This window comes from Streptomyces sp. NPDC048479 (genome assembly GCF_040651435.1).
Lineage (GTDB): Bacteria > Actinomycetota > Actinomycetes > Streptomycetales > Streptomycetaceae > Streptomyces.
In genome coordinates this window covers 450,648-507,042 of record NZ_JBEZKA010000001.1, presented here as the reverse complement: position 1 = coordinate 507,042, position 56,395 = coordinate 450,648, and the positions used below count along the sequence as shown (strand labels likewise).

The 56,395-nt window shown below is 69.9% G+C and carries 53 protein-coding genes and 1 tRNA gene (2 of these 54 only partly in view); 25 read left to right on the top strand and 29 right to left on the bottom strand.

What is annotated here, in order from left to right; genetic code table 11:
- Positions 1-924, bottom strand: the beginning of a protein-coding gene (gene aceE, locus AB0D12_RS02290) for a pyruvate dehydrogenase (acetyl-transferring), homodimeric type (protein ID WP_362676172.1). The gene continues 1,809 nt to the left of window position 1, outside the view; only the first 924 of its 2,733 coding nucleotides appear in the window; its start codon is at positions 922-924; its stop codon lies off the left edge, out of view.
- Between the two features lie 457 nt (positions 925-1,381).
- Between aceE and AB0D12_RS02285 the strand changes: the two genes are divergently transcribed.
- From AB0D12_RS02285 to AB0D12_RS02260, 6 genes are all read left to right on the top strand, one after another.
- Positions 1,382-1,810: a DUF3052 domain-containing protein gene (locus AB0D12_RS02285; protein WP_326649708.1), complete on the top strand. Its 429-nt coding sequence runs from the start codon at positions 1,382-1,384 to the stop codon at positions 1,808-1,810.
- A 112-nt stretch (positions 1,811-1,922) separates the two neighbouring features.
- Entirely contained in the window at positions 1,923-2,381 is a 459-nt protein-coding gene (locus AB0D12_RS02280; protein WP_362676170.1) for a peroxiredoxin, read from the top strand.
- A gap of 123 nt (positions 2,382-2,504) precedes the next feature.
- Positions 2,505-3,080: a TerD family protein gene (locus AB0D12_RS02275; RefSeq protein WP_362676168.1), complete on the top strand. Its 576-nt coding sequence runs from the start codon at positions 2,505-2,507 to the stop codon at positions 3,078-3,080.
- A 124-nt stretch (positions 3,081-3,204) separates the two neighbouring features.
- Positions 3,205-3,780, top strand: a complete 576-nt coding sequence (locus tag AB0D12_RS02270; protein WP_327323352.1) for a TerD family protein — start codon at positions 3,205-3,207, stop codon at positions 3,778-3,780.
- Positions 3,781-3,849: 69 nt separating this feature from the next.
- Entirely contained in the window at positions 3,850-4,977 is a 1,128-nt protein-coding gene (locus tag AB0D12_RS02265; protein WP_362676166.1) for a DUF475 domain-containing protein, read from the top strand.
- 97 nt (positions 4,978-5,074) lie between these two features.
- Complete coding sequence (locus AB0D12_RS02260; protein ID WP_362676164.1) at positions 5,075-5,812, top strand: Tellurium resistance; 738 nt, start codon at positions 5,075-5,077, stop codon at positions 5,810-5,812.
- A gap of 16 nt (positions 5,813-5,828) precedes the next feature.
- Here AB0D12_RS02260 and AB0D12_RS02255 read toward each other — a convergent pair whose 3' ends face one another.
- Positions 5,829-6,638 carry a TerD family protein gene (locus tag AB0D12_RS02255; RefSeq protein ID WP_362676162.1) on the bottom strand — a complete coding sequence of 270 codons (810 nt, stop codon included), beginning with the start codon at positions 6,636-6,638 and terminating at the stop codon, positions 5,829-5,831.
- Positions 6,639-6,815: 177 nt separating this feature from the next.
- Here AB0D12_RS02255 and AB0D12_RS02250 point away from each other — a divergent pair, with 177 nt between their 5' ends.
- The 3 genes from AB0D12_RS02250 to AB0D12_RS02240 are packed head-to-tail and all read left to right on the top strand — an operon-like array spanning position 6,816 to position 11,867.
- On the top strand, positions 6,816-7,979 hold the full coding sequence (locus AB0D12_RS02250; RefSeq protein WP_362676160.1) for an HpcH/HpaI aldolase/citrate lyase family protein: 1,164 nt from the start codon (positions 6,816-6,818) through the stop codon (positions 7,977-7,979).
- Positions 7,980-8,004: 25 nt separating this feature from the next.
- Positions 8,005-11,043 (top strand): phosphoribosyltransferase, encoded by a 3,039-nt coding sequence (locus AB0D12_RS02245; protein ID WP_362676158.1) that lies wholly within the window; start codon positions 8,005-8,007, stop codon positions 11,041-11,043.
- On the top strand, positions 11,040-11,867 hold the full coding sequence (locus AB0D12_RS02240) for an HAD family hydrolase (RefSeq protein WP_362676156.1): 828 nt from the start codon (positions 11,040-11,042) through the stop codon (positions 11,865-11,867). The genes AB0D12_RS02245 and AB0D12_RS02240 overlap by 4 nt, the downstream gene beginning before the upstream one ends.
- A gap of 115 nt (positions 11,868-11,982) precedes the next feature.
- Here the strand turns inward: AB0D12_RS02240 and AB0D12_RS02235 are convergent, their stop codons facing one another.
- The 5 genes from AB0D12_RS02235 to AB0D12_RS02215 all read right to left on the bottom strand — a co-directional run bounded on the left by AB0D12_RS02235 (position 11,983) and on the right by AB0D12_RS02215 (position 15,968).
- The gene (locus AB0D12_RS02235; protein ID WP_362676154.1) at positions 11,983-12,204 is read right to left on the bottom strand and encodes a zinc ribbon domain-containing protein; all 222 of its coding nucleotides are present in this window, start codon (positions 12,202-12,204) and stop codon (positions 11,983-11,985) included.
- 47 nt (positions 12,205-12,251) lie between these two features.
- The gene (locus AB0D12_RS02230) at positions 12,252-12,950 is read right to left on the bottom strand and encodes an FCD domain-containing protein (RefSeq protein ID WP_362676152.1); all 699 of its coding nucleotides are present in this window, start codon (positions 12,948-12,950) and stop codon (positions 12,252-12,254) included.
- Positions 12,947-13,528, bottom strand: coding sequence for a DUF4383 domain-containing protein (locus AB0D12_RS02225; protein ID WP_362676150.1), 582 nt, complete (start codon positions 13,526-13,528; stop codon positions 12,947-12,949). Before AB0D12_RS02225 ends, AB0D12_RS02230 begins: the two co-directional genes overlap by 4 nt.
- A gap of 215 nt (positions 13,529-13,743) precedes the next feature.
- Positions 13,744-15,117, bottom strand: a complete 1,374-nt coding sequence (locus tag AB0D12_RS02220; RefSeq protein WP_362676148.1) for a hypothetical protein — start codon at positions 15,115-15,117, stop codon at positions 13,744-13,746.
- A 71-nt stretch (positions 15,118-15,188) separates the two neighbouring features.
- Positions 15,189-15,968 (bottom strand): DUF4097 family beta strand repeat-containing protein, encoded by a 780-nt coding sequence (locus tag AB0D12_RS02215; protein ID WP_362676146.1) that lies wholly within the window; start codon positions 15,966-15,968, stop codon positions 15,189-15,191.
- Positions 15,969-16,156: 188 nt separating this feature from the next.
- On the opposite strand from AB0D12_RS02215, the gene AB0D12_RS02210 reads away from it, so the two are divergent.
- Positions 16,157-16,231, top strand: a tRNA-Val gene (locus AB0D12_RS02210).
- 504 nt (positions 16,232-16,735) lie between these two features.
- On the opposite strand, the gene AB0D12_RS02205 is transcribed toward AB0D12_RS02210, so the two are convergent.
- From AB0D12_RS02205 to AB0D12_RS02195, 3 genes are all read right to left on the bottom strand, one after another.
- Positions 16,736-17,698: an alpha/beta hydrolase gene (locus AB0D12_RS02205; RefSeq protein ID WP_362676144.1), complete on the bottom strand. Its 963-nt coding sequence runs from the start codon at positions 17,696-17,698 to the stop codon at positions 16,736-16,738.
- A 556-nt stretch (positions 17,699-18,254) separates the two neighbouring features.
- A complete protein-coding gene (locus tag AB0D12_RS02200) occupies positions 18,255-18,428 on the bottom strand; it encodes a hypothetical protein (protein WP_362676142.1) in 174 nt (57 codons plus the stop codon).
- Between the two features lie 609 nt (positions 18,429-19,037).
- Positions 19,038-19,463, bottom strand: a complete 426-nt coding sequence (locus AB0D12_RS02195; protein WP_362676140.1) for an OsmC family peroxiredoxin — start codon at positions 19,461-19,463, stop codon at positions 19,038-19,040.
- A gap of 366 nt (positions 19,464-19,829) precedes the next feature.
- Between AB0D12_RS02195 and AB0D12_RS02190 the strand changes: the two genes are divergently transcribed.
- Positions 19,830-20,315 (top strand): SseB family protein, encoded by a 486-nt coding sequence (locus AB0D12_RS02190; protein ID WP_362676139.1) that lies wholly within the window; start codon positions 19,830-19,832, stop codon positions 20,313-20,315.
- 81 nt (positions 20,316-20,396) lie between these two features.
- Entirely contained in the window at positions 20,397-20,786 is a 390-nt protein-coding gene (locus AB0D12_RS02185) for a TraR/DksA C4-type zinc finger protein (protein ID WP_362676137.1), read from the top strand.
- Between the two features lie 136 nt (positions 20,787-20,922).
- Here AB0D12_RS02185 and AB0D12_RS02180 read toward each other — a convergent pair whose 3' ends face one another.
- The gene (locus tag AB0D12_RS02180; protein WP_362676135.1) at positions 20,923-22,506 is read right to left on the bottom strand and encodes an oxidoreductase; all 1,584 of its coding nucleotides are present in this window, start codon (positions 22,504-22,506) and stop codon (positions 20,923-20,925) included.
- 153 nt (positions 22,507-22,659) lie between these two features.
- On the opposite strand from AB0D12_RS02180, the gene AB0D12_RS02175 reads away from it, so the two are divergent.
- The gene (locus tag AB0D12_RS02175) at positions 22,660-23,826 is read left to right on the top strand and encodes a serine hydrolase domain-containing protein (protein ID WP_362676133.1); all 1,167 of its coding nucleotides are present in this window, start codon (positions 22,660-22,662) and stop codon (positions 23,824-23,826) included.
- Between the two features lie 197 nt (positions 23,827-24,023).
- On the top strand, positions 24,024-24,290 hold the full coding sequence (locus AB0D12_RS02170; protein WP_362676131.1) for a DUF2277 domain-containing protein: 267 nt from the start codon (positions 24,024-24,026) through the stop codon (positions 24,288-24,290).
- Here AB0D12_RS02170 and AB0D12_RS02165 read toward each other — a convergent pair.
- The 5 genes from AB0D12_RS02165 to AB0D12_RS02145 form a co-directional block, all read right to left on the bottom strand.
- Entirely contained in the window at positions 24,244-24,906 is a 663-nt protein-coding gene (locus AB0D12_RS02165) for a VTT domain-containing protein (RefSeq protein WP_362676129.1), read from the bottom strand. The genes AB0D12_RS02170 and AB0D12_RS02165 overlap by 47 nt on opposite strands.
- 284 nt (positions 24,907-25,190) lie before the next feature.
- Positions 25,191-25,664, bottom strand: a complete 474-nt coding sequence (locus tag AB0D12_RS02160; protein ID WP_362676127.1) for a DoxX family protein — start codon at positions 25,662-25,664, stop codon at positions 25,191-25,193.
- Positions 25,665-25,724: 60 nt separating this feature from the next.
- Complete coding sequence (locus AB0D12_RS02155; protein WP_362676125.1) at positions 25,725-27,719, bottom strand: FAD/NAD(P)-binding protein; 1,995 nt, start codon at positions 27,717-27,719, stop codon at positions 25,725-25,727.
- Between the two features lie 136 nt (positions 27,720-27,855).
- Entirely contained in the window at positions 27,856-29,532 is a 1,677-nt protein-coding gene (locus tag AB0D12_RS02150; protein WP_362676123.1) for an alkaline phosphatase D family protein, read from the bottom strand.
- Between the two features lie 106 nt (positions 29,533-29,638).
- Positions 29,639-30,292 carry an HNH endonuclease family protein gene (locus tag AB0D12_RS02145; protein ID WP_362676121.1) on the bottom strand — a complete coding sequence of 218 codons (654 nt, stop codon included), beginning with the start codon at positions 30,290-30,292 and terminating at the stop codon, positions 29,639-29,641.
- A 166-nt stretch (positions 30,293-30,458) separates the two neighbouring features.
- On the opposite strand from AB0D12_RS02145, the gene AB0D12_RS02140 reads away from it, so the two are divergent.
- Positions 30,459-31,199 carry an ABC transporter permease gene (locus AB0D12_RS02140; protein WP_362676119.1) on the top strand — a complete coding sequence of 247 codons (741 nt, stop codon included), beginning with the start codon at positions 30,459-30,461 and terminating at the stop codon, positions 31,197-31,199.
- Positions 31,200-31,438: 239 nt separating this feature from the next.
- On the top strand, positions 31,439-32,023 hold the full coding sequence (locus AB0D12_RS02135; RefSeq protein ID WP_362676117.1) for a TMEM165/GDT1 family protein: 585 nt from the start codon (positions 31,439-31,441) through the stop codon (positions 32,021-32,023).
- 141 nt (positions 32,024-32,164) lie between these two features.
- Here AB0D12_RS02135 and AB0D12_RS02130 read toward each other — a convergent pair whose 3' ends face one another.
- Complete coding sequence (locus AB0D12_RS02130; RefSeq protein ID WP_362676115.1) at positions 32,165-32,842, bottom strand: HAD-IA family hydrolase; 678 nt, start codon at positions 32,840-32,842, stop codon at positions 32,165-32,167.
- Positions 32,843-33,035: 193 nt separating this feature from the next.
- Entirely contained in the window at positions 33,036-33,977 is a 942-nt protein-coding gene (locus AB0D12_RS02125) for a peptidoglycan-binding protein (RefSeq protein WP_362676113.1), read from the bottom strand.
- A gap of 177 nt (positions 33,978-34,154) precedes the next feature.
- On the opposite strand from AB0D12_RS02125, the gene AB0D12_RS02120 reads away from it, so the two are divergent.
- The gene (locus tag AB0D12_RS02120) at positions 34,155-36,203 is read left to right on the top strand and encodes an MFS transporter (protein WP_362676111.1); all 2,049 of its coding nucleotides are present in this window, start codon (positions 34,155-34,157) and stop codon (positions 36,201-36,203) included.
- Between the two features lie 55 nt (positions 36,204-36,258).
- Here the strand turns inward: AB0D12_RS02120 and AB0D12_RS02115 are convergent, their stop codons facing one another.
- On the bottom strand, positions 36,259-36,738 hold the full coding sequence (locus tag AB0D12_RS02115) for a GNAT family N-acetyltransferase (protein WP_362676109.1): 480 nt from the start codon (positions 36,736-36,738) through the stop codon (positions 36,259-36,261).
- 137 nt (positions 36,739-36,875) lie between these two features.
- On the opposite strand from AB0D12_RS02115, the gene AB0D12_RS02110 reads away from it, so the two are divergent.
- Positions 36,876-37,493: a hypothetical protein gene (locus AB0D12_RS02110; RefSeq protein ID WP_362676107.1), complete on the top strand. Its 618-nt coding sequence runs from the start codon at positions 36,876-36,878 to the stop codon at positions 37,491-37,493.
- A complete protein-coding gene (locus AB0D12_RS02105; protein WP_362676105.1) occupies positions 37,493-37,939 on the top strand; it encodes a hypothetical protein in 447 nt (148 codons plus the stop codon). Before AB0D12_RS02110 ends, AB0D12_RS02105 begins: the two co-directional genes overlap by 1 nt.
- Before the next feature lie 61 nt (positions 37,940-38,000).
- Here the strand turns inward: AB0D12_RS02105 and AB0D12_RS02100 are convergent, their stop codons facing one another.
- The 3 genes from AB0D12_RS02100 to AB0D12_RS02090 all read right to left on the bottom strand — a co-directional run bounded on the left by AB0D12_RS02100 (position 38,001) and on the right by AB0D12_RS02090 (position 40,273).
- A complete protein-coding gene (locus AB0D12_RS02100) occupies positions 38,001-38,342 on the bottom strand; it encodes an antibiotic biosynthesis monooxygenase (protein ID WP_362676103.1) in 342 nt (113 codons plus the stop codon).
- An 86-nt stretch (positions 38,343-38,428) separates the two neighbouring features.
- Positions 38,429-39,109 carry an O-methyltransferase gene (locus tag AB0D12_RS02095; protein WP_362676101.1) on the bottom strand — a complete coding sequence of 227 codons (681 nt, stop codon included), beginning with the start codon at positions 39,107-39,109 and terminating at the stop codon, positions 38,429-38,431.
- Between the two features lie 15 nt (positions 39,110-39,124).
- Positions 39,125-40,273, bottom strand: coding sequence for a DUF2330 domain-containing protein (locus tag AB0D12_RS02090; protein WP_362676099.1), 1,149 nt, complete (start codon positions 40,271-40,273; stop codon positions 39,125-39,127).
- Positions 40,274-40,551: 278 nt separating this feature from the next.
- On the opposite strand from AB0D12_RS02090, the gene AB0D12_RS02085 reads away from it, so the two are divergent.
- From AB0D12_RS02085 to AB0D12_RS02070, 4 genes are all read left to right on the top strand, one after another.
- Positions 40,552-42,522, top strand: coding sequence for a bifunctional glycosyltransferase 87/phosphatase PAP2 family protein (locus AB0D12_RS02085; protein ID WP_362676097.1), 1,971 nt, complete (start codon positions 40,552-40,554; stop codon positions 42,520-42,522).
- Positions 42,523-42,734: 212 nt separating this feature from the next.
- Positions 42,735-43,568: a helix-turn-helix transcriptional regulator gene (locus AB0D12_RS02080; RefSeq protein ID WP_362676095.1), complete on the top strand. Its 834-nt coding sequence runs from the start codon at positions 42,735-42,737 to the stop codon at positions 43,566-43,568.
- Complete coding sequence (locus AB0D12_RS02075) at positions 43,543-43,803, top strand: DUF397 domain-containing protein (protein ID WP_362676094.1); 261 nt, start codon at positions 43,543-43,545, stop codon at positions 43,801-43,803. The genes AB0D12_RS02080 and AB0D12_RS02075 overlap by 26 nt, the downstream gene beginning before the upstream one ends.
- Before the next feature lie 36 nt (positions 43,804-43,839).
- On the top strand, positions 43,840-46,689 hold the full coding sequence (locus tag AB0D12_RS02070; protein WP_362676092.1) for a hypothetical protein: 2,850 nt from the start codon (positions 43,840-43,842) through the stop codon (positions 46,687-46,689).
- 88 nt (positions 46,690-46,777) lie between these two features.
- Here the strand turns inward: AB0D12_RS02070 and AB0D12_RS02065 are convergent, their stop codons facing one another.
- Positions 46,778-48,034 (bottom strand): cytochrome P450, encoded by a 1,257-nt coding sequence (locus AB0D12_RS02065; protein ID WP_362676090.1) that lies wholly within the window; start codon positions 48,032-48,034, stop codon positions 46,778-46,780.
- Positions 48,035-48,329: 295 nt separating this feature from the next.
- Between AB0D12_RS02065 and AB0D12_RS02060 the strand changes: the two genes are divergently transcribed.
- Both AB0D12_RS02060 and AB0D12_RS02055 read left to right on the top strand, forming a co-directional pair.
- A complete protein-coding gene (locus AB0D12_RS02060; RefSeq protein WP_327323298.1) occupies positions 48,330-49,499 on the top strand; it encodes a steroid 3-ketoacyl-CoA thiolase in 1,170 nt (389 codons plus the stop codon).
- Positions 49,500-49,574: 75 nt separating this feature from the next.
- A complete protein-coding gene (locus AB0D12_RS02055; protein ID WP_362676087.1) occupies positions 49,575-50,276 on the top strand; it encodes an alpha/beta hydrolase in 702 nt (233 codons plus the stop codon).
- A 146-nt stretch (positions 50,277-50,422) separates the two neighbouring features.
- Here the strand turns inward: AB0D12_RS02055 and AB0D12_RS02050 are convergent, their stop codons facing one another.
- The 6 genes from AB0D12_RS02050 to AB0D12_RS02025 all read right to left on the bottom strand — a co-directional run.
- Positions 50,423-50,848, bottom strand: a complete 426-nt coding sequence (locus tag AB0D12_RS02050; protein ID WP_362676085.1) for a transglycosylase SLT domain-containing protein — start codon at positions 50,846-50,848, stop codon at positions 50,423-50,425.
- A gap of 315 nt (positions 50,849-51,163) precedes the next feature.
- Positions 51,164-51,997, bottom strand: a complete 834-nt coding sequence (locus AB0D12_RS02045) for an ECF transporter S component (RefSeq protein ID WP_362676083.1) — start codon at positions 51,995-51,997, stop codon at positions 51,164-51,166.
- Positions 51,994-53,751, bottom strand: coding sequence for an ATP-binding cassette domain-containing protein (locus tag AB0D12_RS02040; protein WP_362676081.1), 1,758 nt, complete (start codon positions 53,749-53,751; stop codon positions 51,994-51,996). Before AB0D12_RS02040 ends, AB0D12_RS02045 begins: the two co-directional genes overlap by 4 nt.
- Positions 53,748-54,809, bottom strand: a complete 1,062-nt coding sequence (locus AB0D12_RS02035) for an energy-coupling factor transporter transmembrane protein EcfT (protein ID WP_362676377.1) — start codon at positions 54,807-54,809, stop codon at positions 53,748-53,750. The genes AB0D12_RS02040 and AB0D12_RS02035 overlap by 4 nt, the downstream gene beginning before the upstream one ends.
- 266 nt (positions 54,810-55,075) lie before the next feature.
- The gene (locus AB0D12_RS02030; protein WP_362676375.1) at positions 55,076-55,735 is read right to left on the bottom strand and encodes an SCO2322 family protein; all 660 of its coding nucleotides are present in this window, start codon (positions 55,733-55,735) and stop codon (positions 55,076-55,078) included.
- On the bottom strand, positions 55,735-56,395 hold the 3' portion of the coding sequence (locus tag AB0D12_RS02025; protein WP_362676079.1) for a prenyltransferase/squalene oxidase repeat-containing protein. 581 nt of this gene lie beyond the right edge of the window; 661 of the gene's 1,242 nt are visible here — the last part of the coding sequence; its start codon lies beyond the right edge, outside the window; the stop codon is at positions 55,735-55,737. The genes AB0D12_RS02030 and AB0D12_RS02025 overlap by 1 nt, the downstream gene beginning before the upstream one ends.

The window sequence follows — 56,395 nt, the reverse complement described above, 5'->3', positions numbered from 1 at the left end:
GACCAGCTTGATGACGTTCCAGCCGGCGCCGCGGAACTGGGACTCCAGCTCCTGGATGATCTTGCCGTTGCCACGTACCGGGCCGTCGAGGCGCTGCAGGTTGCAGTTGACGACGAAGGTCAGGTTGTCCAGGCCCTCACGGGCCGCGATGGAGAGCTGGCCGAGCGACTCGGGCTCGTCCATCTCGCCGTCGCCGAGGAACGCCCACACGTGTGACTTGGAGGTGTCCGCGATACCGCGCGCCTCCATGTAGCGGTTCATCCGCGCCTGGTAGATCGCGCCGAGCGGGCCGAGGCCCATCGAGACGGTCGGGAACTCCCAGAAGCCCGGCATCAGCCGCGGGTGCGGGTAGCTGGACAGGCCGTTCGGGAACTTGGACTTCTCCTGGCGGAAGGCGTCGAGCTGGGTCTCGTTGAGCCGGTCCAGCAGAAACGCGCGGGCGTAGATGCCGGGCGACGCGTGGCCCTGGAAGAAGATCTGGTCGCCGCCGTCGCCCTCGTCCTTGCCGCGGAAGAAGTGGTTGAAGCCGACGTCGTAGAGGGACGCGGAGGAGGCGAATGTGGCGATGTGCCCGCCGACGCCGATGCCCGGGCGCTGCGCGCGGGAGACCATCACCGCGGCGTTCCAGCGGGTCGCGTTGAGGATCTTGCGCTCGATCTCCTCGTTGCCGGGGAAGAACGGCTCGTCCTTGGTGGCGATGGTGTTGACGTAGTCCGTGCTGCGCATCTCGGGCACGGCCACGCGCCTCTCGCGGGCACGCTCGATCAGGCGGAGCATCAGGTAGCGGGCGCGCTCCCGGCCCCGCTCGTCGACGGCGGCGTCGAGGGAGTCCAGCCACTCCTGGGTCTCTTCAGGATCGAAGTCCGGGACCTGACTGGGAAGGCCGCCAATGATGATCGGATTGCGATCGGATCCGGAAGCCACGCTATTCCTTCGCTGTTCGGGGGGCACTGCCTCTACGGGACGTACGGGATGTCTGCGCGTTGTCGCACCGCTCCATCGTGTACCGCGGCGGGGCAAACGTCATCTCTACCGAGGGGTAACCCGTGTTCTCGGAGACATCCGGCCCGAACCGCGGTTCCGGGTTCGGGCAAATCGCAACCTTACGCCCAAGCCGTCAGTGCGTTTGGTTCGGCTGTTCGGCTCCGTTGGACGCACCGAAGCGAGGAAAAGCCGTAAAGATGGTCGAATGGTGGGGCAAGCACAATGAGAGGGGCCCGAGCGTGCCTGGAGTTGCGTCGAGACGGCCCCAAACGTCACCGTTTCGGCGGTCTGGACGGCCGGGTACTTGCGCGATCGGTCCCGCCCGTGTGGACTACGGCCAACGCCACGCGCACGCGCGGGGCTGCAGCATTTTCCAAACATGATCAGGAGGCAAGCCGTGAGCGCGACCGCGGACCACGCGGAGGAGCGGACCAACCCGGCCGTCAGGCTGGGGTTCGAGCCCGGACAGGTGGTCCAGGAGATCGGCTACGACGATGACGTCGAGCAGGAACTCCGTGAGGGCATCGAGGCTGTAATCGGCCAGGAACTCGTCGATGAGGACTACGAGGACGTCGCAGACGTCGTCGTGCTCTGGTTCCGTGACGACGACGGCGACCTTACGGACGCGCTGGTGGACGCCATCGGCCTGCTCGACGAGGGCGGCGACATCTGGTTGCTTACGCCGAAGACCGGCAGGGACGGTTACATCGAGCCGAGCGACATCAACGAAGCCGCGCAGACCTCCGGTCTCTCCCAGACCAAGAGCATCAACGCGGGCAAGGACTGGTCGGGCACCCGGCTGAGCGCACCCAAGTCCAAGCGCTGAGCGCCCAACGCCCGAAGGCCCCCGTCGACACCTGTCGGCGGGGGCCTCTGCGTAGGGTGGACACCACCCGAACGGACCACCCCGGCTCGGCCCAGCGAAGGGAAGCACCGTCATGGCGATCGAGGTCGGCACCAAGGCCCCGGATTTCGAGCTGAAGGACAACCACGGCCGGACCGTGCGGCTCGCCGACTTCCGCGGCGAGAAGAGCGTGGTGCTCCTCTTCTATCCCTTCGCATTCACCGGCGTGTGCACGGGCGAGCTCTGCGCGCTCCGTGACGAACTGCCCTCGTTCGTCAACGACGACACCCAGCTGCTCGCGGTCTCCAATGACTCGATCCACACGCTGCGCGTCTTCGCCGAGCAGGAGGGCCTCGAGTACCCGCTGCTCTCGGACTTCTGGCCGCACGGCGACACCTCGCGTGCGTACGGCGTCTTCGACGAGGACAAGGGGTGCTCCGTGCGCGGAACCTTCATCATCGACAAGGAGGGCGTGGTCCGCTGGACCGTCGTGAACGGCCTGCCGGACGCCCGCGATCCGAACGAGTACATCAAGGCGCTGGACACCCTCTGATTCATCGGGCGACCTCCCGCGCCAAAGGGTGTTTTGCGCGGGAACCGGTCACTAGGATCCATTCGTTGATCCGATACCAACGCACTACGGGGGCGCTGCCCCTGAAAACAAATGGAGGGACTCGTGGGAGTCAGCCTCAGCAAGGGCGGCAACGTCTCGCTGACCAAGGCCGCGCCCAACCTGACCGCGGTCACCGTGGGCCTGGGCTGGGACGCACGCAGCACCACCGGCACCGACTTCGACCTCGACGCCAGCGCCCTGCTGACCAACGCCGAGGGCAAGGTCGCCAACGACGGCAACTTCGTCTTCTTCAACAACCTCAAGAGCCCCGAAGGCTCTGTCGAGCACACCGGTGACAACCTCACGGGTGAGGGCGAGGGAGACGACGAGCAGATCAAGGTCAATCTCGCCTCGGTGCCCGCCGACGTCGACAAGATCGTGTTCCCGGTCTCGATCTACGAGGCCGAGAGCCGCCAGCAGTCCTTCGGCCAGGTGCGCAACGCGTTCATCCGCGTCGTCAACCAGGCCGACAACAACGAACTGGCCCGCTACGACCTGAGCGAGGACGCCTCGACCGAGACCGCGATGGTCTTCGGCGAGCTCTACCGCAACGGCGCGGAGTGGAAGTTCCGTGCCATCGGCCAGGGGTACGCCTCCGGCCTGCGCGGTATCGCGCAGGACTTCGGTGTGAACGTCTGAGCCAGCAGCATCTCCGCTTCCGGCGCCGCACATCTCCGTGCGGCGCCGGACGTGCCTGAACACCCGCAGAACCTCGATACCCGCAGAACCTCGCAACACGTCATCCAGGGGAGGACCCACGATCATGGGCGTCACGCTCGCCAAGGGAGGCAATGTCTCCCTCTCCAAGGCCGCACCGAACCTCACGCAGGTGCTGGTAGGGCTCGGCTGGGACGCGCGCTCCACCACCGGAGCGCCCTTCGACCTCGATGCCAGCGCACTGCTCTGCCAGTCCGGCCGGGTACTCGGCGACGAGTGGTTTGTCTTCTACAACAACCTCAAGAGCCCCGACGGCTCCGTCGAGCACACCGGCGACAACCTCACGGGCGAGGGCGAAGGTGACGACGAGTCGCTGCTGGTGGACCTCTCCAAGGTGCCGGACCATGTCGACAAGATCGTCTTCCCGGTCTCCATCCATGAGGCCGACAACCGCGGCCAGACGTTCGGGCAGGTCAGCAACGCCTTCATCCGGGTGGCCAATCAGGCGGACGGCCAGGAGCTCGCCCGCTACGACCTGAGCGAGGACGCCTCGACCGAGACCGCGATGATCTTCGGCGAGCTCTACCGCTACGGCGGCGAGTGGAAGTTCCGTGCAGTGGGGCAGGGGTACGCGTCGGGGCTCCGAGGCATCGCTCTAGACTTCGGGGTCAACGTTTCGTAAAGCCGCGCACTGGAATGGGGAAACCCGGACTTGGTGCGGGGGCGACCCGTACTACACGATTGGGTACCAGTGGTTCTGAAAACCTTCGGCTGGTCGTTCGCGGTCACCGCGCTCGGCCTGGTCGCAGCGGTGCTCTACGGCGGGTGGACCGCGTTCGGGGTCGTCCTGATCCTGTCCATCCTCGAGATCTCGCTGTCCTTCGACAATGCGGTGGTCAACGCCGGAATCCTGAAGAAGATGAGTGCCTTCTGGCAGAAGATCTTCCTCACGGTCGGCGTGCTCATCGCCGTGTTCGGTATGCGACTGGTCTTCCCTGTCGTCATCGTTGCCCTCAGCGCCAAGCTGGGCCCGGTAGAGGCCGTGGACCTGGCGTTCAACCAGCCTGAACGCTATGAGCAGTTGGTTACCGACGCGCACCCGTCGATCGCGGCCTTCGGCGGTATGTTCCTGCTGATGATCTTCCTCGACTTCATCTTCGAGGATCGTGACATCAAGTGGCTGGCCTGGCTGGAGCGGCCGCTGGCCAAGCTCGGCAAGGTCGACATGCTGTCGGTCTGCATCGCCCTGATCGTGCTGCTGATCAGCTCGATGACCTTCGCGGTCAACGCCCACCAGCACGCCGGGCACGCGGACAAGGCCCAGACGGTGCTGGTCTCCGGTATCGCCGGTCTGATCACGTATCTGGTCGTCGGCGGGCTCTCCGGCTTCTTCGAGAACAGGCTCGAGGAGGAAGAAGAGCGCGAGCACGAGGCCGAGGAAGAGGCCAAGAAGGCCGGCAAGCCGGTCTCGGCCGTCGTGATGGCGGGCAAGGCCGCGTTCTTCATGTTCCTCTACCTCGAGGTCCTGGACGCGTCCTTCTCGTTCGACGGTGTCATCGGCGCCTTCGCCATCACCAACGACATCGTGCTGATGGCGCTCGGCCTCGGTATCGGCGCCATGTACGTCCGTTCGCTCACGGTCTACCTGGTCCGCCAGGGAACCCTCGACGACTACGTCTACCTGGAGCACGGCGCGCACTACGCGATCGGCGCGCTCGCCGTGATTCTGCTCGTCACCATCCAGTACCAGATCAACGAGATCATCACCGGTCTGGTCGGCGTCGTACTGATCGCCTGGTCGTTCTGGTCCTCGGTGCGCCGCAACAGGGCGCTCGCCGCGCAGGGAATCGAACCACAGGACGCTCCTGCCGGGGTGTGACCCGGCAAGGATTGAGGAACGCTCTGAGCGGGGCGGCTCCGAGGCACCGGCCTCGGCGCCGCCCCGCGGGGTTCATCGATGCGTGTGGGGGTGGGGTATGGCCTTTTGGGACAGCCTGTGGCGGGGGCGGTCACCGCAGTTCGACTCGGGCAGTGCCGCGACGAATTCCATCGAGCTGACCAAACGGCACCCGACGGTCTCGCTCACCAAGCAGGGCGCGGCCACCGGCAATCTGCGCGTCAACCTCTCCTGGCGGATGCGCACATCCGATATCGAGGGCAGGTCCAAGCAGAGCGGCAGACTGCTGCGCCACCCTTTCAAGCTCTTCCAGCCCGATGTGGTCCAGGCGCACACCCAGGGCGTGGTCAACGTGGACCTCGACCTCGGCTGTCTGTACGAACTGACGGACGGCAGCAAGGGCGTGGTGCAGCCGCTGGGCAGCTTCTTCGGCAGCATCAACGAGCCGCCCTATGTGAAGCTCAGCGGCGACGACCGGTTCGGCTCTCCCTCGGGTGAGACGCTCTACGTCAATCTCGACCACCGCGAGTCGATCAAGCGGCTGCTGTTCTTCGCCTACATCTACGACCAGACGCCGGCCTTCGACCGTACGCACGCGCATGTGACGCTCTACCCGAGCAACGGCCCGCGGGTCGAGATAGAACTCGACGAGCGCGCGCCAGAGGCCCGTTCCTGTGCGGTGTTCTCCATGGAGAACGTCAAGGGCGAGCTGATCGTGCGCCGTGAGGTGAAGTTCGTGTACGGATTCCAGGCGGAGCTCGACCGGCTGTACGGGTGGGGCCTGCAGTGGGGCCGTGGTTACAAGAACCGGGTCTGAGGCGGCTGCCCGCGGCTCAGGAGCGGATGAACTGCGGGCCCATCGGCGGCAGCCGGAAGTTCGGGTCAGGAGCGTGCGCGGCCGCGGCGGCGGGCTGTGGGTAGCCGTAAGCAGGCTGGGTCGTGGCGGGCTGTGGGTAGCCGTACGCGGGCTGGGTCGTGGCGGGCTGCGGGTAGCCGTACGCGGGCTGGGCCGGGGGCGTGGACGCCGGCTGTACGGATGGCTGGGCCGGCGGCTGCGGCTCGGGCTGCGCGGACGGCTCGGCCGCCGCCTCCGCCTCGTCCACCGAGATGCCGAACGCCGTGGCCAGGCCGACCAGCCCGGTCGGATAGCCCTGCGCGACCGCGCGGAACTTCCAGCCGTCCCCGCGCCGGTAGAGCTCACCGCAGATGATCGCGGTCTCCTCGCCGGTCTCCGGCTTCACATCGAAGACGGCCAGCGGGTCGCTGTCGGCCAGGGCGGCGTCGTAGAGCAGTATTCGCAGATCCCGTACATGCTGGAAGGTGTCGCCGTCCGAGGAGGCGGCGAGCACCACCTGGTCGACCGACGGGTCGAGGGCCGCGAGATCCGCCTCGACGGTGTCGGTCAGCCACTCGGCGATGCGCTTCTTGGGCAGCCGCCGCACCAGGCCCGAAGGATGGCGCGGCTGGTTGTAGAAGACGAAGTCCTCGTCGGAGCGCACACGGCCGTCCTGGCCGAGCAACAGGGCCGAGGCGTCCACATCGGGGACCCCGGCGCCCGGGGTCCATCGCAGCACGGCCCGTACGGCCATGGCATCGAGAGGGACGTTCGAACCCTTCAGCATCGCGTGCGTCATAGCCGTCATCCTGCCTTCCCGGTGGCCGTGCGGACAACGCGGGGCCCCTTGTTCTCCGGCCAGGACATGGGCATGGTGCAAGCGGGTTACCTGGAATTCATGGACTTGGGGAACTCTTGACACACAGTCGTACGTACTATTACCGGCCACGTCAGTTGGGCCGCCAAGGCAGTACGGGGGAAACAAATGCGTCACTTCGGGCATCTTTCGCCTGCTGTCAGGGACAGTCTCTTCCATCAGGAGCCGTGTGAATTCACGGCAGCCTCACCCGCCCGCTTGCTCGCCACCGCGCTCGGCGCCACGCTCTACAGTCCCGCCACCCGTCCGAAGCTCGCCGACGACGTGCTCAAGCAGATCGGCCGCGGAGTCGTCTCCATGGTCCTCTGCCTGGAGGATTCCATCGACGACGCGGAAGTCGCGGAGGCCGAGGAGAACCTCGTCCGGCAGTTCGCCGACCTCGACGCGCGTGACGTGGAGCTGCCGTTGCTCTTCATTCGGGTCCGCGAACCCGGCCAGATTCCGGATCTGGTGCACCGGCTCGGCCCCTCGGTCCGGAGACTGACCGGATTTGTACTACCGAAGTTCACGGAAGAGCGGGGCGTTCCGTTCCTGGAGGCGCTCGCTTCTGCGGAATCAGCGAGCGGACAGCGGCTCTTTGCCATGCCCGTACTGGAATCTCCCAGCCTGCTCCACCTCGAAACCCGCACCGAGACACTCGCCGGGATCGCCCGCACCGTGGACAAGTACCGCGAGCGGGTCCTGGCGCTGCGACTCGGCGTCACGGACTTCTGCTCGGCCTACGGGCTGCGCCGGTCGCCCGATATGACCGCGTACGACGTCCAGATCGTCGCCGCGGTCATCGCCGACGTCGTGAACGTCCTGGGACGGGCGGACGGCACCGGCTTCACGGTGACCGGGCCGGTGTGGGAGTACTTCCGGCTCCAGGAGCGCATGTTCAAGCCTCAGTTGCGCCGAAGCCCCTTCATGGAGGGACGGGCGGAGGAACTGCGCGCCACGCTCATCGAGCACGACCTGGACGGCCTGCTCCGTGAGATCGAGCTGGACCGGGCCAACGGCCTGCAGGGCAAGACCTGCATCCACCCCTCGCATGTGCTGCCCGTGCACGCACTGTCCGTGGTCAGTCACGAGGAGTTCAGCGACGCGCAGGACATCGTGCAGCCGGAGCGGGACGGCGGAGGCGTGATGCGTTCCGCGTACACGAACAAGATGAACGAAGTGAAGCCCCACCGGGCCTGGGCCGAGCGCACGCTGCTGCGTGCCGAGGTCTTCGGCGTGGCCAAGGAAGAGGTCGGCTTCGTGGAGCTGCTCACGGCCGGGCTCTCCGGCTGACATGACGAGGGAAGAGACTGTAAGCGTGGTGTGGTCGGGAACGTGGGTCGCTGAGCGGCTGGGCGTCGGTCTCGTGGGAGACGAGACGCTGAGCGGCCTGTTGGGACTGGCCCTGCGCCGCAATCCCAAGCGGGCGCATCTGCTGGTGTCGAACGTGCTGGGCAAGCATGTGCCGCAGTCGCCGGCGGTGGTGTACGGCGCGGGACACGGGCTCGGGCGTCGGGTGCGCGATCTGCTCGGCGACACCGAGGCGGCCCGCGCGGTGGTCCTGGGCTACGCGGAGACGGCGACGGGCCTGGGCCACTCGGTGGCGGACGGCCTGGGCCTGGCACCGTATCTGCACTCCACGCGCCGCCCGGTCGAGGGCGTGCCGAGGGCGGGCGGCTTCGAGGAGTCCCACTCCCACGCGACCTCCCACCTCCTGCTGCCGGAGAACCCACGGCTGCTGGCGGGTGAGGGCCCGCTGGTCCTGGTGGACGACGAGTTCTCGACGGGCAACACCGTGCTGAACACGATCCGCGACCTGCACGAGCGGTATCCGCGGGACCGGTATGTGATCGTGGCGCTGGTCGACATGCGTTCGGAGCGGGACCGGAGTCGTTTGACGGATTTCGCGGAGGAGATCGGCGCGCGGGTCGATCTGGTGGCACTGGCTTCGGGGACGGTGAAGCTGCCGGAGGGCGTCCTGGAGAAGGGACGGGCCCTGGTGGCGGAGTACGAGACGGGTGGCGACTCCGTGGCGGGCCGCGTGGTCCGGGGCGTCTCGGAGGTGGCTGGGACGAGCCTCCCCGAGGTGCGCGACGACGTGCCGCCGCGCGGCACGGAGGCGGGTGCGGGTTCGCGCCCCGACGTGATGGTGTCCTGCGCGGAGAGTGGTCAGCGTGTGCCTGACGGTGACGGTCTCGGCGCGGGCGCGCCGGAAGCGGCCGGGCAGTCGGCGGCGCACGCCGCGGTGCGCGTGGAGCTGGACTGGCCGGCGGGCGTGCCCGACGGCGGGCGGCACGGCTTCACGCCGGACCACCGCGAGCGACTGGAGGCCGCCCTGCCGGGCATGGCCGCGCGCCTGGCCGAGGCGCTCGGTGTCCGGGCCGCCCGACAGGGCGCGGCTCCGAGCCGCCCCGCCGGCGGCGCGACAGCGGACGCGGCGGACGCGACCGGCGGTCACGCCGTGGCCACGGCGGACGCGGCGGGGGCGGCGGGCGGCGAGAGTCTTGTCGCGGACGCTGCCGGAGCGGCAAACGGCGCGAGCCCTGCCGCGGACGCGGTACGCGCGGCCGATCAGGCTCGCCCCGCGGGCGGCGCGAGCCACTCGGGCGACGCGGCTCGCGCGGACGGGCGCCCGGTCGCCTCCGGCACGCCCGCAAACGGCGCGCGCCTTGCCGCGGACGCGTCCCACCCTGCAAACGGCGCCCGCCTGGCTGCGGACGCGTCCCACCCTGCAAACGGCGCGCGCCCGGCCGCAGAGTCGGACGACGTCGCTGAGGCCCGGCCACGCGTACTCGTCCTCGGGTTCGAGGAGTTGATGTACGCGCCCCTCCGGCTCGGCACCGCCCTTGAGCAGGTGCTCGACGCCGACGTTCGGTACTCCACCACCACCCGCTCGCCCGTCCTCGCCGTCGACGATCCCGGCTATGCCATACGCAGCCGCCTTGTCTTTCCCGCCCACGACGACCCCGCCGACGGCCCCGGCGAGCGGTACGCCTACAACGTCGCAGGCGCCGGCTTCGACGCTGTTGTCGCAGTCGTCGACTCGGCCGCCGACACGCCCCAACTGCACGCCCCCGACGGCCTGTTGGCCCGGCTCGCCGAGCATGCTCCGCACGTCGTGCTGGCCGTCGTCCCCTCGTACGTCCCCTATGTGTCCGACGTACCTGACGTACCCGACGTACCCGAAAGGGCCTTCATGCTGCCCGAGCCCCTCCGCGGCCCCGCCTTCTCCTCGTACGCCCCCGAAGACGTCGGCTGGCTTCTCCAGGACCTCTCGGACGCCGAGCTGGAGGCCCCGACGGAGGAGCGCGAGGAGGCGATACAGAGCGGCGGCGCGCACTACGCCGAGTCGCTGCCCGTCGAGTACCAGCCCAGCGCCCAGTACCAGGAGCTCTTCAAGGCCGCGCTGGAGACCTCCGCGGCCCGTATCGCCCGCGCCGTCGGCACTGTCACCGAGACCGTCCTCGCCGAGCGCTCACCGCGCCCTGTGCTCGTCTCGCTGGCCCGCGCCGGCACCCCCGTAGGCGTACTGATGCGCCGCTGGGCCCAGCGGCGGCACGGCCTGGACCTCCCGCACTACGCCGTCTCCATCGTGCGTGGCCGCGGTATCGACACCAACGCCCTGCGCTGGCTCAAGGAGCACCACGACCCGGCCGACGTCGTCTTCGTCGACGGCTGGACCGGCAAGGGTGCGATCACCCGCGAACTGGCCGATGCCCTCAAGGCCGACAAGGAGATTCAGGGGGGCGAGGGCTTCAATCCGGAGATCGCGGTCCTCGCCGACCCCGGCGGCTGCGTCCGCACCTACGGCACCCGCGAGGACTTCCTCATTCCCTCCGCCTGCCTCAACTCCACCGTCTCCGGCCTGATATCGCGTACGGTCCTGCGCGCCGACCTCGTCGGCCCGCACGACTTCCACGGCGCGAAGTTCTACCGGGAGCTCGCCGACGGCGATGTCTCGGAACACTTCCTGGACACCGTCGCCGCCCGCTTCGATGAGGTCGTGGACGCCGTCGACGCCGAGGTCAAGGAGCTGCTGTCGGCCGACCGCGCGCCCACCTGGGAGGGCTGGGCCGCCGTCGAACGGATCAGTGAGGAGTACGGCATCCACGATGTGAACCTGGTCAAGCCGGGTGTCGGCGAGACGACCCGCGTCCTGCTGCGCCGCGTCCCCTGGAAGATCCTCGCCAAGCGCGGCGCGGGCGCCGACCTCCTCCATGTGCGGCTGCTCGCCGAGCAGCGCGGCGTACCGGTCGAGGAGGTGGACGAACTCCCGTACACATGTGTGGGGTTGATCCACCCGCAGTACACCCGCGGAGCGACCGGCGCGGACGGCAAGGCGGTGTCGGCCCTGTGAGCACCCCGGAGACCACCGCAGCGAGCACCCTCGTCGCGAGCGATCTCGACCGCACCCTGATCTACTCCGCCGCCGCCCTCCAGCTCCCCATGCCGGACGCGGACGCACCCCGACTCCTCTGCGTCGAGGTGTACGAGAGCAAGCCGCTGTCGTATCTCACCGAGACCGCCGCCGGTCTGTTGACCCAGCTCGCCGCCGACAGCGTCTTCGTACCGACCACCACCCGCACCCGCGAGCAGTACCACCGCATCCATCTCCCCGGGCCCGCACCGGAGTTCGCGATCTGCGCCAACGGCGGGCACCTCCTCGTCGACGGCGTCTCCGACCGGGACTGGCAGCGGCAGGTGGCGGCCACGCTCGCCGACGAGTGCGCCTCGCTCGCCGAGGTCCGCGCCCATCTCATCGCCGCCGCCGACCCTGCCTGGCTGCTCAAGGAGCGGATCGCCGAGGACCTCTTCGCCTATCTCGTCGTCGAGCGCACGCTGCTGCCCGAGGGCTGGGTGAAGGAGCTTGCCGAGTGGGCCGAGGGTCGCGGCTGGACCGTCTCGCTCCAGGGCCGCAAGATCTACGCCGTGCCGCAGCCGCTCACCAAGAGCGCGGCGGTGCGCGAAGTGGCGCGCCGCACCGGGTCGGAGCGGATCCTCGCGGCCGGCGACTCCCTCCTCGACGCCGATCTGCTCCTCGCCGCGGACCACGCCTGGCGGCCCGGCCACGGCGAGCTGGCCGACAGCGGCTGGACCGCCCCGAACACCGACGTACTCGCGGAGAAGGGCGTGGCGGCGGGTGAGGAGATCCTGCGCCGCTTCCTGCGGAGGCTCGGCTAGCGGGCGATGCGGCGGGCCGAGCCGGGCGGTCCGAGCTGCGCGGTCCGAGCCTGGTGGGCCGTGTCAGGCGCTCCGAGCCGGGCGGTCCGAGTTCGGGGGCCGAGCCCGGTGAGGGTCAGCCGCAGCAGCCGCCTCCGCAGCAACCCCCGCCGCCACCCCCGCCGTTGGACGCGGCCGCCGGCGCGGACTTCGTACCGCCCACGGCGACCGCCGAGAGCAGCTTGACCGTGTCCTCATGACCGTCCGGGCAGCTCGCCGGATCGGAGGACTGGGCCATCGGGCGGTTGACTTCAAAGGTGTCGCCGCAGGTCCGGCAGCGGTATTCGTAACGAGGCATTGCCCCAGGCTAGCGGCAGCCGGGCGGGTTCCTCCTTGCCGGGACGGCTACGGATGCTGGCGCATGGCCATGTCGAGCAGCTCCAGCGTGGCCATGTAGGCGCCGTCGACGTCCCCGTTCCGTATGTGATCGACGACCGCGGCGTGCACGGCGACCGGATCCTCGGCCGTCCCGGCCAGCTGTACCCGCCGGTCGCGCTCGATCAGCACCGGGATGATCACCCGGCGCAGCTGCGCGAAGAACCGATTGTGCGAGGCGGCCAGCAGGGCCGTGTGGAAGGAGGCGTCGGCCCGCACGGCGAGGACCGCATCCTCCCAGCCCGCTTTCATCGCGGCCAGGGCGGCGTCGAGCGCCGCGAGGTCCTCGTCGGTCCGGTGCACGGCGGCGAGCGAGGCCGCCGCCGGTTCGATGGAGCGGCGCAGCTCCAGCAGGTCGGCGAAGAAGTCGCTGGGCACGTCGGCGGCGAGCTTCCAGCGCAGTACGTCGGTGTCGAGGAGGTTCCAGTCGTCCGGGGGGCGTACGCGCGTGTCGCGCTTCTGCCGGACGTCGAGCAGCCCCTTGCCGGTCAGCACCTCGATCGCCTCACGGAGCACGGTCTGGCTGACGTGCAGCTCGGCCATCAGCGCGGACTGATCGAGGGTGTCGCCCTCGGCGTAGGCCCCGCCGACGACCCGGCGGGCGAGCCCCTCCACCGCGGCCTTCTGCACCCCAGGCCCTGCGCGGGCGACGTCGACTTTGCGGCTCATCCGCTTTCGTGCTGCTTGGCCTGGTCAAGTGCCGGATCCCGGGTGGCGGCCCGCTGGAGGCTGCGCTGTTCCTGCGCGGCCTGCTCGGGATGGCGGGTCCTCCAGTACGGGTTGTCGTGCGGAAGGGTCGCGCTGACCCGCCCGTACATCCCGAAGAACATCAGCATCACGCCCACCACAAAGCTGAACAGCACGTTCTGGATGTGGAAATTGAGGGGGTTGAAGCTCGAGTCGAGCAGGGCGAGGTTCGCGAAGCCGCTGAGGATGAAGGCGATACCGAGGACCATGTTCAGGGTCGAGGCGAAGTTGCCGCCGATGATCATCCCGACGAAGAGCAGCAGTCCGACACAGATGGACAGCACGCTCAGTGCTCCGTTGGTGTTCAGGCCCGCGACCGTGTTCCCACCGGTGTCGAAGAAGCCGATCTTGTCGATCAGCCCGAGGATCCCGAAGGCGAGCAGAAACAGTCCCATCAGACCGGCACCTACACGGTAGAACTGGCTGAGCCGGTGGTCGACGGGCAGATGCTCGTCCAGCCTGGTGCGGCGGGTTTTGTGATGCAGTACGTGTGTGGCCATGTCCGGGCCTCCTTTGGAGGTACGCGTACACACCCCAGGATCCGCCCGCGCACGGGCCCGTACAAGCCAGGCGCAAGGGGATCCGGCTGGGGTGGGCCTGAGGTGGGCGTGACCGGGGCCTCAGACTTTCGGGGCCCACGGGGGTCACGGACCACGGACCACGGACCACGCCTCGATCCTCGGGCCACGCGCCGTCAGACCGTGGCCCCGGGCCCTCAGGTCCCGCCCGCGCCCCGGTCCTCGCGGATCTGCTCGACCACGCGGGCGACCGTGCGCCGTACCGCCTCGGTCTCCGTCAGAAAGTGCCAGTAGTCGGGGTGGCGTCCCTCGAGCCCGGTGACGGCCCGCTCCAGCCGCCCCACCGAGTCGTCCAGCGGCTGTGCGTGACGGGGGTCCGGGATGCTCCGCCCGGCCATGGCGAGGCGCTGCGCGTCCCGGATCGCGAACCGCGTGCGCTCGATCTCCTGCTGCGGGTCCTTCGCCACTGCGTTGAGCCGCTGCAGCCGGTCACCTGCCGCCGACACGGCCTCATCGGTGGCGTTCAGCAGCGCACGCACCGTGCTGAGCAGGGCCGTCGCATCCGCCCACCGCTGCTCGTCGCGTGCCTTGCCCGCTTCCTTGAGCTTCTCCTCGGCCTGACGGACGCTGATCGCCGCCTGCTCGGGGACGGGCTGCAGATCCTGCCAGCAGGCGGCGGAGAAGCGGCGCCGCAGCTCACTCAGGACCGGCTCGACGGATCCGGCGCGGTTGCTGAGAGCCTGCGCGCGGGTACGGAGCGACACCAGGCGCTTGTCGGTCTCGGCGGCACGCTCGGGCAGCCGGTCCGCCTCGGCCCGTACGGCTTCGGCGTCACGCAGCACCCGGTCGGCGCGCTGCAGGGTCTCGGCCACGCCGTGCCGGCCTGCGCCCTGGTTGAGCATGGTCAGCTCGGGGCCGAGTGCGGCGAGCCGGGCGGCGAGATCATCCGCTCGCAGACCGGAGCTCCGCGCCGAATCGAGAGCATTGCTCGCGGAAAGGAGCGCCTGTCGCGCCCGCTCCACGGCGGGCGCCAGCCGGGCGAGCTGTGTCTCGGCCTTGTCGAGCAGCGGCCCGAGCCCCTGCGCGAACCGGTCGAGCTCGCCCTTGACCCGTACGAGATCGTCCTTGGCCCGGTTCAGCTCACCGCGCGCCTGTGAAGCCACCGAGGCTTCCAGATCGTCACGGTCGAGATCATGGGCGTCGACGGCGGTGATGTACGCAAGGCTCACCTCGTCGATCCGCTGCCCGAGCGCGGCGAAGTCGTCCACGGCCCGGCGGGCGCCCGGCGAACTGTCCACCGCCGTGATTGTCTCTATCGAGATACGGAGATCGCGCTGAGCGGTGTCCAGTTCGACGAAGGCAGCGGCGGCGGCGTCCTTCGCGGCCTGTGCGTCGGCCCGCTGGCTCTCGCCGCGCCCGCCGAACCAGCGCCGCGTACCCCCGCCGGCGAACGCACCCGGCAGCGCCGCAACGACCAACGGCAACGGCAGCAGCATCAGCGCAAGGACGTCGCGGACGGCTCTCGCACTCGCTTTCGCTCTTGCGTGCGGCTGTGCGTGTGTCGCCGTCACATCCCTCTCCCGTGCCGAATCGCCCTGCCCGGTTCATTCTCCCACCAGGTAAGGACGAACACACGGGTTGGTTAGTTCGCGCTTCGCACAGTGACTTCACCGTTGTCGCTGCGTGCCTCGACCGCATGCGCGCTGCCGCTGGCGGTCGGCACGTCGACGTTCACATCGCCGTTGGCGCTCGTGGCGGTGACGGCGTACGGGGCTCCGGCGCGCGGCAGCTCGATGACGACCTCGCCGTTGTCGCTGACGCTCTCGATCCGGTCCGGCACGGCGGTGAGCCCGAGCTGAATGGACCCGTTGTCCGACCGGGCGGTCACGGTCTTGGCGGTGACGGTTTCGGTGACGATCTCGCCGTTGTCGCTGTTCAGCTCGAGGGGCCCGCTGGAGTCCCGTACGGTCACCTTGCCATTGCCGGAGCGGAGCTTCAGCGCGGTGTGGAATCCGTCGGCGGTCACGCTGCCGTTGTCGTCCTCGACGGTGACGGCGACGCTGCGCGGGACCTTCACGGTGTGCCGCGACTCGCAGTTGCTGGAGACCGCATCGCACTTGACGCGGAGGGTCAGCGTCCCGTCCTTCATCTCCCAGGAGGCCTCGGGCCCGTCCCCCAGGAACACCCACCCGTCGACCTGCCGGGTCACCTGCACGTCTTTCACATCGGCCGGCACCAGCTTGATCTCGGAGTTGTCGGAGTCGATGGTCAGCGTCTTCCCGGTGAGGGGGAAGGAACGGCTCTCGACGGGCGCTGCTCCGGCATCGACGCTCCCGCACCCGCTGAGAGCGACCGCGGCGACGACGGCGCCGCAGGCGGCGAGGAGTGTGCGGGCGTGGGTGTGGGTGCGCAGTGCGGCCACGGTGATCGTTCCCCCAGGTAGTTCTGCCGATGTGCCCCCAAACTATGCCCCCGCAAACGGCGGAACGATCCGGGCGACCACCGTCTCGGGGTGGGGGTAGCCCCCGTACTTGGCGGCGGTCGGGCGCCGTGGCGGGAACGGGTTTGCAGGGCGCCCCCGTCTGCCATGTACGCTGTTCCTTCATCCACGGGTGCGTAGCTCAGGGGTAGAGCGCTGCTCTTACAAAGCAGATGTCGGCGGTTCGAACCCGTCCGCGCCCACCAGCTGGAAGCGCGACAAAGGCCCAGGTCACCGGTATCGAACCGGAAGCCTGGGCCTTGTTCGTTCCCGACACCTTCTCGGCGGGGGAGGGGCGTCGTGCCACTTACGTGCCAGATGGAGTCCGCATCAAGTGCTCGCTGCGCTCGCTGCCCGACCCGGGCTCCGTCAGCGAACGAGGATCATTGCCGGCCCAGCCGCCACCCGCCGCCCAGCCGCATGGGAACGGCCCTATCCCATGCCTGCCAGGCACCCGAGTGGCCCCCAGAAGACGGCAAAGGCACCAGAAGCACCAGGAGCTCTCCAGTAGGCCATGGCCTCCGCGCCGAAGCCGGCCACTGCGAACAGGATCCCCAGCCAAAAGAGCGACGTGTTCCGCCTCTCCACGCCACCAAGCAGCACAACCAGACCGAGGGAGGGAAGAAAGAACGCGCCAGCCGTCCACCACTGGCCTTACGAGCTTTGCCAATCGCGGAGGCCGATGCGAGCACGAAGAGCAGCGACAGCCCTTAGGCGGCTCCGAGGGCGTCGCGCATGAGCGAGACGGCCTGGTCGACGGCTGCTCGGGTGGCCTTGGACTGGCTGAGCGAGTTGAGCATCATGAAGTCGTGCACCGTGCCGTCGTAGCGCACCGTGGTGACCGGAACGCCGGCGCCGCGCATCTTGGCGGCATACGCCTCGCCCTCGTCGCGCAGCACGTCGGCCTCGTCGACGATCAGCAGGGCGGGCGGCAGGCCGGTGAGCTGCTCGGTGGTGGCCCGGTTGGGAGAGGCGGTGATCTCCGCGCGCTGCTTCGGATCGGTGGTGTAGGCGTCCCAGAACCACTCCATCAGCTTGCGGCTGAGGTAGTAGCCATTGGCGAAGTCGTCGTAGGAGGCAGTGTCCATGGCCGAGTCCGTGACCGGGTAGTACATCGACTGCTGCACGAAGGTGACGTCACCACGCTCCTTGGCCATGAGGGCGAGCGCAGCGGTCATGTTGCCGCCGACCGACTCGCCGGCCACCGCCATGCGCCGCGCGTCCAGTCCCTTCGACGCCCCCTCGCGCGTGATCCACTGCGCGGTGGCGTAGCCCTGCTCAATGGCCACGGGGTAGTGGGCCTCCGGTGACGGTGTGTACTCCACGAAGGCCACCGCCGCGCGGGCCCCGACCGCCAGCTCCCGCACCAGGCGGTCGTGGGTGTCGGCGTTGCCCAGCACCCAGCCGCCGCCGTGCATGTACAGCACGACGGGCAGCGTTCCGGTGGCGCCCTTCGGCTTGACGATGCGCACCCGCACGTCGCCCACGGAGGCCGGTACGGTGATCCACTCCTCGTCGACCGGCAGCTTGTCGACCGGTGCGGCCTGCAGGTCGTCGAGGACCTTGCGCGCTTCGGTCGGCTTCAGCTCGTAAAGGAACGGGGGGTTCGAAGTCGCGTCGGCCAGCTCCTGCGCCGGCCGCTCCAGGACGATCGAGGCGGATTGAGCAGTCATGACGATGCTCCCTGTCACTACTGAGAAGCCCATGGTGAAGAGAGGTGGGCGCGTGATGCCCGTCCTGGGGGCCTCGGCGCCGCAGCACGCCTGAACTCTGGCCGAGCCCCTGGTCAAGCCCTCGATGGGGCGACACACCCATCGTAGTCGCGACCCTTGCGACCCTCGACTTCGAACGCCGGTCGACGAGGTTCGGAATACCAACCGGCGATGCCGCCATGATGTGGGCAGCCGATCAATAACAAGCACTGGTCAGCCCAGGGCGCCGTGGTGGCGTCCACGCTGTTTCCATTGGGCGGGGTGACAGGGGCCGCTGTTCGGGCTTGTGGCAGCATCACCGGGTCCGGGCCCCGTAGACCGGTCCGGATGTTTCCGTGGTCGGATGACACGTCTCGGCCAGGAGTTCACCTCGTGACGAAGACGCCAGACTCACCGACGCCTTGGTCCCTGCCGGGACGCCATCCCGAGCCCGGCGAGAGTCTCGATGACGCCATCGACCGCGACCACCACCAGGCCCGGTGCCACACGACCACGTTGCGCCAGTGTCATGACCTCGTCAGCTCTTCAAGGAACGCTTGGTCTGTTCTTTCGCGCCCCGCATCTTGCCCCGTGCTTCGAGAGCGGCGCCTTTTGCTGCGAGGGTTTCTTTGTGCACCGCGTGGGCCGCCGTCCGCACGGTCTTTCCGACGACCTGTTCGGCCTTTGCCTTGGCTCTTTCTCCGGCACTCATCTCGGTACCTCCGCGGAGTCTCACTGGTCGTGTGCCCTTGAGGCAGGGGGCAAAACCACAACCGCCGCAGGGACCAGCGAGTCGCCCCAGCAGCATCCACCAACCGAGAACCGGGAGACTTCACTCGCTAAGCCGCAGGTCAGAGAGATTCCTTGTTGGGCTTGGCGGCTTCTCCCGACCTATGTACGGGGCCGTATCGATTGATCGTCGTGCCACTGCCGTGCCAGAACAACCGGGCAGCCTCGGTCAATCAGGGGCTGACGCAGCGCCAACGCACGCGCCGGGGTGAAGGGCCTCCGCAGGAGGGATGAGCTGGGCGTACGCCTCAGAGATCATCGCCAGGCTTACAAAGCGGATGTCGGCGGTTCGAAACCGTCCGCGCCCACAGTGCACAGGCCCCGACCGATCATGGTCGGGGCCTTGTGGTGCCCTGTTGATGCCACATGGCATCCAGGGCGCCGGGGAACTCGACCCCGAGGTCCGAGACATGGGCGAGCTGATGGAGCGGATTCGGCAGGACATCCTCGCAGCGGCCGCCGACGCCTGAGCCGCATACGAATGCCCCCTCAGGCCGGAGCGGAGAGGGGGCGTGGTGTCGCGTTCGCGGTGTCAGGACAGGGCGGAGGTGAGCGTGATCGTCGTGCCCGTGAGGGCCTGGCTCACCGGGCAGTTGACCTTCGCGTCCTCGGCCGCCGTCTTGAAGGCGGCCTCGTCGATACCCGGCACCTGGCCCTGCACCGTGAGGTGGATTCCGGTGATGCCGGTGCCCGGCTCGAAGGTGACCGCGGCCTTCGTCGTGAGCAGCGTCGGTGGAGTTCCGGCCTTGGTGAGAGTGTTCGCCAGAGCCATCGAGAAGCAGCTGGAGTGGGCGGCGGCGATCAGCTCTTCGGGGCTGGTCTTCCCATGAGGCTCCTCCGCGCGAGAAGCCCAGGTCACGGGGAAGTGGCCGACTCCCGAGGAGTCGAGCGTAATTTCCCCGAAGCCCTTGAGTAGTTCGCCTTCCCACTCGGTGTGAGCGTTGCGCGTGGTGGCCACGATGAATCCCTCCTGTGTACGGATGACGTCTCCCAGATCGTCCGCCCTGCGACGGCCGCACGGGCTTCAGGCGCGCCGGTCCGTCTGTCCGCGGTCCGTCCGTCCGCGGTCCGTCCGTACGAGAGGCGTCGCCGGACCGGGGCGATCCATTCGCGATCGTGGTCCCGGGACGGAGGATCAGCCGCGATCACCACCGTTCCGCGATTGAGAACGTCGCACAGAACGTCGGGCGGCAATACCGTGGTGGTATTGCCACGCTTGCCCCGGCCCCGTGCCGCTGGGCGGCATCCGGCGGCGACTGCGGCAACCCGTGCCCACCCGTGTCGAGCGGGTGGCCGGTGAGCGACGCCGACGAGAGGACAGGACATGAGCGCCTCGACACCCGACGAACACGGGCCCCCCACCGATGGGCCTTCCCCCGAGGGAACCCAGTCCGCGGCGGACACCCAGGCCACCCTGATCGGTCTTGCGAACAGCGTGGCCCTGCTGCCGCAGGCGCCGCCGGTGGAGGGCGAGGAGGAGCGTCCCGAGGGCGCTATCGCCCTGCCGGTGATCGAACAGGACGGCACTCGATACATCCCCGTCTTCACGACCGAGGACGCGCTGGTGGCGGCCGGGGGAGACCCCGGGACCGCGCTCCGCATCCCCATCGTCGAGCTGGCCGCGAATTGGCCGGCGGACGACCTGTGGCTGGCGGTCAACCCGTCCACTGACCAGGGCCTCGCCCTTCCCCCCGACCTGGTGCGGGCGCTGCCCGGCGTCAGCCGGCGCAACGGTCAGGTCGGCCGGCCGGACCAGACCGGTGCGGAGGGGGATGGCGCCGGAGAGCCCGGCCGGACCCCGCCCGAGTGACAGGGTTTTCGGCCCCCGTCCGGCGTGCACGCGGCGCGGGGTGTGCGGAATGCGAACCCGAGTGCTGATGCAGTCGCAGTGGTGAGCGATTCGTCCCCTGACGCCGTTTTCCCCCCGACCGGGCGTGAGCGCGTCCGCGAGCGCCTGGCGGCCGAACGTACCGGTACGAGCGCCCAGATCGCCGCGTTGAGCCGTGACTTCGACGGGATCGTCGAGGCGAATGCCCTGGTGGCGATCGACGACGAGCACGACCCGGAGGGGTCGAGCACCGCCTTCGAGCGGGCCCATATCGCCGCGCTGCCGGCACAGGGGCGCGCCCACCTGGCCGATCTGGATCGGGCGCTGGAACGGCTGGAGCGAGGCGACTACGGCCGGTGCGAGGGTTGCGGCGAGCCGATCCCGGTGGAACGTCTGGAGGTGCGCCCCGCGGCGAGCACCTGCGTGCGCTGTGCCGCGGCCCGCCCCCGCTGACCGGGGCGGGCTCAGGACACACCGCCCCTGCGGCAGGGACCCCCGCGTCACCCCGCCGTGATCAGCTCCCGCGCGCACCCCCGCAGCCACGCGTGGTGCGTGGGCGCAACCTCGGTATGTTCCGACAGCTGGACGGCTATTGGCGGCTGAGCGCCCGCGAGATTCCGGCAGTCACCGCCGTGGCCAGGATCCATCCGGCAGCGATCAGGCCGTAGGCGAGCCACTGCTCGGTTCCCTCTGGCGCGAAAGCGCCCTCCTGTCCGAAGGTGATGACCGGCAACAGCAGATCCAGCGTGTAGAAGACCGCGTTGAACGCGGGTGCCTTTCCGGCCTCGAGCGGTCCTGGCGGATGCAGGCCGAAGACGACCGCGCCGATGGAGAGCAGCGCCACGAGCCAGAGGCCTGCGCGTAGCGGGCGGTAGCCGTAGCCGACGGCGGCGTCCTGGATGTAGCCCCAGAGACGGGTGTGCCGGGGGAGCGTGGTGCGTCGGTGGCGCTGTTTGGCGAGCAGGACCGTACGCGCCTCGTCCTCGTGTCCCAGCCGGCGGTACGTCCCGGCGAGCTGCTCATACGGTTGGGGGAGGTAGTCGTCCGTGTCGCGTCGGAGCCAGTCGAGCCGTTCGGCCGCTGCCAGGGGCGAGGTGAGGACGTCGTACGTCGCCTCGGCCAACCGCAGGCCGGCGGGCCAGCTTTCAGGTGCGTCGTGCAGGTGCCCGATGCGGGCGCCGCGCAGGTCGACCAGGCCCTCGGGTGGAGCTGCCGTGCGCATGTCGGCCTCCTGGGCCTGGACCCGGTTGAGGGAGAGGACGGTGCCGCCGGGGTTGGCGAGCCGGGCGTGGCGAAAGCTGAGAACCGTACCGGTCCGGCTGCCGTCGAGCCGTATGCCTCCGTCGACTGTGAGGCCCTCGCCGAGATCGAAGTTGCGGTTGACGTTGACGTCGACCGCTTCCAGGGCCACGTCGCCCGGGTTGCTCAGCCGGGCGCCGCAGAAGCCGATCGCTGCCGCGACTGTGGCGCCCGACAGGATGATCCGGCCCTCGGCACGGAAACCGGGATGGAGAGTGAAGTCTTCGGTTATCTGTACGTGGTAGGCGTCCAGGGCGTGGCCGCCGGGATTCCTCAACGAGGCGCGCTCCAGATCGAACTCTCCCGCTATGGACGCGCCGGACAGACGGAAGCGTCCTTCGGTGGCCAGGCTCGTGCACAGCCAATCACCGTCCACGCGGGCACCGGCGGCGGTTATGGCATCCCCGCCAGGCACCTTGATCACGGCTTCGCGCAGGTCCACGTCTCCGTGAACCTGTGCCCGGGTGAGTACGAGGGACCCGGCAAGGCGGCAGCCGGACAGGATCAGTGGTCCGTCGATCTGCGCCGAGTGAGCGTCCAGCCCCGGCAGTTCGCAGCCGGTGAGGGTGAGTTCGCGCGTCTGGGCACCTCGCAGGAGTGGCGCCTCGTCGAACCGGCAGTCGGTGAGCACGACCGGGTAGGGGACCGATGCGAACCGCAGGTCGAGCACGCCCGTGATACGCGCGCCGGTCAGGCGGAGCGCCGGGCGGTCGCCGTGCGCGACATCCGCGGCACCCAGCAGCAGCGCGGCGGCGACCTCGGCCCGGACGACGCCCTCCGCAGACGGCGAGCCGTCACGGACATCGACGGCGGCGCCCTGGGGGAAGGCACTCCACAATTGGCTCTCGCAGGCGGTCAGTTCATCGAGGGGCACAATTGATCATCATTCCCGTGCGGCTGCGCCCGGGACAAGCCGCCAGCCCGCCCGGGCCGCCCGTGCCGGACGGAGCGGCTGCGGGACCGGGAATATCGGTGCGGTGCCCCGTGGTTGGCGTGCGGTGACTGTTGATGATCATTGGGGAGGTCAATGTCCGAGGTCGGGGTGCAGGGGACTGTCGCGGAGGGCTTCGAAGGCGTACGGGAGGAGTTCGCCGCTGTACTCGCGGAAGGGATCACCGAGTCCGGTGCCCAGCTCGCGGCGTACGTGAACGGGCAGCAGGTCGTCGACCTGTGGACCGGAGGCGGGATGGCGGGCGACTCGCTGACCGGCGTCTACTCCGTCACCAAGGGCGCGGCGCATCTGGTCGTCGCACTGCTCGTGCAGGACGGTGTACTCGAGCTCGACCGTGAAGTCGCCCACTACTGGCCGGAGTTCGCGGCCGAGGGCAAGGACCGGCTCACCCTGCGGGAGCTGATCGGGCACCGCGCCGGGGTGATCGGCGTCGACGGCGGGTTCACCATCGAGGAGCTCGCCGACGACCGGGTGCTTGCCGCCCGCCTCGCGGGGCAGCGGCCGTACTGGGAGCCGGGGACGGCGTACGGGTACCACGCCCTCGTCATCGGCGCTCTCACCGGCGAAGTGGTACGCCGCGTCACCGGGCAGTCGATCCAGGAGCTGTACGAGGAGCGGGTGCGGGCTCCGTACGGGCTCGACTTCCATCTCGGGCTGCCCGAGGCGCTGGAAGCGCGCTATGCGGACGTACTGCCGATGCAGCCCACGCCGGAGCAGCTCGCCGAGCTCCAGGCCGGTGCCCCGGATCCGGAGGGCCTGACGGGGATCGCCTTCGGCCTCAACGCCACCCCGCCCACCGACCTGGTGGAGCTGGCCAACACCCGTGCCGTGCGGGCACTCGGCCAGGCTTCGGCGGGCGGGGTGGGGAACGCGCGCGGAGTCGCGGGGCTGTTTGCCGCCGCCATCAGCGAGTTGGACGGCAGGGTGGCCCTGCTGAAGTCGGACACGGTCGCGGAGTTTGCCCGGCTCTACGCGGTGGGCACCGATCTGGTCACCGGCGACCAGGACACTTTCGGCCTGGGTTTCCAGGCGTTGGGGCAGCGCTACTCGTTCTTGGGTGCGGACGCCTTCGGCCACAGCGGGGCGGCCGGAGCGCTGGGGTTCGCCGACCCGGGCAGCGGGATCGCATACGGCTATGTCCGGCGCCGGTACGCCTTCCCGGGCGGAGCCGCCGCAGAGAACGACCGGCTGGCCGCGGCGGTCGTGAGGGCCGCCACCGCCCAGGGCGTGCTTGAGAAGTAGCGCCGTCCGCCCGCAGGGCGGGCGCGGGACTTCCGCAACCCGCCCAAGCCGTGGAGATGCACGTCAGAGGCCCCTTCGCCGGCAGACGGAGGGGCCTGCGGCATGGGCAGTGGCGATTTCCTCGGGCCGGTGGCAGGTCAGGCAGCCGGACTCCGACGGCCTCGCCCCGAGGCCGTGGCACGGGGCACACTGAACGCATGTGCCGCAGCATCAAGACTCTCCGCCCGCCCGTCCTCCCCGAAGAGGCCACCGAGGAGGACATCCGGGCCGCCGCCCTGCAGTTCGTGCGCAAGGTGTCCGGATTCCGTGCCCCCGCCGCGCACAACCGTGAGGTCTTCGAGCAGGCCGTCGACGATATCGCCGAGGCGACCCGCCAGCTGCTCGAAGGGCTCGAGGTGCGCGGTTCCGGCGGGGCCGCTAAGCGGCCGGTTCAGGAGCCGGTGCCGGAGTCGGACGCCGCATGACGTACGCGGCCAGCGCGCCCGCCGCGAACAGCGCGAGCACCGAGACCGCCGCGCCGACCCAGCTCGCGCCGAGCCACTGGCCGCCGAAGTAGCCGAGCCCCACGCTGTAACCCGCCCACGCCACGCCTGCCAGAGCCGACCAGGGCAGGAACTCCTTCACCTTGCGGTGCGCCGCGCCCGCGCCCAGTGAGACGACCGAGCGGCCGGCCGGGGCGAAGCGGGCGATCACGACGAGGGCGCCGCCGCCGCGGCTGAGGGCCGCGCCAAGACGTTCCTGCGCGGTGGTCAGCCGGCGCGAGCGGGCGATTGCCCGGTCCAGCCGGTCGCCGCCGCGCCAGGCCAGCCGGTAGGCGACGAGGTCGCCGAGTACGGACGCGGTGGCCGCGCAAAGAATCAGGACGAGCAGCGAGGGCACCTCGTGCGGGACCTGTCCGGCCGCGGTCTGGACGGACCCGTTGGCCGTGGCGGTGGTCGAGCCCGCAGCGGCGGCGGTCGCCGCCGTGATCACCAGGACTCCGCTGGGCAGCACGGGCAGGAAGACGTCGAGAAGTACGGAAAGCGCCACGACGGCATAGATCCATGGGCTGCCGGTCAGCGACCCCACACTCTCAAGCACCCGAACTCCCCCCGGTTTCGGAAAAAACGCCGCGACGTCGCAGGGGAGCGGCAGGGGCGGCCGTACAGCTGTACAGCGTACGCCTGGGGTTTACCTCGAGATCGTCCGGGGGCGCTGATGTTGTGATCCTCACGTCTGTTCAGCCTCACGTCCGCTGAGCCCCAGGTCTGCTGACCTTCACGTCTGCTGATCCTCACGGCGCCGGGCGTGTGGAGCACGCGAAGCGCCCGGTCCCTCGTCGTACGGGGCCGGGCGCTTCCTCTGCTTCGGATGCGGCGGGTGGGTCAGGCCGTGACGGCCGTGGCCTCCTCCTGGCGCTCCTCCTGCGCCGACCGGCTCGCGCCGCGCGGCGCGAACAGCTGGTCCAGCGCCAGTGCGCCCGGTCCGGTGAAGACCAGCAGCAGGAAGGCCCAGCAGTACAGCGCGGACCCCTCGCCACTGTTCTGCAGCGGGAAGAGGCCCTCCGGCTGGTGGACGGTGAAGTATGCGTACGCCATCGAGCCGGAGGCCACGAAGGCGGCACTGCGGGTGCCGAGGCCGAGCAGCACCAGTACGCCGGCGACCAGCTCGATCACCGCCGCGTACCAGCCGGGCCAGGTGCCGGCCGGGATGGTGCCGCCGCCGGCCGCGCCGCCGAGGACGCCGAAGAGCGAGGCGGCGCCGTGGCAGGTGAAGAGCAGGCCGACGACGATGCGGAACAGGCCGAGCGCATAGGGCTGGGCCTTGTTCAGCCGGGTGGACAGCGAGGGATTTGCCATGGGGGGCTCCTTCGGTCTGGGGACGTGAAACCGACGAGGGAAGCCCTAGGTTAGGCAGACCTAATCAATACTTGCAAGTTCAACATTTGGTGAGCGGCCGATTTTCGCCCTGGATTCCGTTTCCGTACCCCGCTGCCATTCCCGCGGCGTTTCGAGCGTGCGCAGGGCGGCGCGCGCCACCGCGTCCGCGTCCGACAGCGTCACCGAGTCGACGCCCGGCCTGGCCCCGGCCGCGGTCACCCAGTGCACGCCCTCGGTGGGCACGCCGATGGCGAAGCGCCGAGGGTGCGGACGGCCTTGACGGTTGATCAGACGGTACGGGCGCTGTGTCACGTCCAGCCCTCCGGTTTCGTAGCCGTCGATGGAATGCGGGCGGCACTGGCCGGTCTTCAGCAGCCGCTCCAGCAGATCGTCACAGGTCCGCCGGAGGTCCGGCTCCGGCAGTCGCGCCTCGATGAGCGTCGTCGCCGTCACGAAAGAGCCGGGAACGTCAGGTGATTCGGCGGTGAATGCCCCGTCCAGGGCCTCGTCCGACAGTGCGTCCGCCGTCCCGATGGTGGTGCGCGGACCGACGACCTCCAGGACGCCCGCCTCGATCAGCGCCGTCATCTCCTCGATCCGGCGGCGCGGCGGCCCGATGGAGAGAAAGGCGTTCAACGGGGTGTACCAGCGGTCGAGATGGTCGCGCCGGGAGGTGCCGGAGAGGCCTGCGTGGTCCACGATCAGACGCAGCTCGTTGCGCAGATCGCGCAGTACGTCGAGGGCGGCCTTCAGCGGGCCCGCGACATTGCCGAGCGCGGCCTGCGCGGCGTCCTGCCGCAGATGGCCGAGGAGCCAGGCGCGGTGCTCGGCGGGCGAGGCCAAGCGCTGACCGGCGTACGGGCGCGAAATCCGGTCCCAGGACCAGTGATCCGCCTCCGCGACCCCGAACGCGTCCAGTACGGCGGCCTCTTGGGCGCTGCCATGGGGAGTGTCGAGGAAGCGGTCCCTGAAGCCGTGAGGAGCGGAGCCTCGCGGACCGGCGAGCAGTGCCTCGTAGTGGACCGTCTCCACCTCCTTGGCCACCAGCGGCCATATCTCGGTCAGGAAGTCCGGCGGATCGCCCTCGTCCGCCCTCTTGCGGAAGACCGCGATCACATCCGGGGTCAGGACGAGCGGTTCGTGCCGGCCGGAGGGGCCCTTGGCGTTGTCTCCGCGCGCCTGGTAGGGAACGCCGCGCCGCGATCCCGCGTACAGCCGCGGCTCGCGGCCCGAGGGCCGGTAGGCGAGCTCGCCGCCGTCGCCGCGTACGAAGGTGCCGCCGCGGCCCGTCGTCAACAGGGCCATATGGTCGAAGAAGTTGAGCCCGAGGCCGCGCAGCAGAACTGATTCCCCAGGGGCCACGGCGGAGAGGTCGAGGTCGGCGGGGTTGGCCGGCTCGTAGTAGCGCAGGCGGGGGTGGCGGGCGGCGTACTCGGCGAGATGCGCCGTGGTCTGCCGGCAGACCACGGGCAGATGGCCCTGGGCGAGGATCACCGCGCACAGGCCGGTGAGCGTGGTGCCGTCGTCGAGGGTGAGGCTCTGCGTCGGGGCGGCGGGCCCCTCGCGGCGGTGGGCGTCCCGGTCGTCGTCGAGCCGTGTCGCCCGCGCCCGGTGGACCCGCACCGTCACCGTGTCCGGTGCGCCGCCCACCGCCCGCAGGAACGCCCACTCCAGATAGCGGCCGTAGCAGGCCCGCGTCGGGTAGTCGTCGGGGCCGAGCCGCTCGTCGGTGTGCGCCGCCGCCCACTCGTACAGGCTCGGACCCGGACGTATCGGACCCTCGCAGGCAACGCTGTCATCCGTGAACAGAGTGACCTGCGAGGCCACCGTGTTCATCAGCAGTTCGGCGGGCTGGTCCGTACGCCAGACGCGGCCCGGTCCCGGCGGTGACGGGTCGACGATGTGGACCATGAGCGGCGTCCCACGGGTGAGCTCGGCCACCGACGCGCAGAGTCTCTCGAGAACGGAGGTGCCGCGAGGGCCCGCGCCGACGACCGCGATGGCGCGGGTGTGGGCGACTGCTGCTGATCGCACATCGCGTACGTCGGACAAAACAGGAACTCCCGGGGCATGTGGGGTGCTTGGAAGCGGAGCGTCCGGCTCATCATGCCGGGGGAGGGCCCTGAGTCGAACCCCTGGGGCGGAAGATCACGCTCCGCTGCGGGAAGGATCACGCTCCGCTGTGGGTTGGATCACGGTCCGCGGTCAGCTGTCGCTCGTCCGCCGTCACCAACCGCGCGGCCGCCCCCGCCACCGCTTGCGCCTGGTCCAGCCGCAGCCCGGCCGTGCGCCCGCGCAGCGCCAGCGTCATCAGGTGATTGCCGAACCAGGGACCGCCCGTCCGCCGCCAGTCGACCGGCGGCCTGCCCGTCCGGCCGTGACGGGCGAAGGCATGGCCGAACCGCCTGCCCGCCCGGCTCCAGCCGAAGCGGAACCCGAGCCGTATCGAGCGGGGGATGGAGTTGTGCACGGGCGAGCAGGTCAGTTGCAGCACCCGGGCGTCGGGTGCGCCGTCCGGCCACGTGGGCTCGGCGATGTACGCATGGTGCACGTCTCCCGACAGCACGCACACCGTCGCCGGGGCGTCGGGACCGCTGCCCGCCTCCGCGATCAGCCGCGCCAACTTCTCGAAGGAGTCGGGGAAGGCGGCCCAGTGCTCGAGATCCGCCCGTCTGCGCAGGTCCTCGCCGAACCGTGCCCATCGCTCGCCCCGCTCGCCCCGGCACAGCGCGGCGTTCCAGCTCTCCGCGTTATGGATCAGCGGCGGCAGCAGCCAGGGCAGGGAGGTGCCGATCAGGAGATGGTCGTACGTCCCCCGCCCGGCCAGCGCCTGCTCGCGCACCCAGCGGGCCTGGTCCGCGTCCAGCATCGCCCGGTTCTTCTCCTCCAGGACCCGGGCGGCGCGGGTGTCGACCATCAGCAGCCGGGTCCGGCCGAAGTCGCGGCGGTAACTCCAGCGCACAGAGGCCGGATGGGCGTCCGCCTCGGCGGCGAAGTTCTTGAGGCGGTCGGTTCCGTCGGGGGCGGCCCGCACGGCGGCGTACAGCTCGTCGGACTCCAGCTCCTCCGGCGAGAGATTGCCCAGGTGCTGATAGACCCAGTACGACATCAGGCCGCTGAGGATCCGCTCCTGCCACCACGGCGTCTCGCGCATCTCGGCCAGCCAGGATGCGCTGGTGTTCCAGTCGTCGATCACATCGTGATCGTCGAAGATCATGCAGCTGGGGACCGTGGAGAGCAGCCAGCGCACCTCGGGGTCGCTCCACGACTCGTCGTAGAGCCGGGTGTACTCCTCGTAGTCCGCGACCTCCGCGCCGGGCGGCTCGGAGAGATCCCGCCGGGCCGCGAGCCAGGCCCTGGTCTCCTCGGACGTCTCGTCCGCGTACACCTGGTCGCCCAGCAGGAGCAGCACATCGGGGCGTACGGCGGTGGGATCGGCCGCCAGTTCGACGGCGAGGGTGTCGAGCGCGTCCGGCCCGACAGGGTCGTGCCCGTCGGCGGGCGCGGCCGACCAGCGGCAGGAGCCGAAGGAGACGGTGACGCCGTCGGAGGGGACATCCGGCGTACGGATCGTGCTGTCCGGCAAGAGGGAGCCTTCGAGCGGCCAGACCTTGCGGCCGTCCAGCAGCACTTCGTACGCCGTTGTCGTGCCGGGCGTCAGACCGGTCACCGGCACCAGCGCGTAGTGGTGGCCTGCGATCTGGAACGTGCGCGAGGTGCCCTGTGCGCCGTCGGCGCACCGGACCTCGGCCGTGCAGGGCCGGTCGGCCTCCACCCAGATGGTCGCGCTCCCGCCGGACTCCCAGTCGACGTACCGCAGCAGTGGTCCCAGGCGCAGTCCCGCCATGTGTGCCCTCCTCCGTCGCCCCGTACGGTACGGAACGACGGGGGAGGGCGGCCAGCCTACGGGCCGGATCGCAGCCGGAACGTGAGACCCTGGCCGAATCGCCTGGTCAGCAGCCGTTCAGGATGCCCTGGAGCGCGCTCTTCTCGGCCGAGTCCACCTTCAGGTTGTAGTAGTGCTTCACGTCCACCCACATCCGGGCGTACATGCAGCGGTACGAGGTGCGCGACGGCAGCCACTCCGCCGGGTCCTGGTCGCCCTTGGCCTGGTTGACGTTGTCGGTGACGGCGATCAGCTGCGGGCGGGTGAGGTCGTTGGCGAAGGCCTGGCGCTGGGCGGTGGTCCAGCTGCTCGCGCCGGACTTCCAGGCCTCGGAGAGCGGCACCATGTGGTCGATGTCCACGTCGGAGGCGGCGGTCCAGGTGGCACCGTCGTACTCGGAGAACCAACTGCCGCTGGTCGCCGCACAGCTGGAGTCCTGGACGACGTTCGTACCGTCGCGCTTGAGGACGACCTCACGGGTGTTGCACGCGCCCGACTGGGTGATCCAGTGCGGGAACTTGTCGCGGCTGTAGCCGGTGGAGGAGCCCTCGGCCGCCACGGTCAGCTGGCCGAGGTAGGTGCGGGCGGTGGCGGCGCTGACGGGGGTGGGCGGGGAGGCCTGGGCGGCGGGGGCGGTGGCCAGCAGGCCGGTGGTGGCGAGAGCGGCGGTGGCGGCGAGCACGGCTATTCGACGGGTTTGACGCGCGTAGACACCAGACATGCGAACTCCTTGGATGTGGGGGGAGCTTGGCCGTTCGGGCGAGGCCATGGTTGCGGCGCCAGGTTTCCGTGGGGTGGGCGCCAGGTAACAGAGTGGCGACATGGGCACGACAGATCAAGGGTTCTGACGCTCCGACAGATACCGGTCTGCGGCGTACGGTTGTCGAGTGCTGCTGACGGTCAATGTCACTTTCGGGGTCGTACTGGCCGTCCTGCTGGTTGTCGCGGCGACGGTGGCCGCCGTCGCTCACCTAGGGCGGGCCCGCGAGATCGCCGTCGCGGGCGTACGGGCGGCGGTCCAACTCGCGGCCGTCTCCCTGGCGATCGGATGGGTGGTCCGTTCCGTACCGCTGCTGCTCGCCTTTCTGCTGCTGATGTACGCCGTCGCCGTACGGACGGCGGGCCGGCGCATCACCGGGAACCGGACCTGGTGGTGGGCCGGGCTGCCGATCGCCGCGGGCGTCGTGCCTGTCGTCGCCGCGCTGCTGCTCACGGGCCTGGTGCCGCTCAAGGGCATCGCGCTGATCCCGGTGGCGGGCATCCTCATCGGGGGCGCGCTCACCGTGACCGTGCTCGCCGGGCGCCGGGCACTGGACGAGCTGGCACTGCGGCGGGGTGAGGTGGAGGCGGGGATGGCGCTCGGGCTGCTCGACCGCGACGCCCGGCTCGAGGTGGCGCGGAGTCCGGCGTCCGACGCGCTGCTGCCGGGTCTCGACCAGACCAGGACCGTGGGGCTCGTCACACTGCCGGGCGCGTTCGTCGGCATGCTGCTGGGCGGGGCGTCACCGGTGCTGGCGGGGGCCGTGCAGCTGTTTGTGCTGGTCGCGCTGATGGCGGTGCAGGCGGTGTCCGTGTCGGTCGTGCTGGAACTGGTGGCGCGGGGACGGCTGTACCGGGATCCGGCGTGACGGCCGTCTCGCGTACCCTGGACGGAGCAGAAGGGGAGTAGCTCTTCGCCGGAACGTCGACATACTGCTGGGCCTCGTGCCCGGCCGGCGCCCGGAGGCGGCCTCGTCGAGGCCCGTCAGCGAGACCTTCGGCCGCAGTGCCCATGTATGCATTCATGGCGCTGCCGTGCCGAAGCGACCCCTGAAACGCTCAGGACTCTCGGCAGGGCCGCGCCCCGACCGATTGAGGACTCCCACCCATGATCAGCTTCACCGTCATGGCGATCACGTTCGGCGTCGTCTTCCTCGCCGAACTCCCCGACAAGACCGCGCTCGCCGGTCTGATGCTCGGCACCCGCTACCGCGCCTCGTACGTCTTCGTCGGCGTCGCGGCCGCCTTCGCCGTCCATGTCGTGCTCGCCGTCGCTGCCGGCAGCGTACTGACACTGCTGCCGCACCGGCTGGTGCAGGCGGTGGTCGGCCTCCTCTTTCTGGCGGGCGCCCTGATGCTGCTCATGAAGAAGGGCGACGGGGACGAGGAGAACATCAAGGCCCCGGCGGACCAGTCCTTCTGGAAGGTCTCGGGGGCGGGCTTCATGCTCATCCTGGTCGCGGAGTTCGGCGATCTGACCCAGGTCATGACCGCCAACCTCGCCGCCCGCTACGACAGCCCGCTGTCGGTCGGCGTCGGCGCGGTGCTGGCGCTGTGGGCGGTCGCGGGCATGGGCATCCTGGGCGGCCGGACGCTGATGAAGTACGTACCGCTGCGGTTGATCACGAAGGTCGCGGCCTGTCTGATGCTGGCGCTGGCCGGCTTCAGCCTCTTCGAGGCGATCGCTCCCTGACGCGCGGTCCTTTATCGGCTCGCACCGCGGTGTGGAGGTCCTGGAGTTCCCGGGCGGCCATGGTGGCTACGTCGAGCATCCGGCCGAGTCCGCCGAACTGCTGGCAAAGGCGTTGCTGAGCCGAGCCTGAGGACCGGGCGCTCAGGCCACCGGGGGTGCCACCCGCAGTTCGATGGTGCCGTCCGGGCTCTCGGTCACCGTCAGGTGTGTGAGGTCGGGGACATGGGCGTCCGGGGTGAGGGCTGCCGCCCGGGGGCCTACGCCCACCACGCGCATACCCGCCGCGCGGGCCGCCTCGATGCCTGCCTCGGAGTCCTCGAAGGCGATGCAGTCCGCCGGGTCGAAGCCCAGCTCGGCCGCGCCCTTGAGGAAGCCCTCCGGGTCCGGCTTGCTCGCGCCGACCCGCTCCGCGGTGACGCGGATCTGCGGCATCGGCAGACCGGCGGCGGTCATCCGGGCCCGGGCGAGCGCCTCGTCCGCCGAGGTCACCAGGGCGTGCGGCAGTCGGGCGATGGCGGCCATGAAGGTGGCGGCGCCCGCGACGGGGACGACGCCGTCGATGTCCGCGGTCTCCTGGGCGAGCATCACGCGGTTGTCGGCGTGGTTCTGCTCCATGGGGCGGTCCGGGAGGAGGACCGCCATGGTGGCGTAGCCCTGCCGGCCGTGGACGACCTTGAGCGCCTCGTCCGGGTCCAGGCAGTGCTCGGTCGCCCAGAGCCGCCAGCAGCGCTCGACCACGGCGTCCGAGTTGACGATGGTGCCGTCCATGTCCAGCAGGAGGGCGCGTGCGGTCAGATCGGACGGGGTGGCTGCCGGCATCGGCGTACTCCAGGGCGCGGAAGAAGAGAAAACAAGCGGCTCCGCCCGCCGGTCAGGGAATACGGGCGGAACCACTTTGTTCCTACACGATACAAAACGAGGGCGGTTAGCGCCACCTGGTTTCGCGTCCGTCCCGCATCGCCCACCCCGGTCCAGGGTGGTCCGCCGCCAACTCCGTGTGCGTCATGGCCCGTCAGGGTTCCCGGGTCTCCGCCTCCAGCGCGCGGCGCGTGTCCGGGCCGTAGACCCCCTCGGGATCGCTTTTGACGTCCCGGTCCCGCTGGAAGACCCGCACCGCTTCCTCGACGCTGTCGCTGTACTGCCCGTCCGCCTGGCCCCCGTACATCCACGCCTCCGCCAGCCGCTTCTGCAGCTCCACCACCTCAAGGCCGCTGTCCCCGCGCCGCAGCGTGGCCGGCGCCGGCGGCTCCGGCGCCGGCTGGGACACCGTTCCCGTGGCCCGTGCCGTGGATGCCGGCGGCGTCGATGGGCGCTCGGGCCGCCCGGACGGCTCCGGAGCCGTACGCGGCGAGGAGTGCGAAGCCGACGGCGTACGGGAAGGCGCGGCCGAGGCCGACGGGGACACGGAACGGGTCGGCGACGACGAGGGCGCGTCCGGTACGGCGGCGCTCACGCCCGGCGCGCTCGTCTCCGTGTCCGGCAGGGCCGTGTTCCGCTCCTCGTCCCCGGAGAACAGCCCGCCGGCGAATGCCGCGGTCCCGGCCATCGCCAGCGCGGCCGCGCCCACCATCAGCCCGGCGAGCGGCCGGCGGCGGTGCTGCGGCACCGGATCAGGGTCCACGGAAAGGCGGGCAGTCGGCTCCGTACGAGGCCGGGGCCGGGGCGCCAACACGGGCAACGGCAACGGCAGCGGCAGCGGCGCCGTCGCCGCCTCCGGCTCGGTCCCGCTCCCCTCCGGCGCCTCCTCCCCGTGCCGACCTTCCTCCCCGTGCGGCCTTTCCAACGTCACATACGGGCGTATCCGCAGTGGATCGAAGTCCTCCGCCGCCGCGATCTCCGCCTTCCGCTCCGCACGTACCGCGTCCGCGGCACGTTCCGCGCAGTCGCAGCCGGATCCCGCTCCGCCGTCGGCGCCCCGCGGCGTACCGCATCCAGGACATGCATGTCCGGCCATCGCGGCTCCCCTCCCCTTGGGCTGCCAGCGATTATCCAACCGCCCACCGCGATACCCAACGAGCCCACGCCCGGCTCGGCAGGCCATAACCGGTCACAGCCAGCAGGATGGAGAGGAGAGTGTTGAGGACGAGTGAAAGGGCGCGGAACCGAGGGGACAGCGAGGAGACAGATCGGCATGGCTCAGGAAGTGAGCACCCCGGCCGTGAGTCCGGCCCCAGGTGAGGGCCAGAAACGGCAGACCGTCATGGTCGCCATCGGCGCACTGCTGCTGGGCCTGCTGCTCGCCGCCCTCGACCAGACCATCGTCTCCACCGCGTTGCCGACCATCGTCAGCGACCTCGGCGGCCTGGAGCACATTTCGTGGGTGGTCACCGCGTACCTGCTGGCCGCGACCGCCGCCACCCCGCTGTGGGGCAAGCTCGGTGACCAGTACGGCCGAAAGAAGCTGTTTCAGACCGCCATTGTCATCTTCCTCGTCGGCTCCGCGCTCTGCGGCATCGCCCAGAACTTGCCTCAGCTCATCGGCTTCCGCGCGCTCCAGGGACTCGGCGGCGGCGGACTGATCGTGCTGTCGATGGCGATCGTCGGCGATATCGTCTCGCCGCGCGAACGCGGCAAGTACCAGGGCCTGTTCGGCGCGGTCTTCGGCGCGTCCAGCGTCCTCGGCCCACTGCTCGGCGGCTTCTTCACCCAACACCTCAGCTGGCGCTGGGTCTTCTACATCAACCTGCCGGTCGGCATCGTCGCGCTGCTCGTCATCGCCGCCGTACTGCACATCCCCGTACGCCGGACCAGGCACACCATCGACTACCTCGGCACCTTCCTCATCGCCTCCGTCGCCACCTGCCTGATCCTCGTCGCCTCCCTCGGCGGCACCACCTGGGCGTGGGGCTCGCCGCAGATCATCGCCCTCGCCGTCCTCGGAGCCGTACTCCTCGTCGTATTCGTGTACGTCGAGCGGGGCGCCGCCGAACCCGTACTGCCGCTCAAACTCTTCCGAATCCGCACCTTCACGCTCGTCGCTGTCATCAGCTTCATCGTCGGCTTCGCGATGTTCGGCGCGTTGACCTATCTGCCGACGTTCCTGCAGGTCGTCCACCGCATCACACCGACCATGTCCGGTGTGCACATGCTGCCGATGGTGCTCGGCATGCTGCTCACCTCCACGGGCTCCGGCCAGATCGTCAGCCGCACCGGCCGCTGGAAGGTCTTCCCGATCGCCGGCACCGGCATCACCGCCGTCGGCCTCGTGCTGCTCCACCAGCTCGACGAGACCAGCTCCACCTGGGAGACGAGCGCGTACTTCTTCGTCTTCGGTGCCGGTCTCGGCCTGGTCATGCAGGTGCTCGTGCTGGTTGTCCAGAACGCCGTCAGTTACGAGGACCTCGGCGTCGCCACCTCCGGCGCGACCTTCTTCCGCTCCATCGGAGCCGCGTTCGGCGTCGCCATCTTCGGCACGATCTTCACCAACCAGCTCCAGAACAAACTGGCCGACGCGCTCGCCGGACGGCCGGTGCCGTCCGGCGCCGGTGCCGGGCAACTGGCCGACGACCCGCGCGCCATCGCCGAACTGCCGCCCGCGCTGCGCCCGTCGGTACTCCATGCGTACTCGTCAGCCATCACCGATGTCTTCCTGTACGCCGTGCCCGTCGTGATTCTCGCCTTCGTCGTCGCCTGGTTCCTCAAGGAGGACAAGCTGCGCGGCTCGGTCACCGCGCCAGATCCCAGCCAGACGCTCGCCTCCAACCCGGTCGAGCGTTCCTCGCACGAGGAGTGTGCCCGGGCCCTGTCATTGCTGGGCTCGCGCGAGGGCCGGCGTCGGATCTACGAGAAGATCAGCGCCAAGGCGGGGTACGACCTGCTGCCCGAGGCCAGTTGGCTGCTGCTGAGGATCAGGCGCCACGGCACGGTGGAGCCGGGGCTGCTCGCCGACGCCACGCCCGTACCACTGCACGTCATCACCGACGCGGCCCGGCAGGTGGAGGAGCGGGGGCTCGCCCGCCGCTTCGGGTTGCAGCTGATCCTCACCGACCGGGGCCTGGAAGCGGCCATGCGGCTCGCGAAGGCACGCGAGGAGTCCCTCTCGGAGCTGCTCGGCGACTGGTGGGGACCGGAGCGGCCGACCGATCTGGTGCAGCTGGTGGAGGAGTTGAACGCGGAGCTGTGCGGGTCGGACGCGGAGCGGCCGTACAGTCCGCCGCCGAAGCGGGACCACGCGGCCTGAGCTCCGGACGGCTCGGGTCTCCGGGCGGCTCGGAGCTCCGGGGCTCCTGGTCGCCTCAGAGCTCCTTGCCGTACCAGATGTCCATGTACGGACCCGAGCAGTACGCCGGGATCTCGGCGTAGCCGTTCCGGACGTAGAGCTTCCGCGCCTCGATCAGATCGAGCCGGGTATTGAGGACCATCCGCCGGGCGCCCAGCTTGCGCGCCTCGTTCTCCAGGGTCTCCAGCAGGATTCCGGCGCCTCTTCTGCCGCGGAAGGGACGGCGCAGATAGACGCGTGTGAGTTCGGCGCGCTCGGCGTCCAGCATCAGCACCCCGCCGCAGGCCGCGGCCTTGGCGCCGTACCGGCCGACGACGAACTGGCCGGTGGGCGGCGTGAGTTGTTCGGCGCCGTCGCCGCTGAGCCCCTGGTCGATCTCCTCGGCGGTCGCGGGGCGCTGCCAGTAGCGGCTCGCGACCTCGTCGTAGTACTCGCGCCGCAGGGCGCTCGCGTCGGAGGAGTCGAATGCTTCGGGGGCCAGGGTCCAGGTGGTCATGACGATCTCTGTACCGGAGGAGCGGGCCGTTTGGCCAACGAATTCCGGGCAACCCGCCTTCGGGAGGGCCCCTCAACCCCAGTTCAACCGAGTTCAACCGAGTCGCATACACCGAATCGTGAACAGGGAAGGCAGCCATGTCCACAGTCCTGATCGTCGTCGCTCTGGTAGCGGTGTTCGCGATCGTCGTCGCCGCGGTGCTCCGCGCGGGACCGGGCAGGGGAGGCGGCCGGCGGGGGCTGAAGCGGCGGTTCGGCCTCGAGTACGAACTGGCCCTCACCCGCCACGACGGCGACACCAAGGCCGCGGAACGTGAACTGAACGAGCGCGTCAAGCGCCACGGCGATCTGAGGCCGCAGCCGCTGGCGAACGAGACACGTGAGCTGTACCTCGCCCAGTGGGCCGGTCTCCAGGAGCGCTTCGTCGACTCACCGGTCAAGGCGGTCGCCGAGGCGGACCAGCTGCTGGCGCGGCTGGCGGCGGAGCGGGGCTTCCCCGAGGCCGCACAGTACGAGGAGCAGCTCGCCGCGCTCTCCGTGCATCACGCGGAACACGTGGGCGGCTACCGCCGGGTGCACCGCGCGACGCGCGGACAGTCGAGCACGGAGGAGCTGCGTGAGGCGATGGTCGAGAGCCGTGCGCTCTTCGAGGCCCTGGTCCATGCCCGTCCCGAGGATCCCCTCGCGCACCGTGCCGGTGCGGTGGAGCGCGGCGGGCGCGGGCATCTGCTGAAGCCGAAGGGGAGTGGCGCGTGATGACGTACGAAGCGGAGCGGGCCAAGACGCCCGAGCGGGCCGAACACCCGGAGCGTTCCAAGGGCCTTGAGAGCCCTGAGCGACCTGAACACCTCAAGGACGTCGAAGGCCTCGAAGGCATCGAGAACACCGAAGACCGCGAGCCTCGCGGCCAGACCCCTCCGCGGCAGCTGATCCCGCAGGACGAGCGCGACAAGCTGACGCTGCGGCTGCAGCAGTCCCTCGGCGGCTTCGTCGACGGGCCGCGGCACGCTGTCGAGGAGGCGGCCGCGGTACTGGAGGACACCGCCGACCGCATCACGATCGCCCTCACCGAACGGCGTCAAGCGCTCCGCGCCGACTGGGACGGCGGGAACGAGCGCCGCCCGGCGGAGGCGGACACAGAGGAGCTGCGGGTCGCCCTGCGCGCGTACCGCGAGGTGACGGAGCGGCTGCTGCGGATCTAGATCGTGGCCGGAGGCCCGGGTGTTGGGCCTGGGTGTTGGGCCCGAATGCAGGACCTGGGCCTCAGGCCTTCGGGGCGGCCTGCTGGACCACCTCGAACGACCACAGCGTGGACCCGGTGGCGGCGGGCTTGGGACGCTCACCGCCTTCGCCGCCGCCCGGACCGCCCTGGCCCGCGCCGTGTGAGGCCTTCATCGAGCCCTCCATCCAGGCCTGGAAGGCGGCCTCGTCGCGCCAGCGTGTGTAGACGAGGTACTGGTCGGTCCCCTCCGCGGGGCGCAGCAGCTCGAACCACTCGAAGCCGTCGGAGTTCTCCACCGAGCCCGCGCGGGCCGCGAAGCGCTTCTCCAGCACCTCGCGCTGTTCCTCAGGGACGGTCAGCACATTGATCTTCACGATGCTCATGCGGCCATCTTGCCGTACGGCCCACGCTCACCGGCATGACGCACGGAACGGGCCGCGGCTGCCGCGACCGCACGCCCCGCCCGTCCTCAGGCCACCACGCGCGCCAGCAGGAACCCGTCGTACCCCTTCGTGCCCACCGTCTGTACCGCCGTCGCGCTCAACCGCGGCTCCCGTGCCACCAGTTCGTACATCTCCCGCGTGCCCACGATCGCCGGGCCCGTGTTGTCCGCGTCCACCACCGCGCCGCCCCGCACCGCGTTGTCGACGATGATCACGCTGCCCGGGCGGGTCAGCTTCAGCGCCCACTCCACGTAGCGCGGGTTGTTCTCCTTGTCCGCGTCGATGAAGACCAGGTCGAACGGGCCCGCGCCCGATTCCGTCGCCAGCTTCGGCAGCGTCTCCAGCGCCGCGCCCGTCCTGACCTCCGCGATCTTGTCGAGGCCGGCGTGGGCGAGATTCGCCCGGGCCACCTCCGCGTGCGCCGGGCTGTACTCCAGCGAGATCAGCCTGCCTTCCTCGGGCAGCGCCCTGGCCAGCCAGATCGTGCTGTAGCCGCCCAGCGTGCCGATCTCGAGCACCGTGCGCGCGCCCTGCATCCGGGCCAGCAGGTGCAGCAGCTTGCCCTGGTTCGGGGCGACAGCGATGGCGGGCAGGCCGGCCGCGTCGCTTGCCGCGAGGGCGGCGGTCAGGGCTTCGTCGGCCGGGACGAGGTGGTCGGTGATGTAGTGGTCTACGGCAGTCCACCGGTCCTGGTTCTCCTGAGTCATACGCCCCAACCTATTTCAGGCGATCGGTGGCGGCACTTGGATCGCCGGAGGTGGTACGACCGGACTGCGCCGCCGTGCCCGTACGCGCAGCAGCACCACGGCCACGAGAACCGCCAGGCCCCCGCCGACCGTCAGCAGCCACGCCGGGACACCGGCCACCGTCAACAGCTGGTTCTCGTACACCACCCGCCGGAAGGGGGTGTCCTTGTCCGTGGCGCGCAGTTCATGGTCGCCGTCGATCCGCTTGGGCTCCGGAAACTCCTGGTCCAGCGCCGTCAGGAAGGTCTCGCCGCCGCCCGTGAACCCGGAAAGCGCCGCGTTCGGCTCCACCTTCCCCGCGTACGTCACCTCCGGCGCGTTCCCACCGATCGAGCCACGCGGCTCCATCCGGTGCGGCGCCAGCACAAACAGCCCCAGTGACTGCGCGGTCCTGGCCAGCCGCGACAGCCGCATCGGGTAGATGAGCCTGTCGCTGGCGAAGCGCAGCCGCAGCGGGTCGAGCGTGCCGCGCAGCACGGAGCCCGCCGTCTCGGGGGCCAGGCGCACCGCCACGTACTCCCACTTCTGCTCGACGTACGGCTTCAGCTCGCGTGCGAGGCCGTCCGGCAGCTCGAAGCCGTTCTGCTCCAGCCAGCCGCGCAGCGCGCCGGGATCGGTCGCCGTCAGCCGTGCGACGTCGAAGTCGCCGAGGCGTTCGCGGCCGACCACACCCACCGCCGGCGCACCGGCCGCGGGGGCCGGTTCGCCCGCGGAGTCGCCGGAACCGCCGAGGAAGGGCCAGTCGTCGCCGCGTGGCCAGAAGTAGTGCCGCGTCCGGTGCTCCGGCGCGATGATCGTCTCGAGCTCGTCGAAGAGCGCGCTGTCGCCGAGCTCGACCGTGGCACGGCTCGGCACCGGCATGATCCAGGCAGCCTTGGGAGCGTCGCCGTCGACCGTGAAGCGCATCAGGATCTGCTCCGTACGGCCGTCCCAACCGACCACCGACGTCTCCCGGTTGACGTACACATGGGACTGCTTGTCCGGCACCATCGCGCCGCATCCGCAGGCGTACGCCGGGCTGACCAGCGATCCGAGTTGTAGTGCAAGCAGTGCGAGCACCACCAGCAGCAGCCGCTGCCTCCGTGGCCCGCGCACCGGTGTCCTGTCTTGTATGTTCCCCCGCATGCCTCCTGTGACGGCGCCGCGGACCTCGCGGTTCCAGTGCCGTCGAACAAGATGGTCGAACGAGATATTCGGTCAAAACGGGGTGACAGTCAGGCGAAGAGGGGGTTGCCTGAGTCTCCTTCGTGGGGCAGTGCAAGGCTCTATGAACCGGGAGCAGCCCGGGACATGCAGCACCGGCGCACAGAACGTGAACCAGGAACACACAACGTGGGGAGGCGCGGCGCGACGTGGCGAACGCGGAGCACAGCGTGCACGGAAGTGCGACGACGGATACGAGGATGGGCGCGGCCAGGGCCGCCCTGTGGCTCGTAGCGGCCGTCCTCGCGGTACGGCAGACAGCGGCAGTGCTCCGGCAGCCGCCCGGTGAGCGCCTCACCGACCTGGAGACCTGGATCGGCGAGAACGGCGTCCTGCATATGAGGGGCTCGCTGTACGACGCCGACAAGTTCACCGGTACGCCGTTCGCCGGACTCGTGCTGAAGCCACTGACCCGGGCTGCCGAGCAGGCGCTCGGCATCGCCTGGACCTTCGGCACACTGCTGCTCGTCGTCGTGCTCGGCCTGGTGGTCGCCCGCGCCCTGCCGGGACCCGTCTCGCGCCGCAGCGGTCTGCTCGCCGCGCCCATCGCCATCAGCCTGCTGATGCTCTCGCTGCCCGTGCGCAACAGCTTCTACCTGGGGCAGACCAGCATCATCCCGGTCCTGCTGGTGCTGCTGGGCTGCTTCGCGGTGCGCGGCGAGAGACCGTCCGGCGTGCTGATCGGCTTCGGCGCCGCCCTCCAGCCGACCGTGCTCCTCTTCGCTCCGCTGCTCTGGTTCACCGGCCGCAGACGCGCCGCCGTCACCTCGGCCGGCACCTTCGCCGCCTCCTCGGCGCTCGCCTGGGCCGCGCTGCCCAGCGACTCCTGGACGTACTGGGTGCACCATGTAGCGGGCGCCGGGCTCGGCGCCCGCCCGGACAGCCTGGCCAACCAGTCACTGCACGGCGCGCTGCTCCGACTCGGCCTGGAGGGTCCGCTCGAGATCGCGCTGTATGTCGCGCTCGCCGCCGCGGTCTGCTTCTTCGGCGTGCGCCGTGCCGTCCGCTACGCCCAGGACGGACAGCTGCTCCTCGCCGTCGCCCTGACCGGCTGTGTGGCCGTCGCCGTCTCGCCCACCGCCTGGCAGCACCAGTTGCTGTGGGTGCTCCTCGCGGTCGTCGGCCGGGTCGGCAAGCGCGCCTCGGACCGCATGCTGTGGCCCGTACTGGTGATCCTCGCGATCACGCTGCCGGGGAACATGCTGCTGCCCAACATGGCGGTGCTGTACCCCGTACGCGACAACGCCCTGCTGGTCGCCGCGCTGGCGGCGGCGGTTGCGGTGCCGTTCCTGCCGCGTACCTCGCCGTACTTCCGGCAGCCGGTGCCGACCGAGTACGCCCTGCCGCTCCCGGCCCGCTGGAGCCGGGTGCCGCTGCTGCCGTTCTGGCGGCGCGTGCTCAGCCGCCCGAACCTGCTGCTCGAACTGCTGGTGATCCGAGTCGGCTACTCCGTCTACTCGCAGATCCGCGCCGCCGCGACCGGCGGCGTGACCGCGGCCGAGGAGCACGGCCGGCAGGTCATCTCCGCCGAACAGGCGCTCGGCATCAACGTCGAGCACTGGATCAACCACGCGGTGGTGAAGGCGGAGTGGGTCGAGGCCTTCTTCAACTTCTACTACGCGTCCTTCCACTTCGTGGTGCCGTTGACGATCCTTGGTGTGCTGTACGTCCGTCGCCCCGCCGACTACCGCTGGGCGCGCTCGTCGCTCGCCTTCGCGACGCTGCTGGCACTGCTCGGGTTCTGGCTGTATCCGCTGGCCCCGCCGCGCCTGATGCCAGGCATGGACTTCATCGACACGGTGCACGGCCCGCAGGACCTCGCCAACCCGGACTACGGGGCGATGACGGCGGTCACCAACCAGTACGCGGCGATGCCGTCGCTGCATTTCGGCTGGTCGCTGTGGTGCGGACTGATTGTCGTGGTCTTGGCGCCGAAGCTGTGGATGAAGCTGCTCGGCCTGCTCCACCCGCTCTTCACGGTCTGCGCGATCGTGGCCACGGCCAACCACTGGGTACTGGACGCGGCGGGCGGCGCGGCGGTGGTGGGCGCGGGCTTCGGCCTGACTTACCTGCTGGCGGGCCGACGGCAGCTGCGGGTGCCGGCGGGGGCGGTGCCGGCGGCGAGAGTGGACACCCAGGTGGAAGCACCGGTCCCGGCCGCGCCGAAGTAGCCGCGCGCCCCAGGGGGTACGGGTCGTCCCCGCACCCCCTGGGGTGGATCGTCGCGTTGAGGCCAGGATCCGCCTGAGGGCACCGTTCCGCCACTTGGGTGCCGAAATGCCATCGTTCACGGTACGAGCCTGGCGACGGTTGACTACTCTCGGCTACGGGCCGGACACAATGCGCCCTGCCGTTGGTGGAGTTGAACGAGGGGATGCCCGCCATGAGCCAAGTCAACGTCCTCGACCCGAGTGCGTCGCCGCTCGACTACTACGGCTACGAGTTGCGCCGCTACCGGGAGGCGGCCGGCCTCACGCAGAAGCAGTTGGGCGCGATCATCAGTTACACGGGGTCGCTGGTCGGCCAGATCGAGACGGCGCGGAAGTTGCCGACGGCGGAGTTCAGCGAGCGGGTGGATGCGGCGCTGGGGACCGGCGGAATGCTCTCGCGGCTGCTGGGCCTGGTGCTGCGGAGCCAACTCCCGCCCTGGTTCCAGCAGGTGGCGGAGCTTGAGGCGCGCGCAACGGAGATCAGTACGTTCCAGACGCACATGGTGCACGGCCTGTTGCAGACGGAGGCGTACGCACGGGCGGTTCTCGGTGCCATGGACCGGAGCGATCTCGACGACCGTACGGCGGTCCGATTGGCGCGGCAGCGCATCCTGGACAAGGAGGAGCCTTCGGTGTTCTGGGGCATCCTTGGAGAAGGGGCGCTCTACCAGCAGATTGGCGGCCCCGAGACTATGCGTGGGCAACTGGCGCGCATGCTGTCCTTCGAGCAGAACCCGCGGGTGAACATCCAGGTGCTGCCGTACGACGCCGGTGCTCATGCGGGACTGCAGGGCTCGTTCACCCTCTATCGCTTCGCAAGCGACCCGGCCATCGTCTATACGGAGGGCTATGGGACGGGGCATCCAACGGCTAACCCGGGTGACTTCAGGGACTGTTCGCTCCGTTACGATCACCTCCAGGCCGCCGCCCTGTCCATCAAGGACTCGGCGGAGCTGATCCGGCGCACGATGGAGGAACGCTATGGGGAGCAGCGCGGAGTGGCGTAAGTCGAGCTACAGCGGCGACCAGGGCGGCGAATGCGTCGAGTGCGCCCCCCTCAACGGCGCCGCGTGGCGTAAGTCCAGCTACAGCGGCGACCAGGGCGGCGACTGCGTCGAAATTGCCGAGGCCCCCCACCTCGTCGCCGTCCGCGACTCCAAGGACACCACCCGCCCCGCGCTCCACCTCTCCCGCCCCGCCTTCGCGACCTTCGTCGCAGCGGCGGCTCGGGACGCTTTCTAGTCATTTCTCCACGGTGATCAAGCCGCGCTCCCTACGATGCTCCTGTTCGTCGGGTTCAGGGGGGTTGGGGAGTTGCGCGGCTTATTGTCCCGAAGAGTTACGGCCACCGAAGACGGCTTCGTCTACGACGGCTTCATTTCCTACAGCCAGGCAGTGAGCGGGGACCTGGCCACCACGCTCCAGCGATGGCTCGAGCGGTTCGCGACGCCCTGGTACCGGCCGAGGCGGCTGCGTGTGTTCCGCGATTACACCAGCCTGTCGGCGAGCCACGACCTCACGGACAGCATCCAGCGTGCCCTGGCCGGGACGCGGTGGTTCATCCTGCTGGCCTCTCCGCGCGCCGCCCAGTCGAAATGGGTGGACCGTGAAGTCGCCTGGTGGCGTACGCACCGGCAGCCGGAGCGCGTTTGCATCGTCCTCACCGACGGTGACCTTGTCTGGGACGACGCGTCCGGCGAATGGGACTGGGACGTGACCGACGCGCTGCCACCCAGCGCCCGGGGGATGTTCGCCGCACAGCCGCTCTGGGTCGATCTGCGAGCCGTGACATCGGCGAAGGAACTCGACCGGTCCAACGTGGATCTGCTGAACAAGGTGGCGCAGATCGCGGCGCCGCTGCGGGGAGTCGACAAAGACGCCATCGTCGGCGAGCACATCACGCTGCACCGCAGGGCGCGGTTACAGCGCCGGGGCGGAGTCGTGGGCCTGGTCCTCCTGCTCGTCACTGCGCTGATCGCGGCGTACATCGCGGTGGGCAACGCGCAAGAGGCGCAGGCCCAGTCGCGCATCGCGCAGGCCCGCGCCCTTGCCTCGGCGGCGGTCGCGAACGTCGACACCAACCTCGACATCGCGCAGCTGCTGGCGGTCGAGGCGTACCGGATGGACCCGAGGGCGGAGGCCCGATCGGCGCTTCTGCAAGCCGTGACGGCGAGCCCCCATCTGGTCCGGTATCTCCCCGCCGGCTCGGAGGTGCAGCGGGTGGCGGGGTCCGACAACCGGCAGTTCCTTAGTCGCGGGAACGAAGAACGGCCGTGTGCTGCGGTGGGACACCAAGGCGTACACCCAGCAGGTGATCGCCCAACTCAAGCGTCCCGTCACCGGGCTGGCGGTCAGCGCGGCCGGCGACACGATCATGGCGACCGACGGCTCGACCGCGGTCCTGTGGACAGGGGCCCCGCGAGGAGCATCTCGGCCTCGCTCGGAGGAAAACCCTCGCTCGTCGGGGTCTCCCCATCCGGACGCTCGGTCGTCGTGCACAGCGATGCCGAGGTTGTCACCTTGTTCGACAGGGGGCTCCGTCAGCTGGCACAGACACAGGCAGATAACGAGTTCGGCGAGTGGGGCGAGTTGGCAGTCCCGTCGGATCGTCAGATCGTCTTCTTCGAGAGCGGGCACGGCACCTGGGAGCGCAGGGCCCTTCCCTCGCTGGATCGCAGCGGCGGTGGAGGGGTCGGTTTCGGTACCGCCAACTACGCCGCCGCCTTCTCGCCCGGCGGACAGTCGTTCACGTACAGCAACGGGGATACTTGGCTGCCGCTGTGGAAGACGCGAGAACCGACGGGGGATCTGTACGGTCATGATTCCGAGGCCGCGAGCCAGGGTCCGAGACCGACTGCGCTGGCCATCTCCCGTGACGGGCGGCGCGTCGCCACAGCCAGCAGTGGATCAATCATCGTCTCGGACGTCACACCTGCCGGAAAGCAACGTGCCACAGCAAGGGAAATCAGCGCGGCAGGCGCAGTCAACCGCAACGCCCTCGCCTTCGTCGGAGACACCAACCATTTGATTTCGGCTTCGGGCTCTCGCGTTGCTTTCTGGGACCTCGCACAACCAAGCCGTATCACCGAAATGACCGCCATCGACTTCGGTCCGCCTTGCAACGCCTGTACCGAGCCCTGGCTGGCGGTGAGCCCGGACAAGAAGACCGTGGCAATGGTCGATGTCAGTGGCCTCTGGATGACGGTCCACTCACCCACCTTCTCGCGCACCTACGAGAATCACGAACTGACACCGTTCTACGGGCCGCCAGTTTTCATTGATGACGGCAGGAAACTCATCGTTCCGACCCCGTTGAATGGGGGTGCCGAGGTACGCGGTATCTCAACCGGCCTGCCGCTGCGGGGGAACTGGCCGGCCGCGGATCCGGTCCCCTCGGTGAAGGCAGCGTCCATGTCGCGAGACGGGAAAAGGGTCGTCGTCGTTACCGTCACGGACGCGGTGATCGTGCGTGACGCGACAACTGGGCGCATCCTCAAGGGAATCCCGGCTCCGGAAGGCTCCGGCGACCCGTTTGATCAGCAGTACGTTTCCACTGCGGCGATCGATGCGACGGCCTCCCATGCGGCGATCGTTACGAAGAAAGGGGTGCGACTCGTCGACATCGAAAAGGCAACGACACAAGAAATCCCCCTCGCGGACACAGTGAAAGTGCGATTCGCGGGCGAGAAGCTTGCAGTCCAGGTAGCGGGCAGCAGTTCCGTCCAACTGTGGAGCATGACCAACCACCGATTCGAGAGATCGATCGGAGACAGCCGCCAACTCGCGGGAGCCTTTGCGATCAGCAGCGATGCCTCGGTGCTCGCGCAGCGGCTTCAGGACGACTCTGTTGCCCTCACGAACATCGTGGACGACGAGGTCATCGGCACACTCGACCTAAATGCGCCGTACCCGGCGGCGGATTCATCGCTCGCCTTCGCCGACGACGGGACGATGCTCTTCGCCGCGGTGGAGGGGGAGGGGAACGTCGGGGAACTACAGCGGTGGTCGCTGACCCCCGACGTCTGGACCGACGCCGCCTGCACCACCTCCGGCCGCGACCTCACCCGCGCCGAGTGGGACAAGTACGTCGGCACCACACCCCCGTCCAACCTCCACTGCCGCAGGTGACCGGTCCCCTCACCGACTCACGCCCGCGCAACAGGGGGAGGCGAGGCGTGGCGTGGGGTGAGCGCCCCGCCTCCCACCGGCCCACAGGTCAACTGGTGCTGACCTGGAGTTCCTTGATGCCGTTGAGCCAAGCCGAGCGCAGTCGGCGCGGGTCGCCCACCAGGCGCAGGTCCGGCAGGGCGTCCGCTATCGCGTCGAAGATCAGGTTGATCTCCATCACCGCGAGTGACTTGCCGAGGCAGAAGTGTGGGCCTCCGCCGCCGAAGCCGAGGTGCGGGTTCGGGTCGCGGGTGATGTTGAACTGCTCGGGCTCCTCGAAGACTTCGGGGTCGCTATTGGCCGATGAGTAGAAGATCCCGACCCGGTCGCCCTTCTTGATCTGCCGGCCGCCCAGCTCCAGGTCCTGCGTGGCCGTGCGTTGGAAGGAGACCACGGGCGTCGCCCAGCGCACGATCTCCTCGGCCGCCGTCTCCGGCCGCTCCCGCTTGTAGAGCTCCCACTGCTCGGGATGCGTGAGAAACGCGTGCATACCGTGGCTGATCGCGTTCCTCGTGGTCTCATTGCCCGCGACTGCCAGCAGGATCACGAAGAAGCCGAACTCGTCGTTGGAGAGGTTGCCTTCGTCCTCCGCGGCGACCAGTTGGGACACGATGTCCTTGGCCGGACACTCCTTGCGGGCCGCGGCCAGATTCATCGAGTACGAGACGATCTCCATCGCCGCCTCGGCGCCGATCTCCTCGGTGATCGCGTACTCGGGGTCGTCGTACGCCGCCATCTTGTTGGACCAGTCGAAGAGCTTGGTGCGGTCCTCCTGCGGTACGCCGATGAGTTCCGCGATCGCCTGGAGCGGCAGTTCCACCGCGATATTGGTGACGAAGTCGAAGCTGCCGTCGTCCTTCGCACCGGCCAGCGCGGTCTCGACGATCGAGCGGGCGCGGTTGCGCAGGGCCACCTCCAGGGAGCGGATCGCCCGCGGGGTGAAGCCGCGCTGGACGATCTGGCGGACGCGGGTGTGCTCAGGCGGGTCCATGTTGAGCATGATCAGCTTCTGGACCTCGATCTGGTCGCGGCTGATCGTCTCGTTGAAGCGGATGACCGCGGTGTTGGTGTTGGAGGAGAAGAGTTCGGGGTGGGTGGAGACATGCTTGACGTCGGCGTGCCGGGTGACGGCCCAGTAGCCCTCGTCCTGGAAGCCGGAGATGCCGGCCGGCTGGGCGCACCACCAGACCGGGGCGGTCTGCCGCATCCGGGCGAACTCCGGGTGGGGGACACGGGCTTGGAGGAGATCGGGATCGGTGAAGTCGAACCCTTCGGGCAGATGGGGGCAGTCCTTCGGCAGCTTCAAGGTCAACTCCAGGTCTGGCGGTGGTGTCGGTGACGCCGGTGGTCACGGGGTGGTGACACGGTTTGTCTGACGACCCATCAGAAGTTGACCGAAAGGTAGTAACGAGTTCTACAAGTGGCAAGGGTCGCGGCGGGATCTGTTGCCGGTCGGGGGCGCCAGGGGTGCAGTAGTGCCGTGCAAGACCCTTGCGTACCGGGGGTAGCACTCATAAGACTGAACGGAGAACTAGAACGCGTACTAGTTCGGCTGCTGCGCGCCGGGACGCTCAGCGGCTGTGCGAGGAGAGGACGAGCTCATGGCCGCGGAACCCGTCATCGTCGAAGCCGTACGCACCCCCATCGGCAAACGCTCAGGCGCGCTTGCCAACCTCCATCCCGCCTATCTGCTGGGCGAGACCTATCGCGAACTTCTCGGCCGCACCGGCATCCACGCCGACTGCGTCGAGCAGGTGGTGGGCGGCACCGTCACCCACGCCGGCGAACAGTCCATGAACCCCGCGCGAAACGCCTGGCTGGCGATGGGGCTTCCGTACGAGACCGCGGCCACGACCGTGGACTGCCAGTGCGGGTCCTCGCAGCAGGCCAGCCATATGGTCGCGAACATGATCTCGGCCGGTGTCATCGACATCGGCATCAGCTGCGGCGTCGAGGCGATGTCACGGGTGCCGCTGGGCAGCGGCTCCAAGCACGGACCGGGCAAGCCGTTCCCCGACGAGTGGAACGTGGATCTGCCCAATCAGTTCGAGGCGGCGGAGCGCATCGCGCGCAACCGCGGGCTGACGCGTGAACGGGTCGACTCCCTGGGGCTGGTGTCGCAGGAGCGGGCCGCCGTGGCGTGGGCCGAGGAGCGCTTCAAACGCGAGACGTTCGCCGTGCAGGTGCCCACCACGGAGGAGGAACAAGCCGCGGGACAGGGCATGTGGCGGCTCGTCGACCGCGATGAGGGGCTGCGGGACACCAGCATGGAGGCGCTGGCAAGGCTGAAGCCGGTCATGCCGACGGCCGTGCACACCGCAGGCAACTCGTCGCAGATATCGGACGGTTCGGCCGCGATCATGTGGGCGTCCAAGCGGATGGCGCGTGCTCTGAAGCTGAGGCCGCGGGCCCGGATCGTCGCGCAGGCGCTGGTCGGCGCGGACCCGCACTACCACCTCGACGGGCCGATCGACGCCACGCGCGCCGTGCTCGGCAAGGCTGGGATGTCGCTCAAGGACATCGACCTGGTGGAGATCAACGAGGCGTTCGCGTCGGTGGTGCTGAGCTGGGCGCAGGTCTTCGAGCAGGACCTGGAGAAGGTCAATGTCAACGGTGGCGCGATCGCGCTCGGGCATCCGGTGGGAGCGACCGGGGCGCGGCTGATCACCACGGCCCTGCATGAACTGGAGCGCAGGGACAAGGAGTTCGCGCTGATCACCATGTGCGCGGGCGGGGCGCTGGCGACCGGGACCATCATCCAGCGGCTGTAGGCGTGTTGCGGAGGTGGTTCCGGAGCGGTCGCGTTCCGGCGGCCAGTTGTCGGACCCCTCCGCTACGTTGCCACCATGACGGAATTCGTACTGGTAGCAGGCGCGTGGCTCGGATCGTGGGCGTGGGACGAGGTGGTCCCGGAGTTGCGTGCGGCCGGGCACGGCACCCACCCTTTGACGCTGTCCGGCCTCGCCGACAAGCAGGGCGTGCCGGCCGGGCAGCAGACCCACGTACAGGACATCGTCAGCGAGGTCGAACGCCTCGATCTGCGCGACGTCGTCCTGGTCGGGCACAGCTACTCGGGCATCCCGGTCGGTCAGGCCGCCGAGCGGATCGGTGACCGGCTGGCCCACGTGGTGTTCGTCGACTCCAACGTTCCGGCCGACGGCGAGTCGTTCGTTTCGGGCTGGCCGTACGGCCGGGCGATGGTGGAGGCATCGATTGCCGACAACGGGGGCTTCTGGGCGCCCCTGACCGCAGCCGACTGCGACGGCCAGGGTCTCACCGGCGAGCAGATCGCACGGTTCGTGGGCGGCTCGACGCCGCACCCGGGCGCCACGCTGACCGAGCCGGCCGTGCTGGCGCGCCCGCTCGGCGAGCTTCCGGCGACGTACATCAAGTGCCTGCTCGACGGCGCCGAGCCGAACGACGACGTGGCGGAGCTGCTGAAGAGTGAGCACTGGCGGCTGGTCGAGATGGAGACCGGCCACTGGCCGATGTTCTCCCAGCCGCGCGAGCTGGCGCGGATTCTGCTCCGGTCAGGCGTGGAATCCTGAGATCCGCTGCACCCGGCCGCATACGGCACGAGGGCCCCGGTGCTCGACCAGGGAAGGGTCGATCACTTCGGGGCCTTCAGCCTTCAGGAACGCCGCGCCCAAGATCGTGGGCCGGCTCCATGCGCTGGAGGAGGCTGCGGGCCGGATCAGTACCAGCCCTGGGCCTGCCAGGAGGACCAGGCGCCGCACGGGCTGCCGTAGCGGGACTTCATGTAGTCCAGGCCCCACTTGATCTGGGTGGCCGGGTTGGTCTTCCAGTCAGCGCCGGCGGACGCCATCTTGCCGCCGGGCAGTGCCTGGACGAGGCCGTACGCACCGCTGGACGCGTTGGTGGCGTTCACGTTCCAGCCGCTCTCGTGCTCCACGATCTTGCTGAAGCACTGGAACTGCGCGTCGTCCGCGATCATCTGCTGGGCGACCGCCTTCGGGGACCCGGTCTGCGCGGCGGGAGCGGCAGCGGCCGTGGCCGGGTTCATGCCGATCGCCATGCCGGCAGTGCCCAGGACAAGGGCGGAGCCGACGAGAGCGTTCTTCGGGCGGATGGCGATGCGGCTGATGAGCGAGCGGAACACAGAGCGACCTAACTCTCGGGAACAGGGCCGTCGCGGGCATGCCGGAATCTCGTACGTACGAGTGGGGATCCGGCCGCCTGGGAGGCACTGCGGCTCCGGTGAGGAGCACGGGGCGCCTTGCGACTGGATCAGTTGTAGCGGCGAGGTCAGCCCGTCGCAACGACCCTTGTTACTAGCCGAGCTCGCACCTGGGGTGAAACGGCCGGGGCTTGACCGGAGAGGTTCCTGCAGGTGGCGGCAGTGATCGACGGGTTGCCATGGCCGCCAAAAAGGTACTATTGCGGCTCGTATCGGACTAAACCCCTGTGGGGCGGCTCACCCGGGAGGGACCCTGTCGGGGGTCTCGAATGTGACCTGCGCCTCGAAGGCGGCACGGCGGGTGGCTCGGCGCAGCGCCTTGAGGACCGTCGAGCCGATGGTGAGGGTCAGTACGACGGTGAGCACCGCCCGTCCGAGGTCCCAGCCGAAGGAGGTTGCCGCGCAGTAGGCGAGGAAGCGGACCAGGTTCTCCTGCACCGGATCGCCGGGGTGGAAGGAGATGCCGGAGGAGAGGCCGCCGATGTATGTCCAGCCCTGAAGATTCATGACCGTGCCATAGGCGAACGCGGCGACGGCCCCGTACAACGCGAGCATCAGCAGCTCGGCGCGGCCACGCAGCCGGTCCGGCCCCGGCAGCAGCCCCGCGCCCATCGTGAACCAGCCCATCGACAGCATCTGGAACGGCATCCACGGGCCGACGCCGCCGGTGAGCAGCGCGGAAGCGAACATGGTGACCGAGCCGAGTACAAAGCCGAAGCCCGGTCCGAGCACGCGGCCGCTCAGCACCATCAGGAAGAACATGGGCTCCAGACCCGCGGTGCCCGCGCCCAGCGGCCGCAGCGCGGCACCGACCGCGGCGAGGACTCCGAGCATCGCCACCGCCTTGGCGTCCATCCCGGTGTCGGCGATCGTCGCGACGACGACGGCCACGAGGAGCGGGAGCAGCGCGGCGAAGAGCCAGGGCGCGTCGGCGGAGTGGGCGAGTCCGGAGTCGGCGTCGGCGAGCAGCGGCCAGCCGAAGGCGATCACCCCGATCGCACTGATCAGGGCGAGGGCGGCGATGGATCGGGGGCCGAGGCGTACGGCACGGGCCTGTGTGGCGTGGTTCACAGGGCGTCCCTGACCTGGGCGACGGTCAGCCATTTCTGCGGGGCCAGGATCTTGGCGACCTGGGGCGCGAAGGCGGGCGAGGAGACCACGACCTCGGCGGTCGGGCCGTCCGCGACGACCTCGCCGTCGGCCAGGATCACCACCCGGTGCGCGAGGTCGGCGGCCAGCTCCACGTCGTGGGTGGCCAGGACGATGGCGTGCCCCTCGGCGGCCAGGCCTTTGAGGACGGTGACGAGCCGGGCCTTCGCGGCGTAGTCCAGACCCCGGGTCGGTTCGTCGAGGAGGAGGAGCGGCGGCCGCCCGGTGAGCACGATGGCCAGCGCCAGGGCGAGGCGCTGCCCCTCGGAGAGATCGCGGGGGTGCGTCGTGTCCGGTACGTCGGGCAGCAGCTCGGTCACCAGGGCGCGGCAGGAGCCGGGTGCGGCGCCCGCGTCGGCGTCGGCCGCCGCGCACTCGGCCGCCACCGTGTCCGCGTACAGCAGATCGCGCGGCTCCTGCGGAACGAGGCCGACCTGGCGGACCAGCTCGCGAGGGTGAGCGCGGTGGGGGGTGCGGCTGCCGACGAGGACGGTGCCGGAGATGGGCTCGACCATGCCGACGAGGGTGGCGAGGAGGGTCGACTTTCCGGCGCCGTTCCGGCCCATGAGGGCGATGGCTTCGCCGGGGGCGACGGTGAGGTCGACGCGGCGGAGGGCCTCTACGCGGTCGCGGCGGACGGTGAGCGCCTGGGCCTCGGCGAGCGGACCGCCCGAGCCGGGGCTCCGCCCCTTCCCGAACCCGGGGCTCGGCCCCAGACCCCGCGCCTCGCCCCAGGCCCCGCGCCTCAATCGCCGGCGGGGCCGCATTGCAGCCCGTCCGGCGATTGAGGACACGCCCGAAGGGCGTACGGGGGTCTGGGGCGGAGCCCCCGTTACGGGAAGGGGCGGGGTGGGGGAAAGACCCTTCAGGCGCTCCCGCAACACACCGGCCCCGCGGCGTGCATCCCGTACCGACAATGGCAGCGGGTCCCACCCCGCCACGCGGCCGAGCGCCACCACCGGAGGGTGTACGGGGGAGACCGCCATGATGGCGGCCGGGTCCCCGATCACCGGGGGCTCCCCGGGCGCGGGCAGCAGGATGACCTGGTCCGCATACTGCACCACCCGCTCCAGGCGGTGCTCGGCCATCAGGACCGTCGTGCCGAGATCGTGGACCAGCCGCTGCAGGACGGCCAGCACCTCTTCCGCCGCCGCCGGGTCCAGCGCGGACGTCGGCTCGTCGAGCACGAGGACCCTGGGGTGCGGGGTCAGCACCGAGCCGATCGCGACGCGCTGCTGCTGTCCGCCGGAGAGCGTGGCGATCGGGCGGTCGCGCAGCTCGGTCAGCCCGAGGAGATCGAGCGTCTCCTCGATGCGGCGGCGCATCACCTCGGGGGCGAGGCCGAGCGACTCCATGCCGTACGCCAGCTCGTCCTCGACCGTGTCGGTGACGAAGTGGGCGAGCGGGTCCTGGCCCACCGTGCCGACGAGATCGGCGAGTTCGCGCGGCTTGTGGGTACGGGTGTCGCGGCCGTCGACGGTGACGCGGCCGCGCAGGGTGCCGCCGGTGAAGTGTGGGACCAGGCCCGAGACCGCACCCAGCAGTGTCGACTTGCCGACACCGGACGGCCCGACCAGCAGCACCAACTCGCCCTCGGGGACGGTCAGGTCGACACCGCTGATCGCGGGCGCGCCGGCATCGCCGTACGTCACCGACACGTCTTCGAAGCGGATCACGGTTTCTCCTGCGAGGCGGGTACGGGCGCGATGAAGGCGGGCAGCAGTCCGATGAGGATGCTCGCGGCGGGCCAGAGGGGCAGCGTCGGCGCGGTCGGCGGTACGACGCCGGGGTGCAGCGCCTCCGGATCGTATGTACCCGCCCGGATCATCAGGGCTGCGACGACCGCGCCGGATCCGGCCACCAGCCAGGACCGCGGGCCCCAGCGGTCGGGTCGGTAGCGGGTGCGTACGGAGCGCCGGCCGCCGAGCCGGAGACCGGCGAGCGCGGCGAGGAGCCCGGCTATGAGGAGGGGCAGTCCGTACGAAGCGCCCTCCGCGGCGAGCAGTCCGTACGAACCGGCACAGACGCCGAGGAGTCCGCCGAGTGTGAGGACGGTGGTGGTGCGGCGGACGGCGGGCGGGACGTGTGCGATACGTCCGTAACCGCGCGCGTCCATGGATGCCGCGACGGCGACCGACCGCTCGAGCGCGCCCTCCAGGACGGGCAGCCCGATCTGCACGATCGCCTTGATGCCGCCGGTGGGGCGGCCGCGCAGCCGGCGGGCGGTGCGCAGCCGGACCACGTCCGCGACCATGTTCGGCGCGAAGGTCATGGCGACCACGACAGCGACGCCGACCTCGTACAGGGCGCCCGGGAGGGACTTGAGCAGGCGGGCGGGGTTGGCGAGCGCGTTGGCCGCGCCGACGCAGATGAGGAGCGTGGCGAGCTTCGCGCCGTCGTACAGCGCGAAGAGCAGCTGCTCGGCGGAGACCCGGCCACCGATGCGTACGCCTCGCGCCCAGTCCGGCAGCGGTACTTCGGGGAGGCTGAAGAGGACGTGCGTCCCCGGGATCGGCGAGCCGAGGACGACGGAGAAGAGCACGCGGATGCCGATGACGAAGAGCCCGAGCTTGGCGAAGGCCCCGTACGAACGGGCCCAGGGCGCGTCGGTGCGCCGGGCGGCGACGACGTATCCGGCGACGCCGACGAGGAGCCCGAGGAGAAGCGGATTGGTGGTCCGCGACGCGGCGGTGGCAAGCCCAAGGGCCCAGATCCACCAGGCCCCGGCATGCAGGGCGTTACTACGACTGGCGGCGGGCGCGAGGAGGTACGACCTGCGGGGCGATGTGTCGTCGCCCCGGTGACCGGCCGACCGGGGCGAATTCCTGCGGTCCCGGTGGTCGGCCGCCTGTCGTTGCGTCCCGCCGCCGTGACTGCCGGACGCCTGCGGCGACGCCCCGTCAGTCCCGCGACCCGCCTCCGGGCCGCGGGTCACAGCGTCTCCGGCTGCACCCCGCCGGCGCGGCTCCTCGTCGTCTCGCACCGTCGATGCCTCGGTTGTCATCCCCGGCGGCGGCGCGACTGCCACACCGCCGCGGTGCCGAGTACCGCTACCGCCCCCAGGCCGGCGATGAGGCCGGCCGAGGGACCGCCCTTGTCGTCACTACCGCTCTTGCTCGGCGCAGACTCGGACGGCTTCGCCTTCGGCTCCGGTTTCGTCGCGACCTGTTCGCCGCAGCCCGATTGCGGGTAGCGCGAGATCGCGCAGAGCAGCGCCTCGCTGTTGTACCGCAGCGGCTTCGCCACCGACGCCAGCGCCTCCGCGCTCGTCGCGTCCTTGCCGACCTGTGCGCACGCCGACCGCGACGCGGGCGGCGTCTCGCCCTCCGGGGCGTCGGCCTGCGTGCCGGAGTCGATGACCAGCGCGATCCGCTTCGTGTCGTCCTTCGGCGGTGTCCGGCCGCAGATCGCCTCGAAGTCCGGAGCCGTGCGCGGCTGCGCCGAGTCCCGGCTGTCCTCGCTCACCGAGAAACGGAAGCCGTTCACCGAGCCGCCCGACGGCCTCGCCGTGGCCGGGCCCTCGGTGGCGTACGTCCACTTCCCGCCGCCGCTCTGCCAGAACGACCAGTAGCGGTAACCCGCCGCCTGCGCCGGACCCGCGCACAGCACCGTGAGCACGGCGCCGAGCGCGAGGACGAGGGTGAGGACTCGGGTACGCATCACCGCTGCTGGTTCTTCTTGCGGCCGCTGAGGAGGATTCCGGCGCCGACGCTGGCGACGAAGAACGCGCCCACGATCCACCACACCCCGATGCCCGAGTCGGAGTCCTTCTTCTTGTCCGCAGCCGACGCCGACTGTCCCGTCGTCGACTCGGGCGCGGGACCCGTCGCGTTGAGCCCCGCCACCAGGTCCGTCCCGCCGAAGCTCTTCGGGTCCGCGCCGGTCGCATGCGCGGCGAGGATCAGCTGTGCGTACGCCGCCGGGCCGGACGCCTTCGCCCAGGCCGCAGAGTTCTGCTGCAGCCACTCCATCGGCTTCTTCGCCTGGTCGCCGAGGCCCTGCGCGCTCAGCGCGACGATCGCGTCCGCCGTGTTCCCGAAGTCCGGCTTCTTAGTCGGGTCCGCGGCGCCCGGCATCGGAGCCGTGTTCAGGTGCCCGGTCCTGGCGAGCGCGGTCGCCAGGTACGCCGCGCCGTTGTGCGCCGCCCCCTCGACCGTCGTCGCCTTCTCGCAGACCGTGCCCTTGGCGTCCTTCGCACCCGCCGTCACGGCCAGGCCCTTGCCGTGCGCGCCGACCACAGCCGCCGCCGTGGAGTCCGCGACCATGCCGGGCGACTTCAGCTGGAAGACGAACGCGCCGCCGTCCTTCCCGCCGCACGGC

What these genes read in the sequence shown, in the direction of transcription:
- AB0D12_RS02280 (WP_362676170.1), top strand. Translation starts at nt 1,923, where the DNA reads ATGGCGATCGAGGTCGGCACCAAGGCCCCGGATTTCGAGCTGAAGGAC.
- AB0D12_RS02270 (WP_327323352.1), top strand. Translation starts at nt 3,205, where the DNA reads ATGGGCGTCACGCTCGCCAAGGGAGGCAATGTCTCCCTCTCCAAGGCC.
- AB0D12_RS02260 (WP_362676164.1), top strand. Translation starts at nt 5,075, where the DNA reads ATGGCCTTTTGGGACAGCCTGTGGCGGGGGCGGTCACCGCAGTTCGAC.
- AB0D12_RS02255 (WP_362676162.1), bottom strand. Translation starts at nt 6,638, where the DNA reads ATGACGGCTATGACGCACGCGATGCTGAAGGGTTCGAACGTCCCTCTC.
- AB0D12_RS02250 (WP_362676160.1), top strand. Translation starts at nt 6,816, where the DNA reads ATGCGTCACTTCGGGCATCTTTCGCCTGCTGTCAGGGACAGTCTCTTC.
- AB0D12_RS02235 (WP_362676154.1), bottom strand. Translation starts at nt 12,204, where the DNA reads ATGCCTCGTTACGAATACCGCTGCCGGACCTGCGGCGACACCTTTGAA.
- AB0D12_RS02230 (WP_362676152.1), bottom strand. Translation starts at nt 12,950, where the DNA reads ATGAGCCGCAAAGTCGACGTCGCCCGCGCAGGGCCTGGGGTGCAGAAG.
- AB0D12_RS02225 (WP_362676150.1), bottom strand. Translation starts at nt 13,528, where the DNA reads ATGGCCACACACGTACTGCATCACAAAACCCGCCGCACCAGGCTGGAC.
- AB0D12_RS02205 (WP_362676144.1), bottom strand. Translation starts at nt 17,698, where the DNA reads ATGACTGCTCAATCCGCCTCGATCGTCCTGGAGCGGCCGGCGCAGGAG.
- AB0D12_RS02200 (WP_362676142.1), bottom strand. Translation starts at nt 18,428, where the DNA reads ATGAGTGCCGGAGAAAGAGCCAAGGCAAAGGCCGAACAGGTCGTCGGA.
- AB0D12_RS02190 (WP_362676139.1), top strand. Translation starts at nt 19,830, where the DNA reads ATGAGCGCCTCGACACCCGACGAACACGGGCCCCCCACCGATGGGCCT.
- AB0D12_RS02175 (WP_362676133.1), top strand. Translation starts at nt 22,660, where the DNA reads ATGTCCGAGGTCGGGGTGCAGGGGACTGTCGCGGAGGGCTTCGAAGGC.
- AB0D12_RS02170 (WP_362676131.1), top strand. Translation starts at nt 24,024, where the DNA reads ATGTGCCGCAGCATCAAGACTCTCCGCCCGCCCGTCCTCCCCGAAGAG.
- AB0D12_RS02160 (WP_362676127.1), bottom strand. Translation starts at nt 25,664, where the DNA reads ATGGCAAATCCCTCGCTGTCCACCCGGCTGAACAAGGCCCAGCCCTAT.
- AB0D12_RS02150 (WP_362676123.1), bottom strand. Translation starts at nt 29,532, where the DNA reads ATGGCGGGACTGCGCCTGGGACCACTGCTGCGGTACGTCGACTGGGAG.
- AB0D12_RS02145 (WP_362676121.1), bottom strand. Translation starts at nt 30,292, where the DNA reads ATGTCTGGTGTCTACGCGCGTCAAACCCGTCGAATAGCCGTGCTCGCC.
- AB0D12_RS02135 (WP_362676117.1), top strand. Translation starts at nt 31,439, where the DNA reads ATGATCAGCTTCACCGTCATGGCGATCACGTTCGGCGTCGTCTTCCTC.
- AB0D12_RS02130 (WP_362676115.1), bottom strand. Translation starts at nt 32,842, where the DNA reads ATGCCGGCAGCCACCCCGTCCGATCTGACCGCACGCGCCCTCCTGCTG.
- AB0D12_RS02125 (WP_362676113.1), bottom strand. Translation starts at nt 33,977, where the DNA reads ATGGCCGGACATGCATGTCCTGGATGCGGTACGCCGCGGGGCGCCGAC.
- AB0D12_RS02120 (WP_362676111.1), top strand. Translation starts at nt 34,155, where the DNA reads ATGGCTCAGGAAGTGAGCACCCCGGCCGTGAGTCCGGCCCCAGGTGAG.
- AB0D12_RS02115 (WP_362676109.1), bottom strand. Translation starts at nt 36,738, where the DNA reads ATGACCACCTGGACCCTGGCCCCCGAAGCATTCGACTCCTCCGACGCG.
- AB0D12_RS02110 (WP_362676107.1), top strand. Translation starts at nt 36,876, where the DNA reads ATGTCCACAGTCCTGATCGTCGTCGCTCTGGTAGCGGTGTTCGCGATC.
- AB0D12_RS02105 (WP_362676105.1), top strand. Translation starts at nt 37,493, where the DNA reads ATGACGTACGAAGCGGAGCGGGCCAAGACGCCCGAGCGGGCCGAACAC.
- AB0D12_RS02100 (WP_362676103.1), bottom strand. Translation starts at nt 38,342, where the DNA reads ATGAGCATCGTGAAGATCAATGTGCTGACCGTCCCTGAGGAACAGCGC.
- AB0D12_RS02095 (WP_362676101.1), bottom strand. Translation starts at nt 39,109, where the DNA reads ATGACTCAGGAGAACCAGGACCGGTGGACTGCCGTAGACCACTACATC.
- AB0D12_RS02090 (WP_362676099.1), bottom strand. Translation starts at nt 40,273, where the DNA reads ATGCGGGGGAACATACAAGACAGGACACCGGTGCGCGGGCCACGGAGG.
- AB0D12_RS02085 (WP_362676097.1), top strand. Translation starts at nt 40,552, where the DNA reads ATGGGCGCGGCCAGGGCCGCCCTGTGGCTCGTAGCGGCCGTCCTCGCG.
- AB0D12_RS02080 (WP_362676095.1), top strand. Translation starts at nt 42,735, where the DNA reads ATGAGCCAAGTCAACGTCCTCGACCCGAGTGCGTCGCCGCTCGACTAC.
- AB0D12_RS02075 (WP_362676094.1), top strand. Translation starts at nt 43,543, where the DNA reads ATGGGGAGCAGCGCGGAGTGGCGTAAGTCGAGCTACAGCGGCGACCAG.
- AB0D12_RS02070 (WP_362676092.1), top strand. Translation starts at nt 43,840, where the DNA reads ATGCTCCTGTTCGTCGGGTTCAGGGGGGTTGGGGAGTTGCGCGGCTTA.
- AB0D12_RS02060 (WP_327323298.1), top strand. Translation starts at nt 48,330, where the DNA reads ATGGCCGCGGAACCCGTCATCGTCGAAGCCGTACGCACCCCCATCGGC.
- AB0D12_RS02055 (WP_362676087.1), top strand. Translation starts at nt 49,575, where the DNA reads ATGACGGAATTCGTACTGGTAGCAGGCGCGTGGCTCGGATCGTGGGCG.
- AB0D12_RS02030 (WP_362676375.1), bottom strand. Translation starts at nt 55,735, where the DNA reads ATGCGTACCCGAGTCCTCACCCTCGTCCTCGCGCTCGGCGCCGTGCTC.